Consider the following 57,671-nt stretch of genomic DNA (forward strand, 5'->3'; position numbering starts at 1 on the left):
TCCAAGGCAAGACCCTCGGCGTCGTCGGCATGGGCGGCATCGGCCAGGCGACGGCACGCCGGGCCAAGGCCTTCGGCATGGACATCGTCTACCAGTCGCGCAGCGAGATCGACCCCGCAATTGCCGCGGAACTGGGCGCCCGGCGGGTCGATCTCGACGAGTTGCTGACTGTTTCCGATGTCGTATCCTTGCACTGCCCTTACGGAGCCGCCACGCACCATCTGATCGGCGCGGAGCAGCTCGCAGCGATGAAGAGCTCGACGTACCTCGTCAATACCGCACGCGGACCGATCGTCGACGAAGCGGCTCTCGCAGCCGCGCTGCGCGAAGGCGTCATCGCGGGTGCCGGGCTGGACGTCTTCGAGCACGAGCCCCAGGTCCATCCCAAGTTGCTGGACCTGGAGAATGTGACACTCGTGCCGCACCTGGGCTCGGCCACCGTCGAGACGCGCACCGCCATGGCGGTGCTCGCCGCCGACAACGCGCTCGCCGTGCTCGCCGGGGAACGACCGCCTGCACCGATCGGTTAGTGGCAGTAGTACCGCTGGGTCTGGGCGAAGCGCCGGGGTGCTTACTGGCTGAACTCAGACTAACGACGGCGTTGCCCCCATAGATGATGGCTTCATCCGCTGTTGCCGTTCAGTCAGGTCAATGAAGTTGGCGCCGGACTCCAAGTCCGGCGCCAACTTTGTTACTGCAGACACAAATCCGAAATGGGCACGATGGTGTGCGTCAAAGGATGCGAGAGTTGGCCGATCGTCTAGGGTTCCGCTTCACTGGCAGCGTTGGCAGGTTCCGCCGGTAGAGCATTCCCGATTGTTGATGCCGAGGCTAATCGCCTCAGATGGACGGCCCCTCTCGCGGCGCACGCTGTCCGTCGAGCAGGGCACTGCTGCTGCTCTGCGGTACAACGACGTGCACTGCATTGCGCTCGACGGTGAAGTCCGTCGGCGTGACAGTAGCGATCTCTCCGTCGAGGTTCACCGACAGCGGCGGCTCGGTCACCAGCCGGACGCACCTCCGACATCTGCTACGAAGTCGGCTTCTCGAACCTGTCCAATTTCAACCGGCACTTTCTCAACGACGCCGGCGAAACGCCCCGGCTCTACCGGCAACGCGTACAGAGTTAGCGAACCTGGTAACCGATCCGCCCCCCAAATGGCCGCCGATTTACGCACATGGCTGGTGCGCAATCATTCTGGAGCCGATGTTTGTCCCCCGGCTGTTATGTTGACTCTCCGTCGGGCACGGTAACGCGTGTCAGCCGACTTGTGGGAGTCCGGGGCCACCGCCGATTCCCCACCAATTGGCCCAAGTCATGTCGCACTCCCTTGCGCCCCTTCATGAAGAAGCAGAAAGCAGCCACGAACCGAAGCGGAGGAGCCCGGTGAAAAACCAACGACACAGGAAACAAATTCACACCCGATTTGCCTCAGGTCATGTTGCCCAGGACCATCCGGCTAATCCGCCTCTGCTGGCCTACTGGCTGAGGTCCTTGCCCTTGGTCTCCGGGAGCTTCCACGCGACCGCGGTTGAGACGGCCAAAAGTACCACCACATAAACCGTAAAAACGACGGGACCCAAGGCGGCGTTCGCCCAGCTCTGCAGGTAGGGTGCGGTGCCGCCGAAGATGGCGACGGAGACAGCGTAGGGAACGGCCACGCCCACGGTGCGTATGCGGGTGGGGAACAGTTCCGCGAAGACGGCCGGGGTGATGGACAGGGTGGCGCCCATCAGGACCAGGATGACCGTCGCCGGAAGAAAGAGTGACCAGAAGCTCTGGCCCACGGTGTTCACCAGCAGCGGGAAGAGCACGATCGGTGCACCTGTGCCGATCAGCAGCCCCGGGCGGCGGCCGAAGCGGTCCGAGAATTTGCCCCACAGCGGCAGGGACAAGATGAGGACAACGTTGCTGAGGACGCTGGCCATGAGAGCTGTGCCCTGGTCCATCTTGTGGATGATTACGGCCTGCTGCACGGCGCTGACGGACCAGACGTAGTAGCAGACGGTCCCGCCTATGCCGAGGCCGATCACCCGCAGGGCTGAACGCCAGTTCTTCCGGATCTGCGGCCACATGGGTTCGCGGACCGCGGCCTGGGCCTCCGTAAACGCTGCTGTCTCCTTCATCTGGGATCGGGCGATCAGGGTGTAGAGGCCCAGGAGGGCGCCAATGATGAAGGGGATGCGCCAGCCCCACGCCTGCATGTCCTGCTTGCTCAGGAGCGAGTTGAGGATGAAGCCCAGGAGCAGGCCGATCACAATGCCGGCGGTGCCGGACACGTAGATCAGGGACGACCACAGTCCGCGCCGTTCGGCCGGGGCGGATTCGGCGATGTAGGTCTGGGCGGACGGCATCTCGCCGCCGTGCGCCAGTCCCTGGAGCAGCCGGGCGGTGAGGAGGACGACGGCGGCCCAGGCACCGGCAGTGTTGTAGGTGGGCACCAGGGCGATCAGCAGGGATCCGAACGAGGCCAGTCCCACTGTCGAGATCATGGAAGCCCGGCGGCCCAGATGGTCGGCCATCCAGCCGAACAGGAAGCCGCCGACCGGGCGGGCGACGAATCCGACGGCGAAGACCGCCATGGCGCCCAGGAGGGCGGCGAGCGGGTCCTTCGGGTTGAAGACCTCCGTGGCGAAGTAGATGGCGAAGGCAGAGTAGATTCCCCAGTCGTACCACTCCAAGGCATTGCCCATTCCGGTGGCGAACAGTGTCTGGCGTTGGGATTTGGTGGCTCGGAGCGAAGCCGGTCCGGCAGGATGTCCGGCGGGGGCGGCCGGCCGCGTGCTTTGTGTGTTGATCATTCGAAGTCCTAGATCCGTGGAGGTGGGTGTCAGATGCCGGCAGGCCGGGCGAGGCGGCCGATGGCGAGCTGCGTGTACAAGGCAGTGCCGTCCACCAGGACGGAGTCGTCGAAGGCAGCCCGGGGCGAATGGTTGAAAGCGGCCTCGGGTCCGCCGGTGAGCGGCGTGGCGTCAAGGCAGATGAAGCTGCCCGGCACTTGGGCCAGGACATCGGCGAAGTCCTCGGAACCGCCGAGCGGCGCGGCAAGCCTGTGGTGCCGTTCCGTGCCGAAGAGCTCGTGGATTTGTTCGGCCGCGAAGTCGGTGTGCGCCTCGTCAGTCACGGTGACCCTGCCGCCGGCGTGGTAGTTGATGTCGACCTCGAGCCCGTGGGCCGCGGCAATGCCCTGCAGCAGCCGCGGGACAGCGGCCTGCATCTTCTCCCGAGCCTCCGCGGAGTACATCCGAAGGCTGGCCCCGAATTCGGCGGTGTCCGGAATGACGTTGATGGCTTCGCCGGCCTTGACCATCCCCACGGAGACGACGACGGGGTCGTGGGCGTTGAACTGCCGGGTGACCATGTGCTGGAGGGCCAGGATCATTTCGGCCATGACCGGCACGGGGTCTTGGGTCTGGTGCGGTGCCGAGCCGTGGCCGCCGCGGCCAATGATCTTGACGAAGAGGGCGTCTGCGACGGACATCATGACGCCCGGCTTCGTCTCGAACCGGCCGGTGTTGCCGCCGGCGCTGAACACGTGGAGCCCATAGGCGGCGTCCGCGCGGCGCCCGGCCAGATCCAGGATGCCTTCCTCGATCATCATGGGGGCCCCTGCCAGGAGTTCCTCTGCCGGCTGGAACATGAAAACGACGTCGCCGGTGAGCTGGTGGCGCCGTTCGGCAAGCAATCGGGCGGCGCCCACCAGCATAGAGGTGTGCAGGTCGTGGCCGCAGGCGTGCATCCGGTTGGCTTCCTCGGAGGCAAAGTCCAGGCCCGTCTCCTCCTGTAGCGGGAGCGCGTCCATGTCGGCACGCAATAGAACCGTGGGACGCGCGTCTTGGGTTCCGGCCCTGGAGTCCGTCCCGCCGGTGCCGCGCAGGACGGCACCAACAGAGGTCAGGCCCTTGCCCAGGGTGATTTCGAGCGGGAGGTCGGCGAGTGCGTCGAGGACCGACTCCTGGGTGCGGGGCAGCTGGAGGCCGAGCTCGGGGTGCCGGTGGAGCTCATGGCGAAGCTGGACGAGGTCGCCGTGCAGCTCGCGGGCGTCTTCAAGAATTGTCGTGACGGACACGGGGTGTTCCCTTCGGATGAACCTGTGGTCCACTCAGCGGTGGACGGTTTCATTCGAGTATGTGACCTGCGTCGTATGCAGTCCAAGACCCAAAGTGGCGGATCAGCATGCCGTCCCGGCATGAATTGCCCGCATGCCGGGTCCCGTCCGGGAACCGCCGATCTGTTCGGCGCCCCTGGGCAGTAATGTTTTCCGGCGCGGAAACATAGTGCCTCCCCGGGTCCGTTTTGCGACGGCAACCGGCGGGTGTTTGGCGGCGGCCCCTCTGGAGGGACCGCCGTCGGGCTCGGAACTCCTAGTCCAAGCTGAAACCGGGTGAGCCAGGGACCGAGGCGAGAAGCTTCCTGGTGTAGTCATGCTGCGGGTCCCGGTAGACGGATTCGATCGGGCCCTGCTCGACGATGCGGCCCTGGAACATGACCACGACTTCGTCGCAGACCTGCTGGACGACGGCGAGGTTGTGCGAGATGAACAGCATGGCGCTGTCCACCGTGCCGCGCATGCCCTGGAGCAGCCGGATGATGTCGGCCTGGACCGAGACGTCCAGGGCGGAGGTGATCTCGTCCGCGATGACAAGCTTGGGTTCGAGCATGAGGGCCCGGGCAATCGCGATCCGCTGGCGCTGGCCGCCGGAGAACTGGTGCGGGTACTTCTCCGCCGCCGAGGGGTCCAGTTTGACCCGTTCCAGGGCCGCGGCGATGGCCTCGCGGTGCTGCACCGGGTTGGCCCCATGCGGGTCCAGTGCTTCGGCCAGGGTCTGGCCGGTGGTGCGGCGGGGGCTGAGCGAGGAGTAGGGGTCCTGCGGGATGTACTGGACTTCGCGGCGCATCTGCCGGCGGCGCTTTCCGTGCAGGCGGGTGACGTCCTCCCCGCCGATGAGGACCTCGCCGCTGGATGCCTTGTTGATGCCGACAAGGGTCTTGCCGAGGGTCGACTTCCCGGACCCCGACTCCCCCACGAGCCCCACCACCGTGCCCGCGGGCACGGCCAGGGTGACGTCCTTCAGCACATGGGCGGAGCCGAAGCGGACGTTGAGGTTGCTGACCTGGGCTCCGTACAGGACAGCGGGACGTGACTGGATGTGGGTGGTCATGGGGTAGGTGCTCCTGCGGTCGCGGGTGCCGGGGCGGGTTCCAGGGTAGGAATCGCGGCGAGCAGCGCCTTGGTGTAGGGGTGGTGGACGTCCCGGGCGGCGAGCTGTGCTGAAGTCAGCCGCTCGACGATTTCGCCGGACTTCATCACGAGGATGGTGTCGCACAGGGCCTCCACGACGGCGAGGTCGTGCGAGATGAACAGCATGGCTGTTCCCTGTTCGCGGTGGATGCGGCGGAACTGGCGCAGGACGTCGGTCTGGACAGTCACGTCGAGGGCGGTGGTCGGCTCGTCAGCGACGATCAGCTTGGGCGAGGTGACAATCGAGGCGGCAATCATGGCGCGCTGCCGCATGCCGCCGGAGAGCTCATGCGGGTGCTGCCGCAGCCGCTGCGCGGGCTGCGTGATGTTCACGTTGGCCAGGGCGTCGATGATGACCTGGCGCGCCTTCGCGCCGCCCATGCCCAGGTGGGTCCTGAGGACTTCGGTCAGCTGGGAACCCATCCGGAGGGACGGGTTGAACGTGGTGCCCGGGTCCTGGTAGACGATGCTGATGTCCTTGGCCAGCCGTGACTGGTCCGGGGAGGCAAGCATGTTCATCTCTCCGACGCGGAGCATATCCGCTTCGACAGCGAGGTCTTCGGACGGGAGCCCGGCGATGGCCATGGCGGTCAAGGACTTTCCCGAGCCGGATTCACCCACGAGCGCCACGACTTCTCCGGGGTCGATGCTCAGCGAGATGTTCTTCACCAGCTGCGGGCCGCCCGGGATGCTGATCCGCAGGTTCTCGGCCCGCACCAGGGCGGTGTCGCCGGCCGGGACGCCGGCCGTGCGGTCGCGCTGCAGGGACCGGCGGAAGAAGCTGCGCTTGGCCCGGGGATCGGCTTGGGCGGCCAGGGCGTCACCGATCAGCATGACGGACAGGCCGGTCAGGGCGATCATGACCGAGGGGCCGACGGCCTCCACCGGCTGCGTGTAGAGCGCGCCGAGGCTGTCGTTGAGGAGCCGGCCGAAGTCGTACTGCGGGGACTGGACGCCAAGGCCGATGAAGGATAGGGCGGAGATCTCCACCAGGGACAGGGCGAAGACCGTGGCGGACAGGATGAGCAGCGGCTCGGCCATGTTCGGCAGCATGTGCCGGGCCGCGATCCGTACCGGGCTGACGCCCAGGAGGCGCGCGGTGACCACGTACTCGCTGCTGGAGACGGAGGAGGCCAGGTTGGCGGTGATCCGGGCGAAGCCGGGGATCCCGGCGATACCGATCGCGATGACCGCCGAGGACACCCCCGGTTCCAGGACGGCGGCGATCACGAGAGCGAAAATCAGGCTCGGGTAGGCGACGGCTGTTTCGAGGACGCGCAGCGCCACCTCGCGGACACGCCGGCCGGCCAGCCAGATGGCCAGCCCGATCGCCACGCCCGCCACCACCGAAATGGCGGCCGCGCCGGCGGTCATGAGCAGCGTAAGCCGGGTGGCCACCAGGGCGCGGGAAAGCAGGTCCCGGCCGAAGTCGTCGGTGCCGAGCCAGTGCTCGGGGCTGGGGCCCAGGGCGGCGTTGGCCGTCAGCTGTTCAGCGGCCTGCGTCATGGTCAGCGGGGCGATGATGGCGATGAGGATGAGGGCGGCCAGCAGTCCTGCCCCGGTAGACATGGCCGGGCTCCAGAAGTCCCGGCTCCTAAACCTAGACGTCACTTGAGGTACCTCCCAGGTTGCGCGGGTCGATGATGGCCAGGATCAGGTCCACCAGGATGATGATGAGGGTCGCCAGCAGGCCCAGCACCAGGATGATGCCGCGGATCACCGGGTAGTCGCGCTGCAGGATCGCGTTGACGATGCCCTGGCCCAGGCCCGGCCAGGCGAAGACCGTTTCGATCACCACGGCGCCGCCCAGCTGCGCGGCCAGGATAAGTCCCGAGAGTGTCAGGGTGGTCGTGATGAGGTTCGGCAGGACGTAGCGGGCATGGGTGCGCAGGGCGCTCAGACGCCAGCCGCGGGCCGTACGGACGTAGTCCTTGTCCAGGACCACGGCGGTTTCGCGCCGTACGATCCGGGAGATCACGCACACGGGCCCGAGCATGAGGGCAGCGGTGGGCAGCACCAGCGAGTTCAGCGACGCCGCACCGGCCGCGGGCAGCCAGCGCAGGGTCACGGCGAACACCACCACCAGCAGGGTGCCCACCACATACTGCGGGACGGAGTAGATCAGGCTGGTCAGGAAGTTAAAGGGATGATCCAGCCACTTGTTGCGGCCGCCCCGGGTCAGGATCGCCACGGTCATGCCCAGGGGCACCGAGATCAGCAACACCAGCACGATGGCCAGCAGGGCGATCTCCGCGGTGAACGGAAAGCGCGTGAAGATCAGCGTGGAGACACTCTCACCACTGACGAACGAGGAGCCCATGTCCAGGCGCAGGATGCCGGAAACATAGTTGAGAAATTGCGTGAGCATCGGAAGGTCGAGACCGAGCTCCGCGCGGACGCCGGCAATCTTGGCCGGACTGGCCCCGTCGCCCGCGGCGATCACGGCAGGATCCCCCGGTATCAAAGGCACGATCAGGAACGTCACCACGGTCAGCACCACGAACGAGAGCACCAGCCCGCCGAGCCTGCGCAAGGAAAACCCCACCCACGGATGGTGGATGAACCGGCTTCCCGTACCCCCGGCGGCAACACCGGGGGTACGGGAAGCTTCAACAGCAATCGAAGAGGTCATGGCGGATGGTTACTTCGTGATCCGCATGGTGCTCTCGTCCGGCTGGCCATTCATAGTGTGCATGGCGAATCCGGACCGAACGGTGACCTGGGCGGGGAGCGAGCCGAGTGGCACCACGTGGGCGTCGCCGATCATGATCTTCTCGGCTTCCTGGTAGGTCGCGCAGCGGGCGGTGTCGTCCGTCTGCGTCATCGCCTTGGCCTCGAGGTCCACGACAGGCTGGTTGATGGCGCCGGCCCAGTTCAGGCCGCCTTTTTCCACCGGGAGGCCGATGGCCGTGGACAGGGCGCCCACCATGGTGCCGCCGGCATTGATGCCGCCCATCACGGTGATATCCCACGAATCGACCTTCTGGGTCAGCTCGGTGCTCCAGGTAGCCAGGTCCACGTTGCGCAGGTCGATGTCTGCTCCGGCGGCGCGGAGGGCTTCCGCGGCGTAGGTGTTGCCGGCCCCGTTGGGCCCGAAGACCTGTGCCCCGACCATGCGGATTTTGACTCCGGCCAGGACCTTCCTGGCAGCTTCGGGGTCGGACTTGATCAGCAGGCTGGTGTCCTTGTTGGAACACGGCACGCCGGGGTGGGCCATGGATGAGTACAGCTGGCCAAGGCCGCCGGTGGTCGCCTGGTTGAAGGCTGTGGCGTTCAGGGCCTGGGCAACGGCCTTGCGGAGGTTGGCGTCGGTGAAGGGGTGGCCGTCCCGCTCATTGAACATGATGTAGAGGCTGCCCTGCGGGATGACGGCGGTGGAGAAGTCCTTGTTGCCGTCGAAGCGTGTGCTGTCCTTGCCTCGGATGACGGCGATGTCCCGGGTGCCGGTGAGGAGCTCGTTGCTGACCGCGCTGGAGTTGGTATTGACGCTGGCCTCGATGGTCTTGGCCGGGGTGCCCTCGATATTTTCGTAGGCAGGCCACGTCTTGTAGTCGCTGCGGAGCGTGAAGCTGTAGCCCACGCCGTGCTGCTTCCTGGCCAGCGTGTAGGGGCCGGAAAACGCGCCGGCCACATCGCCCGCGGTCAGGCCCTTGGGATCCTTCAGGCCGGCGGGGCAGGCGATGCTGGTGGCGTGCAGGCTCAGGCCCTGGAGGAGGTCGGTCCAGGGCTGGGCGAGCTTGATGGTGACGGTGCTGGCGGCGTCGTCCGCCGTGACGGTGGCCGGCCCGTCGCCCAGCACCAAGGGGCGGAAGGCTGAATTGCTGTCCGGGGAGGCGAATACCTTGAGGGATTCGGCCACCACGCCGGCCGTGATCGGAGTGCCGTCGGAGCAGGTGGCGCCGCTGCGGATGGTGAACGTTCCCTGGGTGGGGGTGATGTCCCACTTGCTGGCGAGGTCGGACACAATCTTGTTGTTTTCGTCGCGGCGGACCAGCGTGGCGAAGAGCAGCCGGTTGAAGGCGAAGTCATCGGCGTTGCGTACTTCCACCGGCGCAAACGTCGTGGGGTCGGCGTTGACCACAGTCCGGATGGTGTCGGTGGAAACCTGGCCCGCGGCTGTGGCTCCCGCCGTCGCACCTCCGGTGGTGCAGCCCGTTGCGGCTACGGAGACTACGACGGCGGCTGCCGCCAGGGCGGCAACCCTGCGCCGCCCGGTGGTCCGGGCCGGGGCCTGGGAGTGTTGTTTCACGTGTCGGTCCTTCGCTTGAGGGGTCTGATGCGAGTGCAGGTACGGTGTGGGATACCTCACTCCGCTACCCGTTGATCGAGTATGTGACCCACGCTCTAGCGCGTCTAAGACTCTTTTTGCTGACCCTTCATGCCTGCTTGGCATAATAAGGACGTTTTCGCCGTCAGGGCGCGGGATTTCACGGGAGACAGCCGCTCCGGCGCCGGTCTCCTTAAAAAATCCGGAACCACATGACCCTTTTGTGTCGGCACCCGCTCGCCCGATCGGCGGCCCTGACCGTACCCTGAACCGATGTCCCCCACCATCTATGCAAACGCCGCCTTCCATACCCTCGATCCGCACCAGCCGCGCGTCGATGCGCTGCTCGAGGACGGCGGATTAATCACCGCAACGGGCTCGCACGAGGACCTCCGTGCCCATGCCCCCGCCGGAACGCGCACGGTCGACCTCGAAGGTGCCGTGGCCATTCCCGGCCTGAGCGATGCCCACATCCACACAGCGAGCCTGGCGCGTTCGCTGCACGAAGTGGACCTGCGCTCCGCGGCCAGCGTGGAGGAGGCCCTGGCCCGCGTTACCGCCGCCACGACGCGCTACGGGGACGGGGACTGGATCTTCGGCGGCTGGTGGGACTTCAACAAATGGCAGGCGCCGGTCCAGCCGGACCGCCATGGCCTCGATGCCGCCTGCCCCCGCAATCCGGTCGCCCTCACCAGCGCCGACGGCCACACGGTCTGGGCCAATGCCCTGGCGCTCCGGGAACTCGGCATCACGGCGGACACCCCGGATCCCGCGGGCGGAGAGATCGTTCGGGACGCCTATGGCAACGCGACCGGAATATTGCGGGAGAGTGCCGTGTATCCGGTGCGCAGGCTCGCGGCGTCGGGGGCATCCGGTGATCTCGTCACACAGCTGGAGGAAGCGCAGCGGTACCTGCTGTCGATGGGGCTGACCACCGTCCACGACATCGACGGGCCCGATGCCCTGGAGGCCTACTCGACGCTCCGCGCCGCGGGACGGCTGCAGTTGCGGGTCCACAAGCTGCTTGCCCAGGACGAGCTCGACGCTGCCATCCAATCCGGCATCAGGACCGGCCAGGGCGACGCGTGGATCCGGCGCGGCGCCGTCAAGATTTTCGCCGACGGCGCGGCCGGCTCCCACACGTGCCTCATGAGCGAGCCGTTTCCGGGCGGCAACAACCACGGCATGGAGGTAACCGCCTACCCGGACCTTGTCGCGCTGGCGACGAAGGCTGCATCGGCGGGCATCGCCGTCGCCGTCCATGCAATCGGCGACCAGGCAAACCATCAGGTCCTCGACGCCCTGGCGGAAATCCGCGGCATGACCGCGGAGTCCGGATTGCGGCACAGGATCGAGCACGTCCAGTTTCTCCAGCCCGCCGACGTCGCGCGGCTCGCCGGTCTCGGCGTCGTCGCCTCCATGCAGCCGCAGCACTGCCCGAGCGATCTGCCGATCCTCGGCATGGTGGAAGGCCGCGGCCTGGCATCCTACGCGTGGCGCAGCCTGCTGGACGCCGGGGCCACGGTGGCTTTCGGCTCCGACTCCCCTGTTGAGGTGCCCAACCCGTTCCACGGCCTGCACGCGGCCATCACCCGGACCGGCGAGGACGGCCAGCCCGACGGCGGATGGGAGCCCTGGGAGCGGATCAGCCTTCGGGAGGCGCTCCACGCCTACTGTGTCGCGCCGGGCTACGCCTCGGGCGAGGAAGGCATCAAGGGCCGGCTTCGAAGGGGCATGCTCGCGGATTTTGCCGTGCTGGACACGGACATCTTCAACGCGGCCCCGGAAGAAGTCCGGAAAACCCGGGTCCGTCTGACGGTCACGGGCGGAGAGATCCGGTACCGCCGCGAGGACTGAAACCCGCCACGCACAGAGCGCCGGCTGGCTAGGATCCGACCGCGTGGACCTTCGATGCCGCCGGAACCGCCGACGTCGCCGGCACTTTCGACGTCGCAATGGCGCCGCCCAGCGAGATGAGCCCGATCACCACGAGCAGGAGGGCCGGACCCCAGGAGGCGTTGCCCGAGATCGTGAGGAACACGGTGGCCAGCGCCGGCATGAAGCCCGCGACAACAGCCGACAGGTTGGCCGAGAGCCCCATGCCGGTGTACTTGACCTCGGACGGGAAGAGCCGTTCGATCAGGGCGCCGATGATGGCGTAGGTGATGGCACACGGGCCGAACGCCAGCACCATCGCCACAACGATCAGGGCCGGATCCTTGGTATCCACCAGCCAGAAGATCGGGAAAGCGAGAGCAATGAAGATCGAGTAGCCGATGATACCGACGCGGGCGGCGCCGAAGCGGTCCGCCAAACGGCCGGCCACGACTGTCATGACCATCTGCGCGACGGCTCCGATCGTCATGGCGGTGAGGATCACCGAGGACGGAAGGCCCAGCACGCGGGTGACGTAGCTGATCATAAAGGTGGTGAGGATGAAGAAGCCGGCGTTGCCGACAAGGTAGGTGCAGACACCGATCCCGAGGCGGCCGGGGGCCGTGCGGAACAGTTCGATGACGGGCGCTTTCTTGGTGCCCTCGCCCGCCTTCAGTTCCTGGAACTCGGGGGTTTCCTCGACGTTCCAGCGCAGCCAGAGCGCGACGCCGACGAGGATGATGGAGGCGATGAACGGCACGCGCCAGCCCCAGGACATGAAGTCCGCCTTGGGCAGCAAGGATACGAGCGTAATGGCGCCCGTGGAGAGCAGGGTGCCCACCGGGGAGCCGAGCTGGACCAGGGCCGCGTACATGCCGCGGCGTTTGGCGGGGGCGTATTCGATCGCCATGAGGGTGGCACCGCCCCATTCGCCGCCGGTGGCCACGCCCTGCACGGCCCGCAGCAGGGTCAGCAGGATGGGTGCCACGACGCCGGCCGTCGCATAGGTGGGCAGCAGGCCCATGAGCGTGGAGGCCGCACCCATGAGCATCACGGTGGCGACCAGCGCGCCGCGGCGGCCGTATTTGTCGCCGACATGGCCGAAGATAACGGCGCCGACCGGGCGGGCCACGAAGGCCGCACTGAAGCTCAGGAAGGCGGAGACGGTGGACGCCACCGGGTCGCTGCCCGGGAAGAACAGCGGAGCGAAGACAATGGCGGCCGTGGTGCCGAAAAGGAAGAAGTCGTACCATTCGAGCGCGGTGCCGATGAAGGCCGCGGCGACGACCTTGCCGGGGCTGGAAGGGCCCTGGCCCGTGGCCGATGCTGTGGCGGGTGATGTGCGGGGTGTCATGGGTGGATCTCTCCGGTGGATAGTTCAATGGTAAGGAAGTGTTTGACCCCGACCGTACTGTGAGCCACTACATACCCGCCAATACTTCTTCTTGCGGATTAAGATGCCAAACAGGCATGATTTGCCCATGAACCTTCGCCGACTCCAATACTTCTTGGCCGTGGTGGATGCCGGCACCGTCACTGCCGCGGCGGAACGGATCCACATCGCCCAGCCGGCCCTGAGCCGGCAGATCAAAACGCTTGAGCGCGAACTGAAGCTCACATTGTTTGAGGCGCAAGGCAACAAACTGGCCCTCACACCAGCGGGCCGGGCCTTCGTTCCCGCAGCCCGCCGGCTCATGCTCGAAACCCAGAGCCTGGAGGACGCGGCGGACGCCCTCCGGACAGGACGTGTGGCAACGCTCGTCGCGGCGGCAACCGCGGCATCCGTGCGCGGCTTCCTGGCCCCGTTCATTTCAACGACCGGCCCGGCGGACCCCCTCATCATCACCCGGGAAACCAGCCACTTTGCCATCACCGAGGCCCTACTGCACGGAAGCGACTTCGCCGTCTCCCCCGCCCCGCCGGAAGCTGGCCTCGAGACCATCCCCCTGGGCAGCATCCCGCTCACCGCATATGTGGCGGCGGACCATGAATGGGCACAGGCAGGGGTCTCCGAACTTCCGTTGTCGGCGATCTCCGGTCACCACGCCATCCTGCCCTCACATCAGAGCGTCAGCCGCTACATCCTGGACGACGCATTGAACCAGGCCCAACTGAGCTTCCGACGCGTCTCCGAATGCGACGACGGGCAAACCATCATGGCGCTGGCGGCGGCCGGGCACGGGATCGGCGTGACCACCGACCTGCCGGCCTACGGCACGCACCCCATCCGCATCCTGGCCGGCACCCCCGGGCAACCCGGTCCCGCCCTGCGGTTGCCACTTCACACGGCGTGGATTCCGGGGCACTTTGCCGAGGACACCATCCGCACCGTGGCCCTCCAGTTGCGCGAATTCCTCGAGCGGCAGGGCGCCCTGGTCAACGACGACGACAGCCAGAAGTAGGGCGCTCAATGCCGAAACGGTATTCAACTCACACCCAAATTGCATTCGACAGCATGAAAACGTCTCCCGATACTGGATGAAACTGATGCATCCATAGAATCGGGAGAAGCGCATGCTCTTCGACACGCTGTACACCAACGGAACGTTCCACACCCAGGACACCCGCCGCCCCCAGGCCCACAGCCTCGGGGTCGACAACGGGCGCATCATCAGCCTCGACGATGAACTGCCGGCCCGGTACTTCCGTGAGGTGCACGATCTGGCGGGCGCCGCCGTCGTGCCCGGCTTCAACGACGCCCACTGCCACCTCAGCTACGTCGGCCAGGCGCTGATCCAGGCCGATCTCCGCCCGGCCGTCTGCCCCACCATGGACGACGTGCTGGCCGCGGTGGAGCGCGCCTGCGCCGCGGCGCCGGCCGGCGCCTGGGTCCAGGGCTCGGGCTATGACCAGAACTACCTGAACAACCAGCATCCCACCGCCGAACAGGTGGACGCCGTCAGCCACGGCCATCCGGTGTGGCTCATGCACAATTCCCGGCACATGGGCGTGGCCAACACGGCCGCGTTCGAGCGCGCCGGCTACCCCGGCCGCCGCAATGTCACCGCGCCCGACGGCGGGGCCGCGCCTGTCGACGCCGACGGCAGGGCCCTCGGCCTCCTCCAGGAGACGGCCCGCGCCCTCGTCATGCACGCCATCCCCGCCCCGACCGTGGACGACGTCGCCGCCATGGTCGGCGCCGGCAGCGCCGCCCTGCTGGAACTGGGCATCACCAGCATCACCGAACCCGGGCTCGGCGCGCCTGCCCATATCGGGCACACGCTCTCCGACCTCGCCGGCTACCAGGCGGCCCGCGACGCCGGCCTCCTGGGCGTGCGCGCCACGGTGATGCCCTACCTGACCGCACTGCACGGCCTCGGCGACGAACCGCCGGATGGCGACGGCGGTTCCGGCGGCGACGCAGTTCCGCGGCTCGGACTCGACCTCGGGATACGCAGCTGCTTCGGCGACGAATGGCTGCGCCTGGGGCCTACCAAGATCCTGTCCGACGGCTCGCTGATCGGCCGCAGCGCCTTCATGTGCTGCGACTACGACCTCGATGCCGCGGAGGGACACAGCAACCGCGGGCTCCTCCAGTTCCCGGCCCAGGAGCTGCGGCGGCGGATCATCGGCGCCCATGCCGCGGGATGGCAGGTGGCCACCCACGCCATCGGCGACGCCGCGCTGGACGTGGTGATGGACATCTTCGAGGAGGCCCAGCGGCTCCATCCCCGGCCCGACGCCCGGCACCGGATCGAACATGTGAACGTCGCGAGCGATGAGCAGATCCGGCGCCTGGCTTCCCTGGGCCTCATCCCCGTGCCGCAGGGCCGCTTCATCAACGAACTCGGCGACGGTGCCGCCCGGGCCCTGGGGCCCGAACGGACACGGCTGTCCTACCGTGTGAAGGCCTTGCTCGATGCCGGCCTGGAAGTTCCAGCCAGCACCGACGCGCCCGTCGTCTCCGCGGACCCCATCCTGAACATCCATGACCTTGTGAACCGCCGGACCTCCTCCGGCGCCGAATTCGTACCCGAGGAACGCATCAGCGTCGCCCAGGCGGTACGGGCCTACACGGTGGGCAGCGCCTATGCGGCGCGGGAAGAGCATTACAAGGGCTCGCTCTCGCACGGCATGCTGGCCGACTTCGTGGCCCTGTCCGAGGACATCTACGAGGTTCCGGCCGAGGCCATCCAAAACGTCCGCGTCACCGCGACCGTAGTGGGCGGCCGCCTGGCCCACGGGGCACTATAGACCGACTCGCGCTCCCCGGGGTTCGCGCCGGGCCCGTGAGGCATATGCCTTTTAGATATAGGTTTTGAACTTTATATGTATTAGACAGCATGAAATGAGCTGCGAATACTTGAAGGAACCCACTACCGCCCGGCCACCCTGCCGGCGCCAGATCCTCCGCCAGGTTCGCGGAAGACCCCATTTTTAGGAGCACTACGTTGGAGAAGAAGACCCACGCCGGCCAGGCGATCGTTGATTCGCTGGCCCTACACGGCGTCGACCGTGTCTTCGCGGTCCCGGGCGAAAGCTACCTGGCAGTCCTGGACGGCCTGCACGGAGCAGACATCCAGACGGTCGTGTGCCGCCAGGAAGGCGGCGCTGCCTACATGGCGGAGGCCCACGGCAAGTTCACCGGCGAGCCAGGCGTTGCCATGGTCACCCGCGGACCCGGTGCCGCCAATGCCTACGTTGCCATCCACGCCGCGTGGCAGGACGCCACACCGATGGTCCTGTTCGTCGGCCTGATCCCGGTCGCGGACAGGCAACGCGAATCCTTCCAGGAGTTTGATCCGAACGCCTGGTTCGGGACCCAGGCCAAGCGCGTCTTTGTCCTTGAGGAAGCGTCCAGGGCCTCCGAAGTGGTGGCCGAAGCCTTCTTCGCTGCCAAATCCGGCCGCCCGGGCCCAGTGATCGTGGGCCTGCCGGAGGACGTCATCACGCATGAATTTTCCGGGGCGCTTCACCCGGTGCTCACCGTCGCGGAGGGGGCCGTTTCCGCTGCCGAGCTGGAGCTAATCACCGCGGCCCTGGCCGGCGCGGAGAAGCCGGCCATCTTCGCCGGCGGCCCGCGCTGGACGCCCGAAGCCGCCGCGGCCGTGACCCGCTTCGCCGAGTCCAACGGCATCCCCGTCATCCAGGACTGGCGCGCCTCGGACCGCATTCCCTTCGGCTCGGAGGTCTACGCCGGCGCCCTCGGATACGGCCGCACCCAGGAGACCGTCCGGATGTTCGCCGAGGCGGACGTCCTGCTGGCCATCGGCGCGCTGCCCACCGACGTCCCCACGGACGGCTACAAGATCCGCCAGTCGATGGACGCCACCAACATTGTGGTGAACATCGATTCCACCCTCCGGGGCCGTTCCGGCGCCGTGACCACCCACATCCTGGCCTCCCCGGTCGCCTTCGCCGATGCCGTCAAGGACGTCCAGCTCGGCAGGTCCGCGCAGTGGGATGCCTGGCGCGCCGCCGGCCGCACCGCCCAGGCCGCGTTCAGCGCGCTGCCGGACCTGGCCACCCTGCCGGCCACCCGCGAAGGCACCGGACATATGACCGCCGTGATCGCCGAACTCGTCCGGCGCCTGCCGGAGGACGCCGTCTACAGCTTCGGCGCGGGCAACCACTGCGCCTGGGCCCAGCGGTACCTGCCCACCAATGTGTTCCCGTCCCAGCTGAGCATGCGCAACGGATCCATGGGCTACAGCGTGCCGGCAGCAGTCGCCGCATCCCTGGAGAGCCCGGAGCGTCTGGCGGTGGCCATCGCCGGCGACGGAGAGTTCCTGATGAACGGCCAGGAGTTCGCCACGGCAGTTCAGCACGGCGCGGCCATGCTGATCATCGTCATGGACAACGGCCAGTACGGCACCATCCGCGACCACCAGGAGCACCACTTCCCCGGCCGGGTCAGTGGCACCCAGCTGAGCAACCCGGACTTCGCCGCGTTTGCCCGGGCCTTCGGCGGCCACGGCGAAACCGTGACGCGCGACGACGACGCCGCGATCGCCGTCGAACGCGCGCTCAAGGCGGTTCAGGACCAGCGGATCCCGGCCATCATCCACGTGCTCACCGACCCGCAGATCGCCCTCCCGTAATCGCCCTGGAAGCGCCACGGAAACCCCGACACAGCACCGCCCGAAACTGCAACCAACGAAGGAGAACAGCATGAGCCTCTATGCCGTCACCAATCCGGCCACGGGAGAGACCGTCAAGGAATATCCCACCGCCACCGACGCCGGGATCCGCGCCGCGCTCGCGGCGTCCGACGCCGCCTTCACGGACTGGAACAGGACGCCGCTCGAAGACCGGGCCAAGCTGTTGAGCCGCGTCGCCGAGCTCTACACCGAGCGCCGCGACGAGCTCGCGGCAATCGTCACCCGGGAAATGGGCAAGCCCATCTTCCAGGCCCGGATCGAGGTTGACATCGTGGCCTCGATTTACCGCTACTACGCCGAGAACGGCCCTGCGTTCCTCGAGGACGAGGAGCTGGACGTCGCTGCCGGCGGCACTGCCATCGTCCGCAAGGACGGCCTGGGCGTCCTGCTGGGCATCATGCCGTGGAACTTCCCGTACTACCAGGTGGCCCGCTTCGCCGCGCCCAACCTGATGAACGGCAACACCATCCTGCTCAAGCACGCCCCGCAGTGCCCCGAGTCGGCCCTGGCCATGGTACAGCTCTTCCTCGACGCCGGCGCCCCCGAGGGTACGTACGTGAACATTTTCGCGACGAACGAGCAGGTGGCGGACGTCATCGGCGATCCTCGCGTGCAGGGTGTCTCGCTGACCGGCTCAGAGCGCGCCGGCGCCGCCGTGGCCGAAATCGCCGGACGCAACCTCAAGAAGGTGGTGCTGGAACTCGGCGGCTCCGACCCGTTCCTGGTGTTGGATTCTGCGGACGTGGACCAGGCCGCCACGCATGCACTGTTCGGCCGCTTCGGCAACACCGGCCAGGCCTGCAACGCCGCCAAGCGCATCATCGTCGATGACGCCGTCTACGAGGATTTCGTCGAGAAGTTCGTTGGCGCGGTCACGTCCGTAAAAATCGGCGACCCCACAGAGGTGGACACCTTCATGGGCCCGCTGTCCTCCACCGCCGCCCGTGACGGGCTGGCCTCGCAGGTGGACGACGCCGTCGCCAAGGGCGCCACGGTGCTCACCGGCGGCTCCCGGCTTGAACAGCCCGGCGCCTGGTTCCAGCCGACCGTCCTCACCGGAGTGACGCCGGCGATGCGCGCGTTCTCCGAGGAACTGTTCGGCCCGGTGGCTGTGATCTACCGCGTGGCCAGCGCGGATGAGGCGGTGGAACTGGCCAACAACTCCGCCTACGGCCTCGGCGCCGTGATCCAGTCCACTGACGCCAAGAAGGCCGCGGAGATCGCTGACCGACTGGACACGGGCATGGTCTACATCAACGAGGCCCCCGGCACGGCGGCCGAGCTACCCTTCGGCGGCATCAAGCGCTCCGGCGTCGGCCGCGAGCTCGGCAAGTACGGCATGGACGAGTTCGTCAACCGCAAGCTCATTCGCACGGCCAAGTAGGCCACGCCGGCTCCGCCCTCAACAGCAACGAAACGGAAGCGGGGTCCCAACAGCACAGCTGTCGGGACCCCGCTTCTTTGCTGCCCAGGCGGGGCGATCTGCGGCTGTTGCTGGCCGCCACCGATCTGGTAAGCGGCGGATACATGGCGACCTGACACTACATCTCGCCGCAGTTCACGGAGCGCTCAGGGGATCCCCAATGCACTCATTGCCGCTGGTGTTGGTCGGTTTCGGTGCCGGATCCCTGATCGGCACGAATGGGGTCGGCATCTGACCCGAAGCTGGCCGTTGCCCTCGCGGTATCTTCCTCAACGCCGGCAATGCGCTGGGTTCGCGGCCGCCAGACACCGCTAAAATCCCCGCCCGGTACTACAAGGTTCCGCCGGCGTCGGGGTGATCATTGCCCTCCTGAACGCCCTGCGCGGCAGGGTCCGTGAGCCAGAAAAGCCCAGCGGCGCCGGGGAGGGCGCCGCTGGGCCTCGACGGCAGCGGAGTCAGTCCTGGAGCTGTGATTGGTTAACCTGGCTGGCTTCGGATGACGCCCGGCGCCTCTTGCTGAACTCATAGCCCACAGCGATGGTTCCGAGCAGTAGCACGGTCCCAACCAGGCTCATCCACCACGTGCTGCTGGTTCCCGGCAGCACCATGGACAGGAAGACGACGGCGAGAACAGCCAACGCCAGCCATGATGAGTACGGCGCACCGGGCATCCGGAATTCGACGCCCGGAAGCATGCCTGCGTTGACACGCTGGCGGAAGCGGAGCTGGCAGGCGAAGAGCGAGGCCCACAGCAGCAGGATGCACACGGCGCAGGCACCGAGGGCCGTCTCAAAGACGGCTGCCCCGCCGAACACATAGGTCATAATGACGCCGAGCAGGTAGAACCCGCCGATGGCGGCTAGGCTTCCCACCGGAACGCCGCTTTTGGTCATCTTGGCCGTGATGCGCGGCGCCTCACCGTTCGACGCCAGTGTCCGCAGGGCCCGGACGGAGGCATACAGGGTTGCGTTGATGCCGGATATGGAGGCGGTCAGGACCACGAAGTTCATGACCGAGGGGAGCCAACCGATGTGCAGTCCGGCCAGCGCCGTGACGAAGGGCGATTCGGCTGCGCTGTACTCGCTGGTGGGCAGCAGCATGCTGAGGACCAGCACGGAGCCGAGATAGAACACGACGATCCGGAACACGATGCTGCGGATGGCCTTCGGCATGACGTTGCGGGCGTTCTTGGCCTCGCCCGCTGCCACGGCGGCGATTTCGACGCCGGAGTAGGAGAACACGACGCCCTGGCTCACGAGCACCACCGGGAGCAGACCCTGGGTGAAGAAGCCGCCGGAGAACAGATTGCTGACGCCCGCCTGGGTCTCGAGGCCCATCGGACCGCCGAAGAACACGATGATGAGCCCCGCGGCGAGGAACAGGACGATCGCGATGACCTTGATGAGGCTTGCGCCGACCTCGATGAAGCCGAACATCCGTGCGGAGAAGAGGTTGGATCCGACGATCACGAGCCAGGCCACGAGGGCCGGGATCCAGCTGTCCAGCTGCGGCCACCAGTACTGGACGTAGATGGCCACCGCGGTGACCTCCACGACGCCGAGCAGTCCGCCCAGGGTCACCATGACCCAGCCGGTCGTGTGGGCGAGCCTGTGGCCGAAGAACTCGCGCGCGTAGGACACGAAGGATCCGGTGGTGGGCCGGTGCATAACGAGCTCGCCGATGGCGCGCATCAGCAGATAAGCGACGACGCCGGTGACGGCGTATGCGATCAGCAGCGCTGGCCCGGCGGCATGCAGACGGGACCCGAGGCCCAGGAACAGTCCGGTGCCGATGGCGCCGCCCAGGGAGATCATCTGGATCTGGAAGTTGGACATGGTCTTGCGGTAGCCGTCGTCGCCGGCCTCAACGTAGGCAGCCGACAGCTGCCCCGGGGCCGTGACGTCTTCGGCACGATCTTGGGTCATTGTCATGATGGTTTTCCTAGTACTTGGTTGGGGCTGCTTGTGCGCTGGCGGACGAGGCCGCTGCGGCTGCTGAGGTGAAGACTTCGCCAAGAATGGTGGCGCCCTTGCGGATGTCCTCGAGGGGTGGCAGGCAGAAAGACATCCGCAGTTCGCTGCGTCCGCTTCCGTCCGTGTAGAAGGCGGTCCCGGGAACGTAGACGACGCCGCGCTCGATGCACTCGTAGACCAGCGCTTCCGTGTCGACGCCCTCGGGGAGTTTGACCCAGAGGTAGAACCCTCCCGTGGGCCGGTTCCAGGTGGTGCCGGCCGGCATGACCTCTTCCAGGGTCTCGACGAGGGCCTCGAACTTTTCCTTGTAGATGCCCCTGTATTCGCTCAGCTTGGACTCCCAGGAGAGATCGTCGAGGTAAGCGCTGATGAGCTGCTGCGAGAAGACCGACGGGTTCAGCTGGGATGTCTCGCTGGCGTTCACGAGGTGGCCGTAGAGCGAGGCGGGCGGCAGGACCCAGCCCACACGCAGGCCCGGGGCGATCATCTTGGAGAAGGAGCCGAAGTAGACGGTGATGTCCTCGAATTCCGGCTGGATGGCACGCATGGTTTCGCCGTCAAAGCCGAGCAGCCCATAGGGGTTGTCCTCGAAGATCAACAGATCGTTGCTACGGCACAACTCACCCACCTGCAGGCGGCGCTCCGCGGAGAGGTTGACGCCGCCCGGGTTCTGGAAGTTGGGAATCGTGTACAAGCCCTTGGCGGTCTTGCCGGCGGCCCGGACTTCGCCGATCAGGCGCTCTAGTTCGGCCGGGATGAGGCCGTCGGCGTCCATCGGCACGTGCACGATCTCTGCCTCGTAGCTCGTGAACACGGCCATGCCACCGGCGTAGGACGGTGCCTCGGCAAAGATGACGTCACCGGGGTTGACCAGCACCCGGGCGGCCACGTCGAGTGCCTGCTGGCTGCCGGAGGTGACGAGCACCTGGGTGGGGTCGGCGGTGATGCCTTCGAGGGCCATGAGCGCGGTGATGTGCCCCCGCAGTTCCGGGATGCCGTCGCTGGCTCCGTACTGGAAGGAGTGCTGTCCGCTCTCGACGAGGATGCGCTGGGCGGCCTCTGCGATCCGGTCGAAGGGCAAGGCGCCGAGGTAGGGGGCGCCGTTGGCGAAAGAAATGATGCCGGGGCGCTGAGCGGCCCGGAACACCTTGCGGACTTCGGAGGGGCGGGCCGCAAGCGCGCGGTCCGCGAGGAGCTGTAATGCGGAGGAGGGCCCGGCGGCGCCGGCAGCTGCGGGGGCCGTCGCGCCTGCGGATGATTCCACGGAGATAGACATGGGGGTCCTTTCAGCCATGAGTATGCTTCCATCATCCGGTGACCCCTCCATTCTGGCTAAGACCAGTTTTGGAGGTTCTCGATGCCTTAGCGGCATGGACCAGAGGGGACGCTATCCGCCCAGCATGAGAAGAGCTGCCGCCAGGACCACGCGGCGGCCGCACTTGCCGCTGTGGCGTCGACAACGAGATCCATTCCGCGAAGAACGCCAACGACCCCGTTGGCCATTACCCAAGGCCGGACGTATTCCAGCTCCTGTTCAATGTCGATGCCATTGAGCGCGTCATCATGGCTGAGCAGCGGTCCCCCGTCAGCGATCGACGCCGAGGCAGCTGAGCCCCTGAACTAAGAAGTAGGGGAACCGGTGCCCAGTGTGCCGGCATACTGGGCACCGGTCCCCTTACCTGCGCCGGTTACCAGGACGGCAGTATAGGCAGGGGACCGTCAGCCTCGACGTTTTCGGCCACGCCGCGGGCCAGCCATTCGAGCAATCCTTCGCGGTCGGACGTGACGCGCAGGGCACCGTCGCCGATTACCCACTCGTCGCGTTCCTCGGTCACCAGGGTCATCCCAGGTGCCCCTTGGGCGCGCATCGTGCGTACGGCAGCCTCCAAGGCGTTAAGTACCGAGTCCGGGTCGGCCTCCTCTATGGTCCATGCGGTGTCGAGGTCGTGGTGGTGCACCACAATTTCGGCAATACGCAACGCCACGATGGACGTCGCAGGAATCTGCTTACCGTGTAGGTTCACCTCCTCAACCGCGAGCTGCCCTGCCAGCCGCTGGGCCTGCTCGGCAAAGTATTGGGCTGATTCGCGCAGCCGGCCAAGCAGTTCGGTTCGAGGCAACGTGGCGAGCTCCGAAATCTCCCGGGCGCGCGCTTCCTTCGAGGCGTAGAGCTGCCGCTCCTGACCCGAGGTTGCCCAGTCAATGAGCTTGACCAACGCCTGGCCGTTCGAGGCGATATGGGCGATGACATCTGCCCGGGTCCATCCCTCGCACAGGGATGGTGCGGACATTTCGTCGTCGGACAGCGACTCAGCGGTGGCCATGAACATATCGGTCTCCCGGCCGAGGCGGGACAGGTCCGAGTGCAGGCGTGCGGGATTCATCATGAATTCACCTTATCTATTGGCCCGGCCGCCAGCCGGTGGTTGGTGCCCCTGATTCATATTTAAGTCGTACCGATTCATACCGCTGGTGGTGGCTGGCCAGTCGTGAACTCGTCAAGCCCAGTCACCGTGGGACCGGCCCAGCTCGGAGTTGCCCTCGCCGCCGAAGGACACGTGCACCGCTCGCGCATCAGCACTGTGGGCCATCCTCTTGCGGCCAGCAGGTCCTACTTTCTCCAAGATATGCCCAGCCGCATTTGATTGATATCTGCAAAGTATGGATTGCCCCCCAGCCAAAAGCCGGGTATTTACCGCATATGGCGGACGTCACACCCCTGAGACACTGGACCAAGCCCGGGGGATACAGGTTCACCCCACGGCACCACTTCCATGCTCCGTCAGAGAGGACAGGCATATGGCTCAGCTCCACACCGTCATCGCCGAAGACCCGCGCAAAGAGGCGCGCACCGCAAACTGGGTGGCCTTCGTCATCTGCGCCGCACTTTTGTTCGATGGCTACGACCTCGTCGTATACGGCACCGTCCTGCCGGGACTGCTTGCCGACCCAAGCCAGATTGGCGCCTTCGATGCCGCCGCAGCTGGCCTCTTGGGCTCGTGGGCGCTTGTTGGTGTGTTGGTCGGGTCGCTGATCTGCGGCGCGGTCGGCGACTTTTTCGGCCGCCGCCGACTCATGCTCCTGGGCATCGCTTGGTTCTCGGTTGGGATGTTTATTACGGCCCTGACCACTACTGTCACGGCCTTCGGCGCCATGCGGTTCATCACCGGGGTGGGCCTCGGCATCGTCATTGCCACCGCAGGCGCCACCATGGCTGAATTTGCGCCGGCTGGCCGGCGTCAGTTCTACAACGCGATCGTCTACTCCGGTGTCCCCGCCGGCGGCGTGTTCGCCTCCGTCATGGGCATTCTGCTCCTCAATAACATTGGATGGCGCGGACTCTTCATGATCGGCGCCCTCCCCCTCGTCCTGCTTCTGCCCATCGCTTGGTTCAAGCTCCCAGAGTCCCCGCGCTGGCTGCTGGCCCGCGGCCGTGAAGCGGAGGCCCAGGTTGCTGCGCAGCGGACCGGCGTTTCGCTCATTGAAGAACAGGTCATTCGGCAGATAGGCGCCGCCCCGCAGAAGACGGGCTTCGCGGCTGTCTTCTCCAAACAGTTCGCCGTGGCTTCCCTTCTTCTGGGTTTGATGTCTTTCTCCGGCCTGCTGCTGACCTACGGCTTGAACACGTGGCTGCCGAAAATCATGGAGGGATACGGCTACGGGCGGACATACGCCCTGTTCTTCCCGCTGGCGTTGAACCTTGGCGCTGTGGCGGGAGGTTTGCTGCTCTCGCGCTTCGCTGACAAAGCGGGTCCCCAGCGGGTCATTGCGGGCACCTTCGTGCTTGCCACGATCACCCTGGTGCTTATGACCTTCGGTTTCCCTCTGCCGGTGTTGTTCCTGTGCATCGCAATCGCCGGAGTGGGCACTCTCGGCACGCAGGTGCTGGTTTACGGGTTCCAGTCCAACTACTTCACCACCAACGCCAGGGCAGCCGGGGTGGCCTGGTGCGCGAGTGTGGGACGTATGGGCGGTATCTTGGGACCAATCATCGGCGGCTGGTTGGCTGCTGCAGGGATCGGCGGGGCTACCGCGTTCTATATCTATGGCGGCGTCGCCCTCCTGGGTGCGGTCGTGACGGTTTTGGTCCCTCACCAGCGCAAGCTGGAAGAAGCGGAGCACAGGGCCGAGGAGATCACGGAGCACATCGTGGAAGAGGTGTTGACCACCACTCCTCCGGTCCGCCTCTGACCCGGGCCGGCCGGCCGTTGCCCACATAAGCCAGATCCATGGACAAGTTGCCGAGGACATGGCTGGGCAGTCGGCCGGCTGCAGCCGGTCAGATGTGAACCGCCCGGCCTCATTATTAGGTCTCATGCTTTTATGAGTAAATCGCTTTATAGTTACTCTGTGAATCAATGGTGTTCGGCGTCGGACCGGAGGCACCAAACGGAGGGACGGCTTCAACTATGGAGATCAGGCAGCTCAACTACTTCATTGCCGTTGCGGAGGAACGCCACTTCGGCCGTGCCGCCAAGCGCCTGCACATGGCCCAACCCCCCTTGTCCCAGCAGATCCGCCAGCTGGAAGAGCAGCTGGGGGTGCGGCTGCTGAATCGCACTACCCGAAGGGTGGAACTCACGGCCGCCGGGCAGGAATTGCTGGACCGGGGGCGGCAGATCGTCAACGCGGTCGGCACGCTCCGCGCCGATGTCTACCAGGTTGGGCAGGGCGCGGCCGGTGTGCTGCGTGTGGGCTTCTCCGGCTCGGCTACATACGGGGTTATGCCCCCGATCGTCCGACGCGCCAAGCAGGTACTCCCGGGGCTGTCGCTGAATCTGCACGGTGAGATGCTTACCCCGGCCATGGAGGCAGGGCTGCGGGATGGCACTCTCGACGCGGCGCTGCTGCGCCCGCCCATCGCTTCCCAGGAGATCGATTACCGTATCGTGACGCGCGAGCCGCTAATCGTGGCATTACCCTCGTTCAGCGCTCTGGCCGTGGACCGACCGGTCGCCGTGCACGAACTTCAAGACCAGGAATTTATCTCGTATCCACCGGAGTCGGTGCTTTACCGGACCACTGCAGCCATCTGCCGCAAGGCCGGTTTTCAGCCACGCATCACCCAAGTGATAAGTGAGACCTCCACGATGCTCTCGTTTGTCGCCGCCGGTGCTGGTATCGCCATCATTCCAGCAAGCATCCGCGCCCTCCAGCTTGAGGGCGTGGTCTATCGCGATATTGAACAGGCCCCTGAGGTGGAGCTGGCCGTTGCTTGGCGGCGTGAGGACCGGTCAGCGCTGCTCCAAAGTTTTCTCGACGTTGTGGGCGCTGCAACTAAAGGACTTCCTAATCGCGCCCCCACCGCTCCTGGATCCCTGTGACGATGGGGCGCCCCTATGGCAGGTGGCCCACGCGTCAGTCCGAGAGGCGAAACCTTGCCGCCAGTTCGCTGCGTGAGCGGATCCCCAGCTTCCCGTAGATACGGGTCAGGTGATACTGCACGGTTTTCTCGGCCAGAAACAGTGCACGGGCCGCCTCCTTGTTGGTGGACCCGGCTGCTACGAGCTCGGCCACTGACTGCTCCTGGGCGGTGAGCTGGATCTGTGGTTGAGTCACGGCAGCCAGCACGTCAGATGGGTCGGGCAAATTGCCCACGTCCAGGCCTGTCGCCTTCAGCTCCCGATCGCATCTTTCCACATACGTGGCCGCGCCCAGAGAATCATAGAGATCCCTGGCCACCCGCAGCAGTGAGGATGCCAAACGCCTTTTGCCGGCCCGCCGCATGCTCTGCCCGAAGGCAAAGCTCACCCGGGCGCGCAGGTATGGCCGGTTAAGCCCGCGCAGATGCCCCAGCGCCGTTTCGAAATGCTCCCTGGCGGTATCGGAATCCCCTTGGGCGGCTACGAGCCGGCCCCGTGCCCACGCCATCCGCGCGAGATCGGATGGTACTGCCCGCTCCCGCCGCACGTGCTCGAAGGCGGTGAGAAAGGAGTCGGCCACATCAAGCTGATCGGTCATGACAAGGGCATTAACATAGGTGTCCTGCCATGGCCAGAACGACACTCTGTTGTCTGTCCAGGGGTCCAGCTCCGTCAGGGGCTGCAACACGGCCAAAGCGCTTTCGTAGTCCGCCCGTGCCTCATGGAAACGCGCCCGGGCCAGACTGGCCGGCACCTGCATGGCCCGATAAGTGCCCGGCTGCACGGCGGCCTGGGAGACGTAGTACCGCGCCCGTTCCCAATCCCCACGCAGGGACCACAGCTCAGCGGCGGTCCAGTACAACAACGGCCGGATCAGTGGCATCCGCGAGGACTCGAGCCGCACCGAGGCGCGCGCAATAGTGGCGGCGGCCGCATCCCAATTACCGAGCACGAGGTGGGTGCGGGCCAACCAGGCCTCCGCCCACAGGGAAATCCGCAATGACCCGCCCCGGAACTCGGTCGGGGCAGCGGCTTCAAAATTTACAAGGGCTGTCTCGGCGTCGTCCAGCCGCAGAGCCAGCCACCCGGCGCCCATCTGCACGCGTTGCTTTTGGGCATTCTCCGAAGCGTGTTCGAAGGCCAGTCGGTAGGAGGCTTCGGCTTCAGACATCCTGCCCTGGGCATAAAGACCCAGCCCATAGATGGCTTCAGATTCGATGTGGGCCGGGGTACCCGGCTTTGTCAGGGACATGGCCTGCTCCGCCCAACGGGTGATGAGCGGGCCATCCCAGGAAGCCACCCCATGCAGAACCAAGCGTTGGGCCACCTGCGCAGCGGCCACCGGGTCGTGCTGCGGGTTGCTTGTTCGCCAGGCCATCTCCAACTGGGTTTGGGCGCTGTGGTTTTGTCCCGACGCCGTGGAGAGGTAGCCAAGCACGGAGGAACGCAGCGGCGAGGGCGCCATGGCGTCTACTGCCGCGGCCCACATCTGCGCCTGGGCCATGTTGCCGGAACCCACAAGGGCGTCGACTGCCCTGAGGAGGCGATCGTTGCCGGCACGGACGTCCCCTGAGAGCCTGGAGGCGGAAAACAGTGCGGTCGAGACATCCTGCCAGGCACCCACTAGAGCCTGTTGGCGGGCGTACTCCTCTAGCTCCGCGGCCAATGCCTCGTCGGCGCCCGGGGTCGCGGACACCCGGTGACCCAGGCGATCGCCCTCCAGCTGCACAGTTTTCGCAGCCCGTCGGTGCAGCTCAATGCGCCGGCCGGGTACGATCTGCTCATAGACGGACTCAGCACTTCCCGCTGCAAAGAAAGTCACCACCGAGGGGGCCCGTTCTACCGACAGGCCCAGCAGTCCGGCCCTGTGGCCCTCGTCGAGGGCATCCATCACAGACGCAACTCCACTGACGTGGGCAACCTCCTCTATCCCGGCGCTACGTCTAAGCACGGACGCGGCCTCCGCCACAGCCACCAGATCGGGGGACGCGGCGTTGAGCAGGCTGCGCACCCGTCCCCGCACGCGCGAGCTCGGGGGCAAGGATGAAAACCATGTCTGCCAAGTCTCCGGAGGAAGCTCGCCCAGGAGTTCCACAATCGGCTCGGGCCAACCACCTGTGTGCCGTACGATCTCTTGGGCGGCCGTCACGTTCAGGTCGATGCCGAACCAGCGCCGTGCGAGATCCTGGACCCGCTGCGGTGACAGTGGTTCCAGCGGAATACGGGAAACCTGATGTCCGGTGAGAAAGGCGAGGACGCCCGCCGGGACGAGCTGAGCTTGAGTGGGATCCAGAGTGACCAAGAACAGGATTCGCTTGCCGCGCAGCCGGCGCATGACGAATGCGAGGACGTGCAGGCTTTCTGCGTCGAGGTGCTGGACGTCATCAACAGCAACCACCACGCTCCCGTGCAATTGAAGCCCCTCAAGGTGTGCGTTGAGAGTCGAGGCGTAGTTGGCGACTTGAGCAGCGTTGAGAGCACCGACAGGGTCCGCGGACCGGACGTTGTCACGCCCATGGTCCTTTGCCGAGCGCAGCGGCGGAGTGACCATGAGCTGGGAGTAGCCCGCAAGTGGGAACTGCGCCTCCCACTCGTCTCCCGTAGCGGACAGCACCCGCACCCCACGCGCCACGGCGCTGCAGTGCTCCAGGAAAAGGTCCAGCAAGGCAGTCTTACCGGATCCCTGCGGGCCGCTGAGCACTACCGTTCGCACGCTGCCCTTACGCACCGTACGCAGCGTTTCCAGCAACTTCTCGAAGACATCAGCCCGGCCGAGCAGCGCCAGGTCCTCCTCGGTGTCGCCGTGGTGGGGGCCCGGGGTCATGCTGGCAAGCATACTGGAGCGCGCCGTGCGGCCACGCCAGCGAGTTTCCGTCACAGTGTGCTCAGCCGAGGTCCCCGCCTGCCACAGGGAGAATGCTGCCGGTGACATAGGACGCTTCGTCGGAGGCCATGAACACGATCGGCGCGGCCTGTTCGTCCAGGGTGCCGTATCGCTTCATGAAGGAGGACTCCATGGTCTGGTCCACGATGGTCTGGTACCACGCCTTTTCGGTCGATGACTGCGCTTCCGGTCCGCGCTTGACCTTCCTGGGCGGAGCTTCCGTGCCGCCGGGTGCCGTAGCGACAACGCGAATACCTCGCTCGGCAACCTCCATGGCCAGGGACTGGGTCAGGGCATTGACACCACCCTTCGCCGCGGCGTAGGGGACGCGGTGCATTCCGCGGGTAGCCACGGAGGAGACGTTGACGATGGTGCCCGACCCCTGCTCGAGCATTGCCGGGAGTACGGCGCGGCAGGACCACAGGGTCGGGAAGAGTGAACGGCGGATCTCCTTCTCGATTTTCTCCTCGTCATACTCTTCGTAGGGGCGGGCCCAGATGGTTCCCCCCACGTTGTTGACGAGTACGTCAACCCTGCCGTGAAGGTCTAACGCCGCGCTCACGGCCTGTTGTGCGCCGGTGAACGTCTCCAGGTCCGCGGTCACGGCGACGGCGGACCCTCCGGACCCTGACCTCTTCGCGTCGTCCTGGATCTCCCGGGCGACCTCGTGAACGATGTCGGCGCGGTCCACAAGGACGACCGCGCCCCCTTCGGCCCCAATCCGCTCGGCGACCTTTTGGCCGATACCCTGGGCCGCGCCCGTCACCACCGCCACCTTGCCGGCGAAGCGGCCGGGCGTGACGAACTGTCCGGCGTAGGTCATAACCATCAGGAGACTTTGTCTTTGGCGTCCATAGCCCCGGACATGGTGCCCTTGGCGTCGCGGGCGTGAGCCATAATGACTTCCCGGGCGCGCTCTTTGTCCTGGCGCTCGAATGCGGCAACGACCTCGAGGTGATCTTGGGCGACCCGCTCGAAGATTTCCGTGCCCTCCACGAAGGTTGCTGCCATCTGGGCGTGGACGTCGAGCCGTCGGTACGACTCAAGCAGCATGGGGTTATCGCAGATCGTGAAGAGGTACTCGTGGAACTCTTCGTTGGTCCTCACGTATTCTTCGGGGTCGAGGACCCTGCCCTTGCCCACCGCGCGTGTGGTCGCTTCCGCGAGACGGCGGAACTGGTTCAGTTGCTCATTGCTGAGGCGGCCCAGCATCAGTTCGGTGACTGCAAGTTCAAGCCCCATCCGGGCGTCCAGGTGGGCGTAACTGTCCTCCTTACGGAACTCGAGACGGCCGGTTTCCAGGGAAGAAATTGCTTGGACGCGGCTGATCGTGTCGCCTTCGGTCTCCAGCTTCTCCGCAGGAGCGGGCGCGCCGGTCTCGGCGTCTCCGCCTGTGGTCTCCTTGGGGGCGAAACGCTCGAAGTAGAAGTTGGCTGGCTGGATGTCCTCGGTGTCCAGCCACTTGGAGACGGCGTTGACCATGGGTGGCGGGCCGCACAGGTAGATGTCGACGTCGCCGTCGTTGAGGTGAGACGGCTGGATGATCTGGGTGACGTAGCCCGTGTGGGGGGCGGAGGTATCCGGCTCCGAGGCGATGTAGTCCCAAGTGAAGCCCGGCAACTTGGTTTCGTAGGCGCGGAGCCAGTCGAGGCCGACGATGTCGGCTTCGCGAGAGACGCCGTAGATCAGGTGCACCGGCGTGGCTGGCGGGTTCTCCGATAGCTTTTCCAGGATTGACAGGAGCGGGGCTAGTCCGGTGCCGCCTGCGAGCAGGAGCAGGGGGCGCTTTGGCTCGCGAAGGAAGAAGGAGCCGTAGGGGCCGGTGAACTCGATGGCGTCCCCGACCGCTGCCCGGTCACGCAGGTACTCCGACATTGCGCCCTGAGGGGTGATCCGGACCATGAAGGAGGTGTCCTCAACTTCGGGGCCGTTGCTGAAGGAGTACGAGCGCTCGGCATCGGTGCCCGGGACCTTGATGTTGACGTACTGGCCGGGCAGGAACGCCAGGGCCTCCCGGTTCTGCACCTCCAAGGTGAAGGAGATGGTGGACTCCGAGTGTTTGTCGAGCTCTTTCAGGGTGGAGGTGAACGTGGCGGCGGAGGTCTTCGCGGATTCCGATGTAGCCGGGATTTGGATGGCGAGGTCCGATTCCGGGACGGCCTGGCAGGTGAGCAGGTAGCCCTTCTCGAGTTCCTCCTCCGTCATGGCGTCGTCGATGTAGTCTCCGGGGTCGAAGGAGCCGGAGTCGCAGAACGCCTTGCACGTGCCGCAGGCGCCGTCACGGCAGTCTGACGGGATGTTGATCCGCGCCTTGTATGCAGCGTCCATGACGGTCTCGTAGTCGCCGACCTTGATGACCTTTGTGACGCCATCCTCGAAGCTGAGGGCTACCTTATGGCCCATGATTTCCTCCTGGCTGGTGGTCGCGTCCTCGCGACCCCCGAAAGTTGGTGCAGTTGTCTCGTATGAGGTGATGTTCGGCAGGATGCTCCTGACCGCAACCGTCCCGGTCGGGCCCGGACGGCGCCGGATACCGTCAGATCATGTAGACATCCACCACGTGGTGGATGTAATCGTTCTTCAATACAACCTTCTTCTTCAGGATCACCGGCTGCTCGCCGGAGAGATCGATGGTGTAGAAGCTCGTGCCGAAATATGTGTCAGTGGTGTTGTAGCGGAAGTACAAGGTGAACCAGTTGAAGCGGACCTTCACCTGGTCGCCGTCGTGCTCCAGGATCTCCACGTCCGTGATGTTGTGCCCGGTGCGGGGCTCCGGCAGGGAGGTGGCGGAGGACCGGTCCGTCTTGATCCGGAACACCCGGTCCTCGATGCCGCCACGGTTGTCGTAATAGATCAGCGAGATCTCGTTCTGGGGGTCCTCAGTGAGCCGGTCGTCGACGTCCCACGCCGGCATCCAGTACTCGGAGTCCGGGTGGTAGCACTGGAGCCACTCGTCGAACTGGCGGTCATCCAGCAGGCGGGCCTCCCTATAAAGAAAGGCACGTACGGTTTCGAGGGTCGCGATCTCCTCGGCGCTCTTGAGCGCAGTCAGGGGGTTAAGCAGGTTGGCCATTGGTGTTCAGCACTCTCTTCGTGGGTTCGAGGTATCGGTCAGGCCGTGACCGGCACGGTTTCCTGGGCGGAGGGTTCCGCGTCGGCGAGGGCCTTGTCCATTACTTCCTTCCAGTACCCGTGCTGGATCGGGTATAGCCCCTCGTCCTCGGTGCGCATTCCAGAGGCGATCACCCGGGACATGCCCAGTGCCTTGGCCTGCTCGTCAGGACCCACGATCTCGTGAGTAGAGCCGCGCGTCATGTCGTTCCACGGCGCCGAGGTGGCCCAGTAGGTCTTGTTGCAGGAACGGAACTCTTCGAGGTCGTCCGGCGTGGCCATGCCGGTCGCATTGAAGAAATCCTCGTACTGGCGGATGCGCTTTGAGCGGTTCTCTTGCGACTCACCCTTTGGTGCAATGCAGTAGATCGTGACTTCGGTCTGGTCCGCTGAAATAGGGCGGAAGTGACGGATCTGCGAGGAGAACTGGTCCATGATGTAGACGTTCGGGTACAGGCAGAGGTTGCGGGAGATGTTGATCATGAAGTTTGCCATCTCCTCGCCGTACTTCTGGACGAGCTCGTCGCGGCGGTCCCACAGCGGACGGTCCTGGGCGTTGGTCCACTCCTGCCACAGCAGCAGGTGCCCGTGGTCGTAGGAATAGAAGCCGCCCTTGACCTTCCCCCATTTGCCGGCGTCCATGGCCTTGGTCGTGTTGGCGGAGTCACCGGCACTTCGGCGGGCGGTGGTTGCGGCGTAGTTCCAATGCACTGCGGTGACGTGGTAGCCGTCGGCGCCGTTTTCCGCCTGGACCTTCCAGTTGCCGTCGTAGGTGTAGGTGGACGACCCGCGCAGGACCTCGAGTCCCTCCGGGGACTGGTCCACAATCGAATCGATGACCTTGGTGGCGTCTCCCAGGTGATCCTCGAGTGGGAGGACGTCAGCGTTCAAGGAGCCGAAAAGGAAGCCACGGTAGGAGTCGAAGCGGGCCACCTTGGTGAGGTCGTGCGAGCCCTCTTTGTTGAAGGTCTCCGGGTATCCAGCGTTGCGGGAGTCCTTGACCTTCAGCAGTTCCCCGGAGTTCTTGAAGGTCCAGCCGTGGAAAGGGCAGGTGAACGTGGTCCTGTTGTCGGTCTTGCGTCGGCAGAGCATCGCGCCTCGGTGCGAGCAGGCATTGACGATGCAGTTGATCTTCTCGTCCTTATCCCGGGTGATGACGACGGGAGTCCGCCCGATGTAGGTGGTGAAGTAGTCGCCCACGTTGGGGATCTGGGATTCGTGGGCGAGGTAAACCCAGTTGCCCTCGAAGATGTGCTTCATCTCCAGTTCGAAGATCTCTTCGTTCGTGAAGATCTCGCGCTTCGCCCGGATGACGCCGTTCTCACGATCGTCGATCACGGCGTCGGCAAGGACCTCACGGACACGGGTCAGGTTCTCGGTCATGACGTGCTCCTTCTTCGGAGATTGAGGCGGGCGAACGGCGGCCGTGGTGACCATGCTTCAGCCCATCGTGGGAAAAGGTATGTGAGCCATTCTGGTGCAGCGTGACAGCTCTCACATCAGGCAAACCCCTAGGGTCTACCAAGGGTGTCTTTATGTAAGTTTAGTTACCTAGAAGCCGCCTAATGGATACTTGTTTCGTCCTTATCCTGCGCCTAACCTGAGATGGACGGCACGTGAAGCCGCTGGCCCTGTGGGCCTACCCTGCGCCCGGCGCGTCACGGCCGGATAGGAGCCTTTCCTGTCCCGGATACAAGATGAGTGGAGATCACCATGACTGAGATTCAGGCGGACACCCGCAAAGAAGATGAGGGTACTGCCGTAGAGGCCGGCTCGAAGGCCACCGAGCGCTTCACCGCCTCTGGCAAGATCGCTGGACTGGGCGTACCCAAGGAGCGCGTGAGCCTGCTCGCCGGAGCCCTGATCAAGGCTGCCAACGACATCGTCGTCGAGCACCAAGTCACCTATGAGGAGTACAACGCCCTGAAGGCGTGGCTGATCAAGGTCGGCACTGATGGCGAGTGGCCCCTGTTCCTCGACGTGTGGCTCGAACACACTGTGGAAGATGTCAACTCCCAGGACCGCCCCGGCACCAGGGGCACCATCGAGGGACCTTACTACGTCCCGAACTCCCCAGTGCTTGAATCCCCCGCTACCGTGGAGATGCGTGAGGACGAGGAGGGCACTCCTCTGCGCTTCAGCGGCCACTTCACCGACACTGACGGCAACCCGATCCAGGGTGCCCAGCTGGAGATCTGGCATGCAGACGCGGCTGGGTTCTACTCCCAGTACGCCCCGGGCCTGCCGGACTGGCTCTTCCGCGCAACCGTGAAAGCCGACGACGATGGCCAATTCGTGCTCCACACAATGCGCCCGGCCCCGTACCAGATCCCCACGGACGGTGCCTGCGGACAGCTGATCAGTGCGGCAGGGTGGCACGCGTGGCGCCCGGCCCACATCCACATCAAGGTCTCCGCCCCGGGATACCAGCCGGTGACCCAGCAGCTTTACTTCCCCGGTGACCCGCACAACGCCGATGACATCGCTTCTGCTGTCAAGCCCGAGCTGATGCTCGATCCCAAGCCGCGCACGGATGGCGCGGCCGGCGAGGAGGCCGTATACGACTACGTTCTGGCCAAGGAGGGTCAGTCCAAGTAGAGGGTCCCCCGCTCTTGCCTTGGCCAGGGCGGCCACGGCCAATGAAGCGTCCCAGAGCAAAAGCTCTGGGCGCTTCTCACCTCTTCCGCCAATACTCTCGCACCGTCTGACCCGAAAGGAACCGCGCCGTTGAAAATCGAACGGATTGAAGTGATTCCCTACTCCATCCCGTACACGCATCCACTGAGATTTGCCAGCGGCGAGGTGGCAAATGCTGACCACGTTCTTGTGCGCCTGTACACCGACGACGGCGTAGTGGGAGTTGCAGACGCACCTCCCCGGCCCTACACGTACGGCGAGACCCAGGAGTCCATCGGAACGATCATCGAGAAGACTTTTGCCCCGCAGCTGATCGGCCTCGAGATATTAGACCGCGAGCAGATCCATGCGGTGCTGCGCCGCACCATTCACAATCAGGTAGCGAAGGGCGCCGTCGACATTGCCGTATGGGACGCGCTCGGCAAGACACTCGGCACTCCGGTGCACAAGCTACTGGGTGGGTATACCGACCGGATGCTGGTCAGCCATATGCTCGGCTTTCGGCCGGCGCAGGAACTCCTCGACGAGGCCCTGCGCTTCGGCGAGGAATACGGCATCACCACCTTCAAGCTGAAGGTAGGCCGCCGGCCGCTGTCCTTGGATGTGGAGGCCTGCCACGTGCTGCGCGAGGGACTGGGCGAAGACGTGGAGCTTTACCTTGACGCGAACCGCGGGTGGACGGCGAATGAGGCCCTTGAGGTCCTTCGGCGGACCGAGGGATTGGGACTGACCCTGCTCGAGGAACCCTGTGACGCAAAGGAAGCAATGAGTCGCCGCCGCCTAGTCGACAAATCCCCGATCCCGGTAGTGGGAGACGAATCCGTTCCCACGGCCGGCGATGCGTCCCGGGAACTGCTCTCCGGCGGCTGCAATGCCATCTGCATTAAGACCGCGCGTTCCGGCTTCACGGAAGCCACCGAGATACTCGGGCTCTGCACCGGGCTCGGCGTGGATGTGACCATGGGCAACCAGATCGACACCCAGGTCGGCTCGCTGGCGACCGTCACCTTTGGCGCCGCCCACGAGGCCACCAGCCGCCGGGCAGGGGAATTGTCAAACTTCCTCGACATGGCTGACGACCTGATGGCTGACCCGCTCCGGATAATCGACGGCACGATTTCCGTGCGCGATCTGCCGGGGGTCGGAGCAGAGATCGACGAAGACAAGCTCGCGAAGTACCGCCTGTCGTAGCCCCCAACCACCAAGGAGAAAAATAGTGTTGTTTTTGGCCCGGATGGACGTGCAATTCCCACCGCATCTCTCCCCTGAGGACGTCACCCGCATGCAGGGGCTGGAGAAGGAGTATTCCCAAGGGCTGCAACAGGAAGGCCGCCTCATCTCGATCTGGCGGGTGGTCGGCGAGTATGCGAACTATTCGGTGTTCGACGTCGCGTCCAACGACGAGTTGCACGGTGTCCTCAGTGGCTTCCCGATGTACCCCTACATGAAGATCAAGGTCACACCGCTGGCCAAGCATCCCAACTCCATCCGCTGATGGGTCGAGGCGGAACCTGCAGGGACTAGTGCTACTTGACGGCAGTTTGCAGGAGTCCGCGGCCCTGTGAAAACGCACCAGAACTCCCTCCAGCTTCCGGATGTCGTGCCGTCCGCAACTTCAAGGATTGGCTCGTTGCCTACATGGGTCCGCGAAGGAGACCCCACTCCCTCATGAGTGGCCATTCCTTCCCATCCGTCATCGCTCAGGAGCCATCATGCCCCACCCCTCTAAGGCCCCGTCCACGACTACCAGGGGAGGACCAGGCCCGAAACCTGGAGGACAACCGCTCTTCGAGCGGCCCAGGGTCCGCCCGGCTGGAGTGCGTGACGTCCTGCGGGACATCGGCCCGCACTACGCTTCGAACGGGATCGTCGGATTGGCCTTCTCCGCCTCCGGGCCGATCGCAGTCACCCTTGCGGTCGGGTCGCTCGGCGGACTGACGCAGGCCCAGCTCGCGTCGTGGGTCTTCGCCATTTTCCTCTCGGCCGGCGCGGCTACCCTGGTCATGTCACTGATCTACCGCCAGCCGTTGGGCTTCGCCTGGTCCATTCCGGGGACCGTACTGCTGGGGCCGTCCCTGCAGCACCTGTCTTTCCCGGAGGTGGTCGGGGCGTTTTTCTCTGCCGGGGTGCTGATCTTAGCCCTTGGTGCCACCGGGGTAGTGCGCCCAATAATGGCCGCGATTCCCGTGCCTATTGTCATGGCAATGGTTGCAGCCGTGTTCCTCCGGTTTGGTACGGACATCGTCTCTTCCACCCGAACCGACCCCGCAGTGGCGGCACCGATGGTGGTGGCGTTCCTCGTGCTCGCGGCCGTACCCGCCTTGGGCAGGTATCTCCCTCCGGTGCTCGGCACACTTGTCGTGGGCGTCATCGCCGTCGCACTCAGCGGCCGTTTCACCATTGAGGACGGCGGACCGATCCTCGCCGCCCCTGTATTCACCGCCCCCGAGTTCACTTGGGCCGCCCAACTGGAACTGGTGATACCCCTGGCGCTCACGGTACTGGTGGTGCAGAACGGGCAGGGGGCGGCCGTGCTCCGGACCGCCGGCCACCACCCTCCGATCAACGTCTTCGCAATGAGCTCGGGGGTGTTCTCCCTGCTCAATGCCGTATTCGGCGCCGTCTCGGCCTGCGTCACCGGCCCCACCAACGCTTTGCTGACCTCCTCTGGCCAGAAACAGCGCCAGTACACCGCCGCAGTGGTCTACAGCCTACTGTCTCTGGTCTGCGCCCTGCTGGCCCCCACGCTCACCCGCTTCATGCTAGCCACTCCCGAAGCCTTCATTCTGGCCCTGGGGGGCCTCGCAATGCTGCGGGCCCTCCAACAGGCCTTCGTTACCGCATTCGCCACGAACTTCACCCTCGGAGCCCTGGTAACTTTCGTCGTCACGATCTCTGGCCTGGACCTCTTCAGCATCCATGCCGCGTTCTGGGGCATGGTCATCGGCTACGGCGCATCCCGCCTCCTCGAGCGCCAGGACCACGCAACGAACTGATGCCGCCGTGCCTCGTGCACTGGCAAATTACGCGCCGTCGCAATGGCCGCTTTTCAGCGACCGACGAGTCCGAGGTGGTGTTCGTTGTAGCGCGCCCCTGCAACACCAATGCGATCGGCCAGCGCGGAAAGGTCGGCCTGCTCGTCGGCCGAGAGCGCTACTTGGGTAGATTCCGCGTTTTCCTGGATACGGGATGTACGGCGGGTGCCGGGGATCGGGACGATCCACGGTTGCTGTGCGAGGAGCCATGCAAGGGCGATCTGCCCGGGGGTGGCGCCCTTCGCCTGCGCGATCGCCGCCACGTGCTCGACGAGCATGTGGTTGGCGGTGCGGTTCTCCTCGCTGAACCGCGGAATGGTGGTTCGCACGTCGCCTGCCGCGAACTGGGTGCTTTGGTCGACGGTGCCGGTGAGGAACCCCTTGCCGAGGGGGCTGAAGGGTACGAATCCGATGCCCAGTTCGGCGAGCGTTGGCAGGACCGCGGCTTCGGGGTCGCGGGTCCACAGTGAGTACTCGCTTTGCAGTGCCGTCACCGGGTGTACGGCGTGGGCGCGTCGGATGGTGTGGGCGGATGCTTCGGAGAGCCCGAAGTGGCGCACCTTGCCTTCGGTGACGAGTTCGGCGACGGTACCGGCGACGTCTTCGATCGGTACATCGGGATCGACGCGGTGCTGGTAGAACAGATCGATCGTGTCTGTGCGCAGACGCCGCAGCGAGGCATCCGCCACTCGTCGGATCTGCTCCGGACGGCTGTTTAGCTCACCCTTGCCGCCGTCGATGTCGAAACCGAACTTGGTTGCGATGACAACCTGGTCGCGAACGGGTTCGAGGGCCTCGCCGACGAGTTCCTCATTGACGTAGGGGCCGTAGACCTCGGCGGTGTCGAAGAACGTCACGCCGTGGTCGAGGGCGGAGCGCAGGACGGCGATCATCTCCTCGCGGGTGCCGGGGTTGGGTCCGTAACTCTGTGACATGCCCATGCAGCCGAGACCGACGGCGGACACCTCGAGTCCTTGTCCTAGCGTGCGGGTATGCATCAGCGGGCGCCCTGCCGGTAGTCCCCGTGCGTGACATGTTCCAACCAGTCGGTGGTGGTCGACGGGTCGTCAGCGTTGTCGAGCAGCGCAAGGTGTTCCATGAAGTCTTCGGGGGTGGCGCCGTGCCAGTGTTCTTCTCCCGGCGGGGTGTAGATCGTCTGGCCGGGGGTGGCGCGGATGACCTGTCCGTCGCGGGTGCCGACCAGCGCGACGCCTTCGGTCACGTGCAGTGTCTGGCCGAGGGCGTGGGAGTGCCATGCAGTGCGCGCCCCGGGAGTGAATCTGACCCGGGCAACGACCATGCGTTGGTTCGGCTCGTGGGGTGCGGCGATCGCATCCACGTACACGTCGCCTGTGAACGTCTCCGCCGGGCCCTTGCTCGTCGGGGTCTTCGGGGTGATCTCCATCAGTATTTCTCCTGAGTGCTTGCGGCGGCGCTTGATGTAGCGCTTGTCTCTGTGTTCGCTGTGGCGTCGCGATGACGGGTGGTGCTCTCATCGGTGGACGCCTGTTGGGTCGCGGCCCAGCTGGCGAGCAGCTGGAGACGCTCGTGGGAGGGCGAGCCGGGTTCGGCGGTGTAGATCAGGAAGGACAATCCCGGCTCAGCGGTAAGTTCGAGGCCTTCGTAGCTAAGGGTCAGCTTTCCCACGACGTGATGGTGAAAGTTCTTGGTCCCTGAGCCATGCCGGCGAACGTTGTGCGCACCCCACCGGGTACGGAACTCGTTACTACGAGTGGACAGTTCGCCGATGAGATCGTGCAGTTGCTTGTCGCGGGGATCCCGGCCCGCCTCGGTACGGAGGATGGAGACGCTGATGTCGGCTGCGGCGTCCCAATCCGGGTAGAAGACGTGGGAGCGTTCATCGAGGAAGTTATAGCGTGCCAGGTTTCCCCGGCCAGGACCGTCCAAGACCTCGTCGTAGAAAGCACTGCCGAAGGGGTTGACTGCCAGGATGTCCATCCGCCCGTTGCGCACGAACGCCGGACTCGCGGTGATGGCGTCCAGCGCGAGCTGCAGCCCCGGCCGGGCAGCCCACTGCTTCGGTTTGCGGCGCGGCACGGCAATCGCGGCCCCGTTCGCGGCGCGTGCGAGGTCGAACAGGTGTTCGCGCTCAGCCTCGTCCAGTTGCAGAGCCCGCGCGACGGCGTCCAGTACAGAGTCGGAGACACCGGCCAAATTGCCGCGCTCGATCTTCGAGTAATACTCGATGCTCGTGTCGGCGAGCATCGCCACCTCGCCTCGCCGCAGTCCCGCGACGCGGCGATTGCCGCCGTCCGGCAGACCGGCTTGCGCGGGCGTGAGCTTCGCGCGGCGGCTGGTGAGGAAATCCCGCACCTCGTTTCGATTGTCCATGACCGCTACGTTACGCCCGAGCCATTACGGGAGGGATGCCCTGTCGGTACACCTATCACCAGTGACTCCCTCGCACCAATACAAGCGACTTTTATGGAATAGCCACCCGGCCTGGAGACATTCCCCGCCAGTGATCGCCGGCACCATGGCCTCCCCCGAAACGTCAACGATTGGAAACTGACATGCACATCACCGTCCTCGGAACAGGCATGGTCGGCCGCGGCTTCGCCGCCCGGCTCAGCGAACTCGGCCACGACGTCGCGATCGGCACGAGGGACGTCGAGCAGACGCTCGCACGCACCGATTCCGACACCATGGGGAATCCGCCGTTCTCCGACTGGCGCACGGCGCACCCGAAGATCGCACTCCTACCCTTCGCCGAAGCCGGCGCCCGGGCGGAGGTCATCGTGAACGCGACCCACGGCGCGCTCTCGCTGACCGCGCTCGAGGTCGCCGGGGCCGAGAACCTGGCAGGGAAAGTCCTCATCGATGTTGCCCTCCCGCTCGATTTCTCCGAGGGCATGCCGCCGACGCTGACCATCGCGAACACCGACAGCCTCGCTGAGCAGATCCAGCGCGCCCACCCCGAGGCGCGGGTCGTGAAGATGCTCAATACGGTGTTCGTCGATGTAATGGTGGACCCGGGCCGAGTGCCGGGGAAACACAACATCTTCGTCGCCGGCAACGACGCGGACGCGAAGGAGACCGCCCGCGGACTCCTCCGCGAATTCGGCTGGGTCGAGGACATGATCGTGGACCTCGGCGGCATCCGCGGAGCACGCGGCGCGGAGATGTATTCCCGGCTGTACTTCGAGCTCGTCGGAGCTCTCGGCACCTTAGATTTCAACATCGCCATCGTCCGCTAGCCCGCGCAACACACCACAAGACGGCTTTGTGCCGTCTGAGATGCAGGAGGAACACCCATGACTGACACCCATAAGACCGGCTGGACCGGCGGCCAGAACGCTTTCGGCGATTTTGCCCCCGGGATGGTGCACTACACCGACCGGGTGCTGTTCGACGAGGTCTGGGAACGGAACGGCCTCTCCAAGCGGGACCGGAGCCTGATCACCGTGGCGGCCCTTACCGCGATGGGCAAGACCGAGCAGCTCACCTTCCACCTCGATTTCGCCCGTCAGAACGGCATCACTGAGGACGAATTGAAAGAAACGATCCTGCAGCTGGCCTTCTATACCGGCTGGCCCAATGGCATGGCAGCGATGAGCGTGGCCAGGAAGATCTTCACCCCCGAGAAGGAGAACTAAGAATGTAAGGAGCCACTATCCATGCCCCCGGTGACGTGCGCCTCGAAGAGCGCATCGACCCGGTGATCGAGAAACCCACTGACGCGATTCTGCGCGTGTCCGCTTCCTGCGTGTGCGGCTCAGACGATCAAGGTCGGTGACTTTGTGGTCGTGTCGTTCTTCGCCTCCGACAATACGTGCGAGATCTGCCTGGCCGGCTACCAGTCCAGGTGCGAGCACGTCGAGTTCGTCGGCGCGAACGGCGCCCAGGCGCAACTGCTGCGCGTCCCACTGGCCGATGGCACCTTGGTAGCCACCCCGGGAATGCCGGAAGCCGATCTGATCCCGTCGCTGCTGGCGGCGTCCGACGTGCTCGGGACCGGCTGGTTCGGCGCCGTGGCCGCCGAGGCGGGTCCAGGTAAGACCGTGGCGGTCGTAGGAGACGGCGCCGTGGGCTTGCTCGCGATCCTCGCCGCCAAGGAGCTGGGCGCGGAACGCATCATCGCCATGTCCCGTCGTGAGTCCCGGCAAAAGCTTGCCCTTGAGTTCGGCGCGACCGACATCGTCGAGGAACGCGGTGACGAGGGTGTGGCGAAGATCAAGGAACTCACGAACGGCCTCGGCGCGCACTCCGTCGTCGAGGCGGTCGGCACGCAGGAAGCGATGATGCAGGCGATCCGCTCTACCCGTCCGGGCGGGCACCTCGACTTCGTTGGTGTTGCGCATGGCATCCAAATTCCCGGTGAAGAACTGTTCTTCGCCGAGATCCACCTGCACGGCGGCCCCGCACCGGTGTGCCGGTTCCTGCCCGACCTGATCGACCGGATTTGGAGGCGCGAGATCGACCCCGGCAAGGTCTTCGACCTCACCCTCCCGCTCTCGCAGGTCGCCGACGGGTACAAGGCAATGGACGAACGCCGCGCCATCAAGGTCCTTCTCACCCCCGAGAACTGACCCGAGCGCTGCCCGGGCCGGACCTCCGCACACTTGGGCAGCGTCCCGCCCACCCCTGAATTCATGAAACGGAGATATCGGCACATGAACACCCGAACCTTGACGACTTCGTCCGAGGCTGCGGCGCGGCTTCCAGCCGGAGCCTTGTTCGTCATCGCGGCGGCCGCCTTCGTCATGGTGTTTGCTGCCGCCGGGGCACCCATCCCGCTTTACGATCTGTACCGGGGCGAGGACGGCATCGCGACCGGAGACCTCGCATTCGGCGCCGTCGGCTACTTCGCCGGCACCCTGTTTTCGTTGCTTTTCCTCGGGCGACTCTCCGATCACATTGGACGCAAACCCGTGATCCTCGGCTCTATCGGCTTCGCCATCGCCGGATCATTGCTGATGAGCGGCGTGCACACGATGCCAGCGTTGTTGGTCGCCCGACTGCTCCAAGGCCTCGGTTCCGGACTGGCCGCATCTGCAATGGGCGCATACGTGTTCGATACGGCGCGAGGAAAACCGGCATGGCTTCCCGCGATGGTCACAGGCAGCGGGCCGATGCTCGGCATCCCACTCGGTGCCCTGCTCGCCGCCCTCCTCGTCGAGACCGCACCCCTGCCCAGAGCGCTCCCATTCCTTGTGATCTCCGCCGTCCTCGCCGTCCTCGGCGTCGGCTTCCTGTTCGGGCCGGAGACGTGTGCCCCTACGCCGGGAGCACGACGCTCCCTCCGCCCACAGGTAAGCGTCCCCAATGGTGCAGGGAGGCTCGTGTTCGCGGTCGGTGCCGCGTTCGTCGCGACCTGGTGCATCGGCGGTTTCTATCAGGCGTTCGCGCCCACGATCACCACCGATAACCTCGGCAGCGACAGCGTCCTGGTCGCAGCGGCCGTGTTCTCCTCGATCATGATCGCCGCCCCGCTCGGCGGCCCGATCGCCGGGAAACTCGGCCCGCCCCGGGCGATCCGCGCCGGGGCGATCATCTTCACCCTCGCGGTGATCGGAGCCCTCCTCGCGCTCTGGGCCGGGGCGATCATCCCGTTCTTGATCAGTAGCCTGCTCGGCGGAATCGCTCAAGGGGTGCTCGCGTCCGGCGGCACCCGGGCAATCCTCGAACACACTCCCGCTCATGAGCGCGGCGCGACACTGTCGACGATCTACGTGATCTCCTACTCCGGCGCCGCCATACCCGCCCTCATCGCCGGACGGCTCACCGGGCTCATCACCCTCCCGCAACTGTTCCTCGGATACACAGGCCTCGTCGCGATCGCGGCGATCCTCGCCATCCTCGCCCTTGATCCCCCACGCACCGACAGGAGCACCCCATGACCCTTTGGAACCCTGCCGTCCTCGCGGACATCGCCAGCACAGACGACCTTCACATCTCCCCGTTCCGCACCGACGGCACCACCTACGGCACCCCCACCTGGATCTGGTCCGTCGTCATCGACGGCGGGCTGTACGTTCGCGCCTACAACGGTGTGGACTCCCGGTGGCACGCAGCCGCAAGCACTTAGTTTGATGCGCCGGACAGCGAGCCCTGCCTGCTGCGCGCCTTCATCCCCACGATGTCACCAAACTCGGTCCTGATGCATGGGACATCGAGTGCCGAGTCCTTGACGCCCCCGTTGGGCGGCTTCTCCCGGGACCGCGATTGGGAGCAGTTCCCCACGCCCAATAACCTGACCATGGCCTTGACCGGCGAGGCAGGCGAGCTACTGCCGCTACGGGACGAGCAGGTCAGTGAACGGTGCGCCGCCGCTTTCCGTGCCCCAGCCAGCGGGCCTCCGGGTTTGGCCTAGGAATTCCCAAGACCGAGCCAAAGCGCCTAACTCACAGACTCACACGTACTCACGGCAAAGTTTGCACTGACGCTTCCCTGGCGAAGCTTCATTTCGACTGCGAATTACGGCCGTCAGATGGTGAGCGCCACTTTGCCGGATACCTGGCCGTCTTCCAGGAAGTGGAGCGCGTCCTTAGCCTCAGACAGCGTGAAGGTCCGGTCGAGGGCTGGCGCTATTTTGCCGGTCTCGATGAGCGGGGTGAGCTCCTGTAGTTCGGAGGCACGGACTAGGCCGAGGAACATGGTCAGCCGTTGGCTGATGAAGGGCGACAGCACCAGGGCGCCGAGCTGGCGGTGCAGGCCTCCGGTCAGTTTCCCGCCGCCCTCACCGCCAGTGATGACGGCCGTTCCTGTGGGTGTTAGGGCGCGGCGGAGGCGCGAGATCGGCGGGTTTCCCGCGATGTCCAGGATGAGGTCGTACGGGCCGGCGTCTGCGAAGTCCTCACGGGTGTAGTCGATGACGTGGTCCGCGCCGAGGGTACGGACAAACCCGACCTTGCCGGTACTGCAGACTCCGGTGACCTGCGCACCGTAGGCTTTGGCCAGCTGGACCGCGTAGCTGCCGACGCCGCCGGACGCGCCAGTGACCAGCACCTTCTGCCCCTCCCTGATCTTCCCGGCGCGCAGGCCCTGGAGCGCCGTGACTGCGGAGACCGGCACCGCCGCGGCCTGCTCGAAGGAGAGGGTCTGGGGCTTCGCGGCCAGTTTGGTCTCGGGTGCAACGGCGAATTCGGCGTAGGAACCACGGCCGCTGCCGTACACCGCGTCGCCGACGGCGAACCGCGTGACGTCGGGACCTACCGCTTTTACGGTTCCTGCGAGATCCAGGCCCAGAACCGGGTCCTTCGGTTTCCGAATTCCGAATGCGAGACGGCCCAGGTAGGGCAGGCCGGTCATTATGTGCCAGACTCCGCGGTCGACGCCGGCCGCCCTGACTTGGACGAGCACCTCGTCGCCTTTGACAACAGGGCGGGGCACCCGATCCAAGCGCAGCACCTCAGGCCCCCCGTAGGTTTCCCGAACGATAGCGCGCATATCATCCACGTTTCTGGTGCCCCGTCGCTGAGAGCGCTCCTGCGTTTTCATAGCGTGCCGTTCTGTATTTGCAGGTGATTACGTACGCTGTACGAGAAGGGTATCGTACGATGTACGGAAGCGGAAGGGCCGGGAGGAGCACATGATGAAGGACTCAGGCGCCGGCGGCAGGGACCGGCCGGCACTCAGCCGCGAGAAGGTACTGCAGAAGGCTCTGGAGTTGGCGGACAAGGACGGTATCGCTGCCCTGTCGATACGTTCTCTCGCCCAGAGCATGGGCACCAAACCGATGACGCTCTACTACTACGTGGCCAACAAGGACCAGATCCTTGACAGCCTCGTGGACCTCGTCTTCACCGAGATCGACACACCGGAACCTGGAGGTGACTGGAAGGAACAGATGCGCCGCCGGGCCCACTCGGCGCGCGAAGTGCTGCGCCGGCATCCATGGGCTGTCGGGCTGCTGGAATCCCGCAAAGCTCCCGGCCCGGCGACCCTAAAGCACCACGAAGCAACCCTGGGGGCACTGCGTGCCGCGGGATTTACAGTGCAACAGACCGCCCGGGCCTACTCGCTACTGGACAGCTACATCTACGGGTTCGCCCTCCAGGAAGCCGCACTGCCCACAGCAGGCAATAAGCCAATGGCGGAGGTGGCCGGTCCCATCATGGAACAGTTCGCGACCGGCGAATACCCATACATGGTCGAAATCGCCACGCAGGTCGTCATGCAACCCGGCTACGACTACGGCAACGAATTCGCCTACGGGCTGGAGTTGATCCTCGATGCGTTGGAACCGGCACCGGCCGGCTAGCAACTGTTGCTTCAACTTTTCTCCACCGCGCCAGCCATCACTCTATGAGGCGCGCATAGCCCCCTGACCTCCATCAGGCAATGGCAAAAGGAACAGGCGTCCTCTCGGCATCGAGTGCCAAGGTTGACGAAAGGATGGACATCGGCGCTCGAGTGGGACGGCTTCATCAGATGAGAGAACGCCTCCTTACCTGTGCCCATGTAAATCCCACGTCAGGCGCGGTTGGGTGGGCCCAAACCAACTGCACGGCCCCAATGACCATGACCGCCACTCCCGCGAAGTCCAGATACTGCCCGGCGACCTCGATCCCGTGCGACCTGTTTTTCTCGGATTCGTGGTACCTATTGCGACGAGTCAGCAAGGGTCCAGCATGGGTGCACCCGCCATTCACATCATCCAGGGGAGCAGCAATGAACGCCAGGGCCTATGGAATTGTGCATTTCTTTGCGCAGGGCACTAGGGAGCAGTACGAAGCCCCTATTGCCGCGGTTCATCCAGGGAAGGGCGCTTGCCCGCCGGGCAGACCTGCCGCCGGTCCTTCGACCGGTGGCTGGAGATTCTGGCGGTCCACGAATCGAAGGAGAGCTGGGAGCAGTTCCGGGACAATACGCTTCTTCCGCGTTTTCAGCAGGCATCGAGGGTGGTTTCACATCCATGCCTGAGGAAACTGTTATCGACGTATACAAAATTGCCGACGTCGGCTGCGCCAAACTAATCGCCGCCATGGCGGGTTTGCGGGCTCTCGGGCACGGACAATGCAGGGACCGGGCGAAATGTCCGGTCCCTGCATTGAGCGGTTGTTATGCCGGTTGATCTGCGGATGCTTCCAGCCATTGGACAACGCCCGGGGACTCTGGGCTCCAGGCCAGCAAACAAGGTGGCGAGGCTGTCGACGAACTAATTCAATGCTCCTCCTGCTGGGGACACCGCATGCGGCTGAGAACGGTCTGGCAACGTGCGGGGGGCTGCGACTGCTGGGCGGCTTTTGAGCATCCAGAGGGCGAGCCAGATGACTGAGGCGCCCAGTAGCGCCAAGGCTAGATCGAGTGCGAGCTCCGGGACGAAGTTGCGCAGAGCGATTGGAATGGTGGCGATGGCGTAGGCGATTGTTGGGATCCGGGGCGCCTTGCGGTCCCGCAGCAGCGCCAGGCAATACAGGATTGATCCGAGGAGGAAGGTCATCGAGGCTGCCACAAAGGCTGTTCCGAGCGGACCGGCCCGCAGGGCAGCGATCTGGGAGGGATCGAGGCGGACAAACACCAGATTGATGACCCATTCCACGCCGGTCGCGGCAGCGAGTCCGGCGACGTTCAGGGCGAGGGCGACCGAGGAAAACTTTGATGGTTGGCGCATCGCAACGGCGGCTAGGCCGATGACCAGGATGATCGCGAGTGCCTGCGCCAGGGGCGCAGCGAGCTGCGTCGCTGAGCTAACCGGAATCAGCTCGGCACGCTTGGCCGCGTTGACGAACAAGACGGCGGCTGCGGCCAGGCCCGTAACTGCTGCGAGGCTGGCCGGAACCAAGGTAGGGGATTGTTTTTCCGGAGATGGGCTGGCGACCGTGAGCATGGCGTTCTTCTTTCGCGAGTGTGTAGTGGGTGGCTTGATGGGCGGAGCTGCTCCGGGTGCATCCCATGTCAGGACACGTCCGTTCCCCTATTGGATGCAGAAGTTCGCGTTTTTAGTTCTGATCGATGTCCGGATGCTGGTGTTTTCGGTGATCAGGCGGGGCCGTCATTTCGGGTGGGTGCTGAGACGGCAGCCGTCATTCCTTTCGTGATGGGACTGGGGCTGAAGCCTTTGGCGACCAGCCAAACGCCCAGCGAAAACTCCCAGAGCGCGATCGGGGCAGTCGCGATTACCGACCATACGGAGAGCGTGTCGTTGATGCCGAAATAGGTTGCTGTGGTGGAAGCGAGGAGCAGCGGGGCGCCGATGAGTCCCAGCAGTGGAAGAATCCGGGGCACCAGACGGGACCTGTACAGGAGGGAACCCAGAAGCAGGGCGTTGACGGCTGGCATAAGGGTTTGTCCGAGGAGGAATGTCCAGTCGTACATAGCAGCCAGCGCCTGCCCGGTAGGCAGCGCGTTTGCTACGGCTCCGGCCTGCCGCAGGGTTACGACCGATAGGAGAGAAACGACGCCGGTGACGATGGCAGCGGCTTCCAGGACACGTGCGCCGACGAAGCCGAGCGCTACCGCTTCGTTTTGCCTCTTAACGACCGGGTACAGCGCGACCGCGGTTCCGATGCAGGCAAGGGCTACGATCATTTCCAGGGCTCCGCCCCAGAGCGTGGCGGTGTCCGGGCCGGGGCCGGTGATGTAGTTGGGGTCCGTTCGCACTGGACCGTAGAGGGCGAGAGTCGGGATTGAGCTAAAGGTAATCAGGTAGAGCACGCCCGCGGCCAGCGCGGTCTTCCTTAACGAGTCCATCGGGACCCGTTTCGTTACTGCTTCTGGTCGGATGATGGTCATGGTGTCGTTCTCCTTCGTGGGACGCCGGTGGAGTATGAGCTTTGCGGTTCTGTGGTGGAGTGGGGCTTATCGGTTCAACCTGAGTTACAGATAGCAGGGGCAGGCTGATGTCGCGGACTTTCTGGAGCAGACCATGCAGGTCGGCCTGGTCTGCCACCTGACTCTGGATGACTGTGGTGCCGTCGCTCTCGTTCGTCAGGCTCAGCGCCTCGAACCAGGCAGCCCACCGGGAATCCAGGTGGCCTTCGAGGCGGATCTCGTACCATCCAGAGTTGTGGTGATGGCCGATCGGTATGTCGCTCATGTGCCCTCCTTTTGCTTTATCCGGCCGGATGGACCTCAGCCCGGGTAGCGTCCGTTCGTTGTCCTGATCGAACAGTAGAAGGAGACCTAATGACCGCGCCTCATCACATGTGGTGATTAGCGTGGTGATTTATTCACCGGCCTTGGCGCCAATTTCCGGCCGTCCGCGGCATCGGCTTTGGGCTAGCGCTCGCTGGGTCGGGAGAACAGGTCGAGTTCCTGGGCCTGACGGACCGCTGCCCGGCGGTTGTTCACGCCGAGCTTGGCGTAGATGTGACTGGTGTGAGTGCGCACCGTGTTCAAGGACACCATGAGCACGCGAGCGATGCCCGGGCCGTCGAGGTCCGTTACGAGCAGCCGGAGAACGTCCAGTTCGCGTTCGCTCAGTGGCGTGATCAGGCCCCGCCTGACGGGCGCGGTGTTTTCGGTGTTGTTCATGGCCGCCATGAGCCGGCGGAGGTAGCCCGGGGCCATCCGTTGTTTCACAGCCGCTCTCAGCAGGGATCCCATTGGTGCGCCCTCATCAGCGAAGATGCGAACGTAGCCCTCCGGCTCCGCCAGCGCCACTGCTCGATGCAGTGAGGCAAGCGCCGCGGGGATCTCGCCCCGCGTCTGGTCAGCCAGCGCCTGAAGCACGAGGATCTCGATGACGCTTCCCGTTCTTCCGCCATCCTCTGCCGCTCGCAGCAGGCGACCCAGCAGCCGGATGGCCTCCTGGAGGGAGGAGCCTGAGCGGTCTTTCGCGGACCGGGCCAGGAGCACCCTGGCAAGAGTGATGTGCTCGAACTCCCGAAGGTAGCTGAGGTCATCTTCAGCCGACAGAGCTCGCTCCCGCACCCAGCCGAGCGCTTCATCCAACCTCCCTTGCGCGACCAGGACCCGTGCCTTCAGAGCCGGTACCGGACGTACGTTGGGGAAGTAATCGCCCACATAGAGCCGCTCCGCCTCAGCCAGGAGGTCGAGTGCACCGGCTGTATCACCTTCTGCCTCAAGAATCCGCGCCATGGCGACCCGCCAGCGATACAGGTTTTGAGGCAGCTCACCAACGGGACCCAACTCCTGGCTGCGCAGCAGGAGCCGGGTGGCTCCCTGCAGGTCGCCGCGCTCCCGGCAGACCCCACTCATCCCCACATGCATGTCCGCTGTCCCCCGCAGAACCGATCCGCGGTGTCCAGAAGCACGCTCCAGGGCCTGTTCATAGGTGCTTATGGCATCGTTGAGACGCCCCTGCGCAAGGCGTATGTCCGCCAGGGCGACAGCGCATCCGAAGGTGTCGGCGAGGTGCCCGGCACGGTGCAGGCCGGCCATGCATTCGGCATAGGCCCGATGGGCTGCGTCGAGCTCCCCGTCCCCCCAATAGGCAAGTCCCAGCAGACCACATGCGGCGGCACGGCCGAGATGGTCGTCCTCAGGTGCAAGATCAAGCGCACGCTGGGCGTGGCTCACCGTCCCGGATCTATCGCCGCGGCCGAGCGCCAGCGCGGCCCGGTACACTTCGATCGTTTCGGGAAGGCGGCGAAATTCCTCGTCGTCGGCTACGACCATTTCCGTTGATCGGCCGTGGATAGCCTTACTCATTCCTGTCGGTGGCTCCAGCCACCGTTCGACGTCCCGCAGCCGGGCCTCGACTCCCTCGACATCGCCAGTCACGACCAACGCGCCGACCAGCCCCACCCCGAGCACGGGCCTGACGCGGACCACATCGTCAGGGAGAACTTTCAACCAGGCGCGCAGCACGGCCTCCTGCCGGTTCCGCCGAATGGCGGGAACCGCTAGCTCGACGAGGTCCGCCGCCCGTTCGAAATCCTTCGTGGCCAAGGCATGGCGGATGGCATCGAACGCCTCACCGTTCTGTTCGTACCATGCGCTTGCCCGCCGGTGCAGATCCGGGACCTCGTCGCCGTGCTCGTCCAACAGGCGTGCCTGCAGAACATCGGCAAAGAGCTGGTGATAGCGATACCACTCACGGCGGTCGTCAAGGGGAACCAGAAACAGGTTCGCTCGCTCCAAAGCCGCCAGTCTGAGCTTGCCATTGTCCTGTCCCGTGACGGCATCACACAGCGGGCCGGTAAGCCGGTCCAGGACGGAAGTTTGGAGCAGGAAGTGTTGGACATCCTCCGGTTGACGCTGCAGAACCTCCTCGACCAAATAGTCCACGATGTATCGGTCGTTCCCGGCAAAGCCCGCGATGAACGCGGCAATGTCTTCGCGGCCCTGCATCGAAAGCACAGCGAGCTGGAGCGCCGCGATCCACCCCTCGGTGCGCCCCTCCAGCACGGACACATCCCGGGCCGGCAACGCTATTCCCATGATGCCGTTGAGATAATCAGCCGCCTCGTCTGTAGTGAATCGCAGATCAGCGGCACGAATCTCGACGAGCTCTCCACGTGCCCGCAACCGTGCCAGCGGCAACACCGGGTCAGCCCGGCCGGCAATCACCAGATGCACCTGCGGCGGCAGATGCTCCAGTAGGAACGCGATCCCGTCCTGTATGTCACGCGCGTCGATGACGTGGTAGTCATCGAGAACCAGGACGACATCGTTCGGGATGGCGTGGAGGTCATTGAGCAAAATGGCAAGCATCGCTTCGATTGGAGGCTGCGCCGACTGCAGGAGCGAGAGCGCAGCCGCACCGGCGCCGTTGGTCACCCTCTCCAGCGCCGTGACGAAGTACGTCCAGAAAAGTGCGGGATCGTTGTCGCGCTTGTCGAGCGAGAGCCACGCCGCCGACCGCTCACCCGCGCCAGCGGCTGACAGCCACTCAGTCAGCAGCGTCGTCTTACCGAACCCGGCCGGAGCCGACACGAGCGTCAATGTCGACTCTGCTCCACGGTTCAGTCGCTCGCTCAACCTCGGACGCGTTGTCAGACCCAGTCGCCGCCTGGGGACGTGGAACTTCGTCTCGAGAAGTGGGCCCGTCATGACCGCCTCCCCTCACAGACAGTGTACGGCTGCCACGACTGAGACCTGCCGCAAAAGGTCACGTAAGCCGGTCCCCGTTCGGACACGTTCCAATCGAGGTCAGACAAGATAGAACCCCGGATGAGCGCGCCCCGTAAGCCGGTCGTTCAACGCGACAGTTGAGGGTGCTCCCCCTCGCTGTTTGTCGTTCCGATCGTCCATCTACACCACCCTCGCCCTGTGTGCCATGTGCACTGAAAGCATCCGGACGAGCAGGTCAGTGAATGGCTTAATGACCCATCTAGCAGGACCGCGGTGGAACACGAGATGGCTGATGTTTTTGGGGACCTCCTGCGGCTCGCCGACGTGCTGGACGTCGACCTAGAAACTTCACTCCGGGCCAAAATCGACCTGAACGCGCAGAAGTACCCCGTCGAACTCGCCCGTGGCAATGCCCTGAAGTACACCGCCGTGGCCGCAAAGCGTGCTGCGGACAGCTAGTCACGCCCTCGCAAGCTACCAGAGGAGTAAATCCGCTCCCGGTAGGGCACCCAGGCCCATGAGACTGAGCAGCACGAATCCGCTCCCCTGGCATTAGCCAGCGCGTTACTGGTTGACGGAATCTAAATTGTCGGCATTCTCTGGTAATCACCCGCACATGCCGCGCGGCCGCAGCAGGGCCGGGCTCCCGCGATGGAGCCGGGCTTTCAAGATTCCGTATCGGCTTTTACTGCTCCGTTGTCGTAAAAGCAGGGCTGAGGTTACAGGGACGCCAATGATGTGAGAGTGGAGGCGAGAGCGTCTGCCAGTTCCTTCCCCTTGGTCACGAAGTGCCGGGAAAACTGGTTGCGATGCTCTTCGTGCTCGTGGAACTGGTGAGGAGTTAGGACACCGGAGAAGACAGGTACGTCAGTTTCCAACTGCACTCTCATAAGGGCGTCCACGACGCTTTGCGCGACGAATTCGTGGCGGTAAATACCCCCGTCGACCACCAGGGCGGAGGTTGCGACACCGTCGTATCGGCCGGATGCTGCGAGCCGTCGGACGAGTAGCGGAATCTCGAAGGCCCCGGGCACCTGGTAGACATCCACGTTGCTGACGCCGAGTTCCTTGAGTCGCGTCTGGAAGCTGTCGACCGCGCGATCAACGATGTCGGCATGCCATTGGGCACTGACGATCGCTACACGGAAGCTGGAAGTGGCAAGGGGTGACAAGGGCAGTTCCTTTCTTCGGAGGTTATTCGAGGATTCTTTCACGCTTAAACCGGCCTTGGCGCATATATGTCCAAGGTGCGGAGCCGGGCCGCATGCACAGGGGTGATTCAGTGCCTCCTTCATTGTGGACACTGGCGGCCCGGGTGCTGCGCCACCACGGACGACCGTTTCCGCCGCGTGCCCTTCCCCTGGTACGAGTTACCCAACGACTTCACCGACGGTTTCGTAGGTGACGATCTTGCCGATACGGCGGACGTGCCGTTCGTCGTTGCTGAAGGTTTGTTCCAGGAAAGCCTCGATCAGGACCGTGGCTTCCTCAACGCTGTGCTGGCGCCCGCCGACGGCCACGATATTGGCGTCGTTGTGCTCACGAGCCAACGTGGCGGTGGCGTGGTTCCAGGCCAGGGCGGCACGGACACCCTTGACCTTATTCGCCGCGATCTGCTCGCCGTTTCCGGATCCGCCCAGCACGATGCCCAGCGCGTGGACGCCTGATTCCTGGTCCGCCACCACTGCGAGCGCCGCGTTGATGCAGAACGACGGGTAGTCGTCCAGCGCGTCGTATTCCTTCGGGCCGTGATCCACCACATCGTAGCCCTTCCCGCTGAGGTGCTTTACCAGATGGGTGCTGAGCTCCATGCCGGCGTGGTCGGTGGCGATGTGGACCCGTGGGAGTGGGCGGGATGTGGTCACTTTGCTTCCTCTTCCTTGATGAGCGTGCGGGTCGGCCAGCGTGCGGGTTGCTAGCGCTGGGATGTCAACCCCTTCGCTCAGTAAGTATTGACAGCCGGAATGTGGCATGCATAACATTGTTGCACATACAGTCGCTACTGAATGGATATGCAAAATGCTAACAGCAGACGCTTCCCAGGCCGCGACCTGGCGATCCCTCCGCCAAGAAGTCCTGGCCGGCGACGCCGACTCCCGTGCCGTGACGCTGCACGAACGGGCCCAGGCCACTCGCCGCTCGATTCTGAAAATGATTACCGACGCTGGCCAGGGCCACATCGGCGGAGACTTCTCGGTCACCGACATCCTGACCGTCCTATTTGACGCCGTGATGAACGTCGACCCGGAGAACCCGCGCCAGGAAGATCGCGATCACTTCATCCTCAGCAAGGGCCACTGCGCGGCCGCCCTGTACTCGACACTTGCCCACAGCGGTTTCTTCCCCGTCTCGGAACTGGACACGTTCATGGCGCCCCTGTCGGCACTGAACGGGCACCCGAACAGAGTGAAAGTTCCCGGAGTCGAAACCAACACCGGACCACTGGGTCACGGTCTCCCGGTTGCGGTGGGTACGGCAATCGGCGCCAAACTCCTGAACAACGGCGCACGGGTCTTCGTCGTCACCGGTGACGGTGAAATGCAGGAAGGCAGCAACTGGGAAGCGCTGATGTCGGCGTCCCACCAGAAGCTGGACAACCTGACCGTCGTCGTTGACCGTAACCGTCTCCAGCAGGGTGCGAGGACCGAAGAGACGAACGGGCTGGATCCGCTCGATGCCCGTCTTGCCGCTTTCGGTATGGAAGTGCGGGTCGTTGACGGCCACAATTACAACGACCTCATCGACGCCCTCCGCCCCTCCACCACGGGCTCCCCCGTCGCTGTCATCGCCAATACCATCAAGGGCAAAGGCGTCTCGTTCATCGAGGACCGCGTCGAATGGCACCACAAAGTACCGTCCCAAGAACAAACCCTTCAGGCTTTTCAGGAGCTGTCATGACGACAACCACCGTGCTGAACGACGCACCCACGTTCGACAACCGCCAGGACTTCGCCGACGAACTCATCGCTCTGGCCCGCACCAACGACAGGATCGTCGCCGTGTGCAACGACTCCGTCGGCTCCAGCAACCTGACCAAATTCCGTGACGAGTTCCCGGACCGGCTGATCAACGTCGGCATCGCCGAGCAAAACATGGTTGGTGTCGGCGCAGGACTGGCCAACGCCGGCCTCATCCCCTTCGTCTGCGCCGCCGGGCCCTTCCTGACCGGCCGCTCCCTGGAGCAGATCAAAGCGGACGTCGCCTACAGCCAGCACAACGTCATCCTCTGCGGCATGAGCCCGGGCATGGCCTACGGCGAGCTCGGACCCACCCACCACTCGGTCGAAGACTTCTCCTGGCTCCGTCCACTCCCGGGCCTGGACATTGTCGTGCCGGCCGACGGCGCCCAGACCCGCGCCGCGGTCCGCAACGCCGTGGCCGACCCGCGGCCGACTTACATCCGGGTTGGACGCTTCAAGGTCCCGCACGTTTCGGAGGACAACGTCGGTCTGGAACGCGGAAAGTTCGTTGTCGCCCGCGAAGGCACTGATGTCACCATCATTGCCACCGGCACCGAAGTGTCCCGCGCCCTCTGGGCTGCGGCGTCACTGGCCTCCGAGGGAGTCTCCGCCCGCGTCCTCAACGCCACCTACCTGAGCCCGCTCGACGAGGAAGCCATTAAGGATGCGGCCCGTCAGACAGGGGCCATCGTTACGGCAGAGGAGGCCAACGTGGCCGGGGGCCTTGGTGCAGCTGTGGCCAGCGTCGTGGGCCAGTTGGAGGACGGAGCCCGCGTTCCGATGCGCATCCTCGGCCTGAACCACTTTGCGCCCACCGGCAGCACCGCGTTCCTCCTTGACCACTTCGGTCTGACGGCCGATCACATCACGGCGGCCGCACGCGAGGTCCTGCACCGTGACTAACCTGGCCCCTGCCGCTGCCGGACCTGCCGTCGTCGTGGCGGTGGACCAAGGCACGAGTGCTACGAAGGCCCTGGTCATGAACGGCTCGGGCGGGATCATCGCCAGGGCACAGGTCAGTCTCACGCAGCAACACCCCCAGCCCGGATGGGTCGAACAGGACCCGATCGTCATCCGCGACAGCGTGACCAAGGCCGTCACAGACAGCCTTAACGGACTGGAGAACACGGTCGCCGGCCTAGGCGTGAGCACCCAGCGCGAGTCGGCAATGATCTGGGACCGTGAGACCGGGCAGCCCCTGGGACCGGTTCTCGGCTGGCAGGACCGGCGCACCGCCGGGCAGGCCAAGAACCTGATCAGCGACGGTGCCGACGGACTGGTTCGCCAGTCAACCGGCCTGCCGATCGACCCGATGTTCTCGGCCCTGAAAATCCAATGGCTGCTCGACAGTGCCGACCCGGACCGCCGGCTAAGCAAGGCTGGCAAGATCGCGGCCGGAACCGTCGATTCCTGGCTGCTTTACTGCCTGGCGGGTGAACACCGGATCGAAGCGGGCAACGCGAGCCGCACCCAGCTGTTGAACCTGGACTCCCTGGATTGGGACCCGCAGCTGCTGGAACTGTTCAACGTTCCCCGCCAGATCCTCCCGGAGGTCGTGGCATCCAACGCGGCAAGTTCCCCCCTCCGTGGCGGGGTCGCCGACGGTGCCCGGGTTCACGCCGTGATGGGCGACTCGCACTCGGCCCTGTACGCCCATGGCGTCCGCGGCCCGGGGACGGTCAAGGCGACCTACGGTACCGGCAGCTCCGTCATGGGCCTGCTCCAGGACCAGGTGCGCCCTGCGGACATGGGCGGTCTGGTCCGAACACTGGCCTGGCATGACGGCTCCCCACGGTATGCCTTCGAGGGGAACATCCTCGCCACGGGCGCCACCGCGGTCTGGCTCTCGAAGGTGCTCGACTGTGACGTTTCGCATCTTGACTCCCTGGCCCGGACCGTGGAGGACAGCGGCGGGGTCAACATTGTTCCCGCGTTCGCCGGACTCGGCGCACCATGGTGGGACGAACGGGCAGAGGCTTCGATCAGCGGGTTCAACCTCGGCACGAATTCAGCCCATCTGGCCCGGGCGGCCTTCGAATCGATTGCCCTGCAGATCGAAGACGTGCTCCAGGCCGCAGAGACATCCGTTTCGCCGCGCATCGGCTCTGTCCTGGCGGACGGCGGACCTACATCCAACACGTGGCTAATGCAGTTGCAGTCGGACCTGAGCCAGCGAACCGTCCTGCGCAGCGCGGTACCGGATCTCTCAGCGCTCGGCGTGGCCCACATGGCGGCGATCGAGACCGGCCTGTTCAGCCGGGAGGCTGTCGAAAGGCTGCCACGGAACCGGACAGTGATCGAGCCAGCCATGGCCGCCCACGACGCGCACGACCGGCGCGCAAGCTGGTCACACGCCGTGGCCAAGGCCCGCTGGTCCCCGGAAAACCCCGCCCTTATCCCCACCTCAACGGGCCCGATGCACGACGCATTCGCCCCCGCAATAACGGAGTGACACCAATGACCACGATCGCATCTGAAATTTTTCAGGGCCACTTCACCGGCCGCCGCGCTCTCGTTACCGGAGGTGCCAGCGGCATCGGCTACGGCATCGGACAGGCCTTCGCCGAAGCCGGGGCCTCGGTGCTCCTCGTCGACCGCAGCCCCCAGGTCAGCGAATCAGCGGCAAAGCTCAGGGCGGCCGGCCTCGACGTCGACTACGCCGTCGCGGACGTCACCGACGAGGCCGAGGTCAAGGCAGCCTTCGCCAAGACCGTCCAGCTGTGGGGCGGGCTGGACATCCTCGTCAACAACGCCGGGATCATCACGATCGCGAACCTTGAAGAGCTGAGCCTGGACGAGTTCAACAAAGTCCTCGCCGTCAACACCACAGCCGTCTTTCTGTGTTGCCGGGAGGC

General features: G+C 65.1%; 47 protein-coding genes and 2 pseudogenes (1 of these 49 running past the window's edge). 23 read left to right on the forward strand and 26 right to left on the reverse strand.

The genetic code is table 11. The features are described from left to right. Positions 1-530 (forward strand): NAD(P)-dependent oxidoreductase (locus tag J7I85_RS11135; protein WP_285289574.1); only part of this gene is annotated, 530 nt, incomplete at its 5' end. Positions 531-840: 310 nt separating this feature from the next. Here J7I85_RS11135 and J7I85_RS11140 read toward each other — a convergent pair. From J7I85_RS11140 to J7I85_RS11170, 7 genes and pseudogenes are all read right to left on the reverse strand, one after another. Next, positions 841-1,020 (reverse strand): annotated as a pseudogene (locus J7I85_RS11140) (diacylglycerol kinase); the annotation flags it as partial. 459 nt (positions 1,021-1,479) lie between these two features. Then, entirely contained in the window at positions 1,480-2,802 is a 1,323-nt protein-coding gene (locus tag J7I85_RS11145; protein WP_214851819.1) for an MFS transporter, read from the reverse strand. Between the two features lie 29 nt (positions 2,803-2,831). Beyond that, positions 2,832-4,070 carry a M20 family metallopeptidase gene (locus tag J7I85_RS11150; protein ID WP_214851820.1) on the reverse strand — a complete coding sequence of 413 codons (1,239 nt, stop codon included), beginning with the start codon at positions 4,068-4,070 and terminating at the stop codon, positions 2,832-2,834. 295 nt (positions 4,071-4,365) lie between these two features. Further along, a complete protein-coding gene (locus J7I85_RS11155) occupies positions 4,366-5,163 on the reverse strand; it encodes an ABC transporter ATP-binding protein (RefSeq protein WP_214851821.1) in 798 nt (265 codons plus the stop codon). After that, complete coding sequence (locus J7I85_RS11160; RefSeq protein ID WP_214851822.1) at positions 5,160-6,812, reverse strand: dipeptide/oligopeptide/nickel ABC transporter permease/ATP-binding protein; 1,653 nt, start codon at positions 6,810-6,812, stop codon at positions 5,160-5,162. The genes J7I85_RS11155 and J7I85_RS11160 overlap by 4 nt, the downstream gene beginning before the upstream one ends. 31 nt (positions 6,813-6,843) lie before the next feature. After that, complete coding sequence (locus J7I85_RS11165) at positions 6,844-7,875, reverse strand: ABC transporter permease (protein ID WP_214851823.1); 1,032 nt, start codon at positions 7,873-7,875, stop codon at positions 6,844-6,846. Between the two features lie 9 nt (positions 7,876-7,884). Next, on the reverse strand, positions 7,885-9,492 hold the full coding sequence (locus tag J7I85_RS11170) for an ABC transporter substrate-binding protein (protein ID WP_214851824.1): 1,608 nt from the start codon (positions 9,490-9,492) through the stop codon (positions 7,885-7,887). A 291-nt stretch (positions 9,493-9,783) separates the two neighbouring features. On the opposite strand from J7I85_RS11170, the gene J7I85_RS11175 reads away from it, so the two are divergent. After that, positions 9,784-11,367 carry an amidohydrolase gene (locus tag J7I85_RS11175; RefSeq protein WP_214851825.1) on the forward strand — a complete coding sequence of 528 codons (1,584 nt, stop codon included), beginning with the start codon at positions 9,784-9,786 and terminating at the stop codon, positions 11,365-11,367. Positions 11,368-11,395: 28 nt separating this feature from the next. Here the strand turns inward: J7I85_RS11175 and J7I85_RS11180 are convergent, their stop codons facing one another. Beyond that, positions 11,396-12,739, reverse strand: coding sequence for an MFS transporter (locus J7I85_RS11180; protein WP_214851826.1), 1,344 nt, complete (start codon positions 12,737-12,739; stop codon positions 11,396-11,398). Positions 12,740-12,866: 127 nt separating this feature from the next. Between J7I85_RS11180 and J7I85_RS11185 the strand changes: the two genes are divergently transcribed. The 4 genes from J7I85_RS11185 (at position 12,867) to J7I85_RS11200 (ending at position 18,870) form a co-directional block, all read left to right on the forward strand. Beyond that, complete coding sequence (locus J7I85_RS11185; protein WP_214851827.1) at positions 12,867-13,787, forward strand: LysR family transcriptional regulator; 921 nt, start codon at positions 12,867-12,869, stop codon at positions 13,785-13,787. A 112-nt stretch (positions 13,788-13,899) separates the two neighbouring features. After that, the gene (locus tag J7I85_RS11190) at positions 13,900-15,579 is read left to right on the forward strand and encodes an amidohydrolase (protein WP_214851828.1); all 1,680 of its coding nucleotides are present in this window, start codon (positions 13,900-13,902) and stop codon (positions 15,577-15,579) included. Positions 15,580-15,776: 197 nt separating this feature from the next. Continuing rightward, on the forward strand, positions 15,777-17,426 hold the full coding sequence (locus J7I85_RS11195) for a thiamine pyrophosphate-dependent enzyme (protein WP_251024242.1): 1,650 nt from the start codon (positions 15,777-15,779) through the stop codon (positions 17,424-17,426). A gap of 70 nt (positions 17,427-17,496) precedes the next feature. After that, positions 17,497-18,870, forward strand: coding sequence for an NAD-dependent succinate-semialdehyde dehydrogenase (locus tag J7I85_RS11200; RefSeq protein WP_214851829.1), 1,374 nt, complete (start codon positions 17,497-17,499; stop codon positions 18,868-18,870). 494 nt (positions 18,871-19,364) lie between these two features. Here J7I85_RS11200 and J7I85_RS11205 read toward each other — a convergent pair whose 3' ends face one another. The 3 genes from J7I85_RS11205 to J7I85_RS11215 all read right to left on the reverse strand — a co-directional run bounded on the left by J7I85_RS11205 (position 19,365) and on the right by J7I85_RS11215 (position 23,269). Further along, on the reverse strand, positions 19,365-20,840 hold the full coding sequence (locus J7I85_RS11205) for an amino acid permease (protein WP_214851830.1): 1,476 nt from the start codon (positions 20,838-20,840) through the stop codon (positions 19,365-19,367). Positions 20,841-20,850: 10 nt separating this feature from the next. Further along, positions 20,851-22,158: a PLP-dependent aminotransferase family protein gene (locus J7I85_RS11210; RefSeq protein ID WP_214851831.1), complete on the reverse strand. Its 1,308-nt coding sequence runs from the start codon at positions 22,156-22,158 to the stop codon at positions 20,851-20,853. 412 nt (positions 22,159-22,570) lie between these two features. Beyond that, the gene (locus J7I85_RS11215) at positions 22,571-23,269 is read right to left on the reverse strand and encodes a maleylpyruvate isomerase family mycothiol-dependent enzyme (RefSeq protein WP_214851832.1); all 699 of its coding nucleotides are present in this window, start codon (positions 23,267-23,269) and stop codon (positions 22,571-22,573) included. 412 nt (positions 23,270-23,681) lie between these two features. Here J7I85_RS11215 and J7I85_RS11220 point away from each other — a divergent pair, with 412 nt between their 5' ends. Together J7I85_RS11220 and J7I85_RS11225 are read left to right on the forward strand one after the other, a co-directional pair. Then, positions 23,682-25,073 (forward strand): aromatic acid/H+ symport family MFS transporter, encoded by a 1,392-nt coding sequence (locus J7I85_RS11220; RefSeq protein ID WP_214851833.1) that lies wholly within the window; start codon positions 23,682-23,684, stop codon positions 25,071-25,073. A gap of 218 nt (positions 25,074-25,291) precedes the next feature. Next, positions 25,292-26,206, forward strand: a complete 915-nt coding sequence (locus tag J7I85_RS11225) for a LysR substrate-binding domain-containing protein (RefSeq protein ID WP_214851834.1) — start codon at positions 25,292-25,294, stop codon at positions 26,204-26,206. A gap of 34 nt (positions 26,207-26,240) precedes the next feature. On the opposite strand, the gene J7I85_RS11230 is transcribed toward J7I85_RS11225, so the two are convergent. The 5 genes from J7I85_RS11230 to benA form a co-directional block, all read right to left on the reverse strand. Further along, positions 26,241-29,069 carry an AAA family ATPase gene (locus tag J7I85_RS11230; protein WP_214851835.1) on the reverse strand — a complete coding sequence of 943 codons (2,829 nt, stop codon included), beginning with the start codon at positions 29,067-29,069 and terminating at the stop codon, positions 26,241-26,243. A gap of 61 nt (positions 29,070-29,130) precedes the next feature. Further along, complete coding sequence (locus J7I85_RS11235; protein ID WP_214851836.1) at positions 29,131-29,958, reverse strand: 1,6-dihydroxycyclohexa-2,4-diene-1-carboxylate dehydrogenase; 828 nt, start codon at positions 29,956-29,958, stop codon at positions 29,131-29,133. Next, positions 29,958-31,532: a benzoate 1,2-dioxygenase electron transfer component BenC gene (gene benC / locus J7I85_RS11240; protein WP_214851837.1), complete on the reverse strand. Its 1,575-nt coding sequence runs from the start codon at positions 31,530-31,532 to the stop codon at positions 29,958-29,960. Before benC ends, J7I85_RS11235 begins: the two co-directional genes overlap by 1 nt. Before the next feature lie 133 nt (positions 31,533-31,665). After that, a complete protein-coding gene (gene benB, locus J7I85_RS11245; protein WP_214851838.1) occupies positions 31,666-32,202 on the reverse strand; it encodes a benzoate 1,2-dioxygenase small subunit in 537 nt (178 codons plus the stop codon). A 38-nt stretch (positions 32,203-32,240) separates the two neighbouring features. Then, the gene (gene benA, locus J7I85_RS11250; RefSeq protein ID WP_214851839.1) at positions 32,241-33,623 is read right to left on the reverse strand and encodes a benzoate 1,2-dioxygenase large subunit; all 1,383 of its coding nucleotides are present in this window, start codon (positions 33,621-33,623) and stop codon (positions 32,241-32,243) included. Positions 33,624-33,953: 330 nt separating this feature from the next. Here benA and catA point away from each other — a divergent pair, with 330 nt between their 5' ends. From catA to J7I85_RS11270, 4 genes are all read left to right on the forward strand, one after another. Further along, complete coding sequence (gene catA / locus J7I85_RS11255) at positions 33,954-34,838, forward strand: catechol 1,2-dioxygenase (RefSeq protein ID WP_251024243.1); 885 nt, start codon at positions 33,954-33,956, stop codon at positions 34,836-34,838. A 129-nt stretch (positions 34,839-34,967) separates the two neighbouring features. After that, positions 34,968-36,068 carry a mandelate racemase/muconate lactonizing enzyme family protein gene (locus J7I85_RS11260; RefSeq protein ID WP_214851841.1) on the forward strand — a complete coding sequence of 367 codons (1,101 nt, stop codon included), beginning with the start codon at positions 34,968-34,970 and terminating at the stop codon, positions 36,066-36,068. Positions 36,069-36,093: 25 nt separating this feature from the next. After that, the gene (gene catC / locus J7I85_RS11265; RefSeq protein WP_214851842.1) at positions 36,094-36,372 is read left to right on the forward strand and encodes a muconolactone Delta-isomerase; all 279 of its coding nucleotides are present in this window, start codon (positions 36,094-36,096) and stop codon (positions 36,370-36,372) included. A gap of 322 nt (positions 36,373-36,694) precedes the next feature. After that, complete coding sequence (locus J7I85_RS11270) at positions 36,695-37,873, forward strand: benzoate/H(+) symporter BenE family transporter (RefSeq protein ID WP_308159453.1); 1,179 nt, start codon at positions 36,695-36,697, stop codon at positions 37,871-37,873. A 53-nt stretch (positions 37,874-37,926) separates the two neighbouring features. Here the strand turns inward: J7I85_RS11270 and J7I85_RS11275 are convergent, their stop codons facing one another. From J7I85_RS11275 to J7I85_RS11285, 3 genes are read right to left on the reverse strand one after another with little or no spacing between them, the layout of a single operon-like run. Beyond that, positions 37,927-38,910, reverse strand: a complete 984-nt coding sequence (locus J7I85_RS11275) for an aldo/keto reductase (protein WP_214851844.1) — start codon at positions 38,908-38,910, stop codon at positions 37,927-37,929. Further along, positions 38,910-39,317 (reverse strand): cupin domain-containing protein, encoded by a 408-nt coding sequence (locus tag J7I85_RS11280; protein WP_214851845.1) that lies wholly within the window; start codon positions 39,315-39,317, stop codon positions 38,910-38,912. Before J7I85_RS11280 ends, J7I85_RS11275 begins: the two co-directional genes overlap by 1 nt. Beyond that, on the reverse strand, positions 39,317-40,264 hold the full coding sequence (locus J7I85_RS11285; RefSeq protein ID WP_214851846.1) for a helix-turn-helix transcriptional regulator: 948 nt from the start codon (positions 40,262-40,264) through the stop codon (positions 39,317-39,319). Before J7I85_RS11285 ends, J7I85_RS11280 begins: the two co-directional genes overlap by 1 nt. Before the next feature lie 182 nt (positions 40,265-40,446). On the opposite strand from J7I85_RS11285, the gene J7I85_RS11290 reads away from it, so the two are divergent. The 5 genes and pseudogenes from J7I85_RS11290 to J7I85_RS11310 all read left to right on the forward strand — a co-directional run bounded on the left by J7I85_RS11290 (position 40,447) and on the right by J7I85_RS11310 (position 43,961). After that, the gene (locus tag J7I85_RS11290; RefSeq protein WP_214851847.1) at positions 40,447-41,130 is read left to right on the forward strand and encodes an NADPH-dependent F420 reductase; all 684 of its coding nucleotides are present in this window, start codon (positions 40,447-40,449) and stop codon (positions 41,128-41,130) included. A gap of 57 nt (positions 41,131-41,187) precedes the next feature. After that, on the forward strand, positions 41,188-41,529 hold the full coding sequence (locus tag J7I85_RS11295; protein ID WP_214851848.1) for a carboxymuconolactone decarboxylase family protein: 342 nt from the start codon (positions 41,188-41,190) through the stop codon (positions 41,527-41,529). Positions 41,530-41,546: 17 nt separating this feature from the next. After that, positions 41,547-42,462, forward strand: a pseudogene (locus tag J7I85_RS11300) (zinc-binding dehydrogenase). A 99-nt stretch (positions 42,463-42,561) separates the two neighbouring features. Further along, positions 42,562-43,773 (forward strand): MFS transporter, encoded by a 1,212-nt coding sequence (locus J7I85_RS11305; protein ID WP_214851849.1) that lies wholly within the window; start codon positions 42,562-42,564, stop codon positions 43,771-43,773. Next, on the forward strand, positions 43,770-43,961 hold the full coding sequence (locus J7I85_RS11310; protein ID WP_214851850.1) for a DUF2255 family protein: 192 nt from the start codon (positions 43,770-43,772) through the stop codon (positions 43,959-43,961). The genes J7I85_RS11305 and J7I85_RS11310 overlap by 4 nt, the downstream gene beginning before the upstream one ends. A gap of 398 nt (positions 43,962-44,359) precedes the next feature. Here J7I85_RS11310 and J7I85_RS11315 read toward each other — a convergent pair whose 3' ends face one another. Further along, positions 44,360-45,322, reverse strand: a complete 963-nt coding sequence (locus tag J7I85_RS11315) for an NAD(P)-dependent alcohol dehydrogenase (protein WP_214851851.1) — start codon at positions 45,320-45,322, stop codon at positions 44,360-44,362. A gap of 142 nt (positions 45,323-45,464) precedes the next feature. Here J7I85_RS11315 and J7I85_RS11320 point away from each other — a divergent pair, with 142 nt between their 5' ends. Continuing rightward, positions 45,465-46,136, forward strand: coding sequence for a TetR/AcrR family transcriptional regulator (locus J7I85_RS11320; RefSeq protein ID WP_251024245.1), 672 nt, complete (start codon positions 45,465-45,467; stop codon positions 46,134-46,136). A gap of 897 nt (positions 46,137-47,033) precedes the next feature. Here J7I85_RS11320 and J7I85_RS11325 read toward each other — a convergent pair. The 4 genes from J7I85_RS11325 to J7I85_RS11340 all read right to left on the reverse strand — a co-directional run bounded on the left by J7I85_RS11325 (position 47,034) and on the right by J7I85_RS11340 (position 51,718). After that, complete coding sequence (locus J7I85_RS11325) at positions 47,034-47,660, reverse strand: hypothetical protein (protein WP_214851852.1); 627 nt, start codon at positions 47,658-47,660, stop codon at positions 47,034-47,036. 197 nt (positions 47,661-47,857) lie between these two features. Beyond that, a complete protein-coding gene (locus J7I85_RS11330; protein WP_251024246.1) occupies positions 47,858-48,568 on the reverse strand; it encodes a DUF4386 domain-containing protein in 711 nt (236 codons plus the stop codon). Further along, on the reverse strand, positions 48,510-48,914 hold the full coding sequence (locus J7I85_RS11335; RefSeq protein ID WP_214851892.1) for a hypothetical protein: 405 nt from the start codon (positions 48,912-48,914) through the stop codon (positions 48,510-48,512). The genes J7I85_RS11330 and J7I85_RS11335 overlap by 59 nt, the downstream gene beginning before the upstream one ends. Before the next feature lie 182 nt (positions 48,915-49,096). Continuing rightward, on the reverse strand, positions 49,097-51,718 hold the full coding sequence (locus J7I85_RS11340; RefSeq protein ID WP_308159459.1) for a LuxR C-terminal-related transcriptional regulator: 2,622 nt from the start codon (positions 51,716-51,718) through the stop codon (positions 49,097-49,099). 423 nt (positions 51,719-52,141) lie between these two features. Here J7I85_RS11340 and J7I85_RS11345 point away from each other — a divergent pair, with 423 nt between their 5' ends. Continuing rightward, positions 52,142-52,315, forward strand: a complete 174-nt coding sequence (locus tag J7I85_RS11345) for a hypothetical protein (RefSeq protein ID WP_214851855.1) — start codon at positions 52,142-52,144, stop codon at positions 52,313-52,315. 260 nt (positions 52,316-52,575) lie between these two features. Here the strand turns inward: J7I85_RS11345 and J7I85_RS11350 are convergent, their stop codons facing one another. Continuing rightward, a complete protein-coding gene (locus tag J7I85_RS11350) occupies positions 52,576-53,028 on the reverse strand; it encodes a 6,7-dimethyl-8-ribityllumazine synthase (protein ID WP_251024248.1) in 453 nt (150 codons plus the stop codon). 198 nt (positions 53,029-53,226) lie between these two features. Beyond that, positions 53,227-53,721: a ribose-5-phosphate isomerase gene (locus J7I85_RS11355; RefSeq protein WP_308159455.1), complete on the reverse strand. Its 495-nt coding sequence runs from the start codon at positions 53,719-53,721 to the stop codon at positions 53,227-53,229. Between the two features lie 154 nt (positions 53,722-53,875). On the opposite strand from J7I85_RS11355, the gene J7I85_RS11360 reads away from it, so the two are divergent. The 4 genes in view from J7I85_RS11360 to J7I85_RS11375 are tightly spaced (at most 5 nt apart) and all read left to right on the forward strand, a layout consistent with a single transcriptional unit that may run on beyond the window. Further along, positions 53,876-54,754, forward strand: a complete 879-nt coding sequence (locus J7I85_RS11360) for a transketolase (RefSeq protein WP_214851858.1) — start codon at positions 53,876-53,878, stop codon at positions 54,752-54,754. Continuing rightward, entirely contained in the window at positions 54,751-55,719 is a 969-nt protein-coding gene (locus J7I85_RS11365; protein ID WP_214851859.1) for a transketolase family protein, read from the forward strand. Before J7I85_RS11360 ends, J7I85_RS11365 begins: the two co-directional genes overlap by 4 nt. Next, a complete protein-coding gene (locus J7I85_RS11370; protein WP_214851860.1) occupies positions 55,712-57,268 on the forward strand; it encodes a glycerol kinase in 1,557 nt (518 codons plus the stop codon). The genes J7I85_RS11365 and J7I85_RS11370 overlap by 8 nt, the downstream gene beginning before the upstream one ends. Before the next feature lie 5 nt (positions 57,269-57,273). Further along, positions 57,274-57,671, forward strand: partial view of an SDR family NAD(P)-dependent oxidoreductase gene (locus tag J7I85_RS11375; protein WP_214851861.1) — the beginning only. 409 nt of this gene lie beyond the right edge of the window; 398 of the gene's 807 nt are visible here — the first part of the coding sequence; it begins with the start codon at positions 57,274-57,276; the stop codon falls past the right edge of the window.

The organism is Arthrobacter sp. ISL-65 (assembly GCF_018613795.1).
Lineage (GTDB): Bacteria > Actinomycetota > Actinomycetes > Actinomycetales > Micrococcaceae > Arthrobacter.

Coding starts and splice junctions, on each gene's coding strand:
- J7I85_RS11160 (WP_214851822.1), bottom strand. CDS start 6,812: ATGTCTACCGGGGCAGGACTGCTGGCCGCCCTCATCCTCATCGCCATC.
- J7I85_RS11315 (WP_214851851.1), bottom strand. CDS start 45,322: ATGCGCGCTATCGTTCGGGAAACCTACGGGGGGCCTGAGGTGCTGCGC.
- J7I85_RS11205 (WP_214851830.1), bottom strand. CDS start 20,840: ATGACAATGACCCAAGATCGTGCCGAAGACGTCACGGCCCCGGGGCAG.
- J7I85_RS11200 (WP_214851829.1), top strand. CDS start 17,497: ATGAGCCTCTATGCCGTCACCAATCCGGCCACGGGAGAGACCGTCAAG.
- benB (WP_214851838.1), bottom strand. CDS start 32,202: ATGGCCAACCTGCTTAACCCCCTGACTGCGCTCAAGAGCGCCGAGGAG.
- J7I85_RS11335 (WP_214851892.1), bottom strand. CDS start 48,914: ATGAGCGACATACCGATCGGCCATCACCACAACTCTGGATGGTACGAG.
- J7I85_RS11220 (WP_214851833.1), top strand. CDS start 23,682: ATGGCTCAGCTCCACACCGTCATCGCCGAAGACCCGCGCAAAGAGGCG.
- benA (WP_214851839.1), bottom strand. CDS start 33,623: ATGACCGAGAACCTGACCCGTGTCCGTGAGGTCCTTGCCGACGCCGTG.
- J7I85_RS11175 (WP_214851825.1), top strand. CDS start 9,784: ATGTCCCCCACCATCTATGCAAACGCCGCCTTCCATACCCTCGATCCG.
- J7I85_RS11185 (WP_214851827.1), top strand. CDS start 12,867: ATGAACCTTCGCCGACTCCAATACTTCTTGGCCGTGGTGGATGCCGGC.
- J7I85_RS11215 (WP_214851832.1), bottom strand. CDS start 23,269: ATGATGAATCCCGCACGCCTGCACTCGGACCTGTCCCGCCTCGGCCGG.
- J7I85_RS11180 (WP_214851826.1), bottom strand. CDS start 12,739: ATGACACCCCGCACATCACCCGCCACAGCATCGGCCACGGGCCAGGGC.
- J7I85_RS11210 (WP_214851831.1), bottom strand. CDS start 22,158: ATGTCTATCTCCGTGGAATCATCCGCAGGCGCGACGGCCCCCGCAGCT.
- J7I85_RS11165 (WP_214851823.1), bottom strand. CDS start 7,875: ATGACCTCTTCGATTGCTGTTGAAGCTTCCCGTACCCCCGGTGTTGCC.
- J7I85_RS11290 (WP_214851847.1), top strand. CDS start 40,447: ATGCACATCACCGTCCTCGGAACAGGCATGGTCGGCCGCGGCTTCGCC.
- J7I85_RS11295 (WP_214851848.1), top strand. CDS start 41,188: ATGACTGACACCCATAAGACCGGCTGGACCGGCGGCCAGAACGCTTTC.
- J7I85_RS11360 (WP_214851858.1), top strand. CDS start 53,876: ATGCTAACAGCAGACGCTTCCCAGGCCGCGACCTGGCGATCCCTCCGC.
- J7I85_RS11280 (WP_214851845.1), bottom strand. CDS start 39,317: ATGGAGATCACCCCGAAGACCCCGACGAGCAAGGGCCCGGCGGAGACG.
- J7I85_RS11190 (WP_214851828.1), top strand. CDS start 13,900: ATGCTCTTCGACACGCTGTACACCAACGGAACGTTCCACACCCAGGAC.
- benC (WP_214851837.1), bottom strand. CDS start 31,532: ATGGGCCATAAGGTAGCCCTCAGCTTCGAGGATGGCGTCACAAAGGTC.
- J7I85_RS11365 (WP_214851859.1), top strand. CDS start 54,751: ATGACGACAACCACCGTGCTGAACGACGCACCCACGTTCGACAACCGC.
- J7I85_RS11225 (WP_214851834.1), top strand. CDS start 25,292: ATGGAGATCAGGCAGCTCAACTACTTCATTGCCGTTGCGGAGGAACGC.
- catA (WP_251024243.1), top strand. CDS start 33,954: ATGACTGAGATTCAGGCGGACACCCGCAAAGAAGATGAGGGTACTGCC.
- J7I85_RS11310 (WP_214851850.1), top strand. CDS start 43,770: ATGACCCTTTGGAACCCTGCCGTCCTCGCGGACATCGCCAGCACAGAC.
- J7I85_RS11320 (WP_251024245.1), top strand. CDS start 45,465: ATGATGAAGGACTCAGGCGCCGGCGGCAGGGACCGGCCGGCACTCAGC.
- J7I85_RS11235 (WP_214851836.1), bottom strand. CDS start 29,958: ATGGTTATGACCTACGCCGGACAGTTCGTCACGCCCGGCCGCTTCGCC.
- J7I85_RS11345 (WP_214851855.1), top strand. CDS start 52,142: ATGGCTGATGTTTTTGGGGACCTCCTGCGGCTCGCCGACGTGCTGGAC.
- J7I85_RS11285 (WP_214851846.1), bottom strand. CDS start 40,264: ATGGACAATCGAAACGAGGTGCGGGATTTCCTCACCAGCCGCCGCGCG.
- J7I85_RS11145 (WP_214851819.1), bottom strand. CDS start 2,802: ATGATCAACACACAAAGCACGCGGCCGGCCGCCCCCGCCGGACATCCT.
- J7I85_RS11155 (WP_214851821.1), bottom strand. CDS start 5,163: ATGACCACCCACATCCAGTCACGTCCCGCTGTCCTGTACGGAGCCCAG.
- J7I85_RS11275 (WP_214851844.1), bottom strand. CDS start 38,910: ATGCATACCCGCACGCTAGGACAAGGACTCGAGGTGTCCGCCGTCGGT.
- J7I85_RS11230 (WP_214851835.1), bottom strand. CDS start 29,069: ATGACCCCGGGCCCCCACCACGGCGACACCGAGGAGGACCTGGCGCTG.
- J7I85_RS11330 (WP_251024246.1), bottom strand. CDS start 48,568: ATGGACTCGTTAAGGAAGACCGCGCTGGCCGCGGGCGTGCTCTACCTG.